Genomic DNA, 56105 nt, shown 5'->3' with positions numbered 1-56105 from the left:
CGGTTTGTCGGCGCGCCGGCCACGCCGTCCTGCGCGGCGGCGACAGCCGCGCCCAGCACGTCGAGCATGCCGCAGTTCAACAGGAAGCGTGCCTGGCTGGTGTAGCCGAGGAGGTCGAGTCCGGCTTCGATACCCGCCCGCGCGATGCCGCTGAAATTGACGTGCGCGGTGATGTCGGACAGACCCGGCTCCCACAGCGGCGCGTCGTGCGCGCGGTGGCTGCGATGGCAGCGCAGCGTGCCGGTGATGCGCTGCGGGTGGTAGTACTCGTGCGCCGGAAAGCCGTAGTCGATGAACAGCAAGGCCCCGCGGCCCAGGTGCCGCCCGAGGGTAGCGATGAAAGCTTCGGCGGCGGGGTGGATTTCGGTGACGGCGCCGTCTGGCAGGGCCTGCGCGGCTGGTGGCGGAGGAACCAGGGACGTCGGGCGGTCGGCGAAGGCAAGCGGTTGTTCAGCCTCGCCGCCGCACACCACGCCGCGCTCCCGCCAGCCTTGCGCCGTGCGGTGCAGCAGCTTGACCGGCATGGCGTCCAGCACCTCGTTGCCGAGCACCACGGCGTCGAAGCGCGCGGGCAGGGCGTCCCACCAAACGATGCGGCGGCGCAGAGGGCCGGGCAGCGCGGCTGCGGCCTCCTGCTGGCGCGCGCGCATCGCGGCGGACACCTCGACGATGGCGTACTGCCGCGGCAGCCAGCCACTCGCCTCCAGCGCCAGGAGCAGGTCGCAGGCCAGGCGGCCGCTGCCGGCGCCGAACTCGACCAGCATGTCCAGTGCCTCGGCCTGCGCCAGTTGCAGCACCTGGCGCGCCAGGGCGCGGGCGAACAGCGGGCCGAGTTCGGGCGCGGTGACGAAATCGCTGCTGCCCCCCCAGGCGCCGAGCACGCCGGGCGCGGCGGCGTAATAGCCCAGACCGGGCGCATACAGCGCCAGTTCCATATAGTGGTCGAACGGCAGCCAGCCGCCGGCCCGGGCGATGGCGTGTTCGACCTGCGCCAGCAAGGCCTGGCTCGCGGCCCCTTGCTCCGCGCTTGCCGACGGTAGACTCTGCAACCTGTTCATCGCCGCGATTCTAGGTTTCATGCCCACCGCCGCCGCTCCAGTTCAGCCCACGCACGACACCGGCCGGCCCGTGGCCCTGGTCACGGGTGCCGCGCGCCGCGTGGGCCGGGCCATCGCGCTGGAGCTTGCCGCAGCCGGATGGGACCTGGCCGTGCACTACCGCGAGTCGGCCGAGGAGGCGCGGCAGACCTGCGCCGAACTGTCCCGGAGGGGCGCGCGCGCCTTGCCGTTCCGCGCCGACCTGGCGGACGAAGCGGCCGTGCGCGCGCTGCTGCCCGAAGCGGCCGCGGCCTTCGGTCGTGTCGATGCGGTGGTCAACAACGCGTCGATCTTCGAATACGACCAGGCCACGAGCTTCACCCAGGCTGCCGCCGAGCGCCATGCGCGGGTCAACACCGTCGCTCCCGTGCTGCTGGCGCAGGCGCTGCACGCCCACCTGCTGCAACGCGCGGCGCGCGGCTGCGTGGTCAACCTGCTCGACCAGAAGCTGTGGAACCCCAACCCCGACTATTTCTCCTACACGCTGAGCAAGGCCGCGTTGCGCGAGGCCACCATCCTGCTGGCGCAGGCGCTGGCGCCGACCCTGCGCGTGGTGGGCGTGGCGCCGGGCGTGACCCTGCCCTCGGGGCCGATGGACGAGGCCGGGTTCGCCAGGGCCCACGCCCTCACGCCGCTGGGCCGTTCCTCCACCCCGGAGGACGTGGCGCAGGCGGTGCGCTACGCGCTGACGGCTTCCGCCGTCACTGGCACCACGCTGCTGGTCGACGGCGGCCAGCATCTCGCGGCGCAGCCGCGCGACGTGCTGTATCTGGCCGAATCGCGGGCGGGCTGAGACGCGCTTGCCTTCCCCATCAACCCTCCCACCCGATTCGCACATTCCCCATGATCAGTGCCCTCAACCACCCGGCCCTCGCGGATTGCCGCCGCCTATTCCTGAAGAAGTACGCGGTGTGGATCAACATCGGCGTGCACGATTTCGAGAAGCGCGGCGAGCAGCGCGTGGTCATCAACGTGGACCTCTACGTGCCTTATGCGTACTCCACGCCGACGCGGGACAAGCTCGACGAAGTGGTGGACTACGACTTCATCCGCCGCACCATCGCCCAGCGCCTGTCGCGCGGCCACATCCACCTGCAGGAGACGCTGTGCGACGACGTCGCCGCGCTCATGCTGGAGCACCCGTCGGTGCGCGCCGTGCGCGTGTCCACCGAAAAGCCGGATGTCTATCCCGATTGCGAGTCCGTCGGCGTGGAGGTGTTCCGCATCAAGGAGGAAGCGCGATGAACGCGCCTGTCGAAATCGCGCGTCCGGCGGTGCCCGAGGCAGCGCCGCCGGCGCCCCGCCACGCCGACGCGATGCGCGCCGCGCGCGAGGCCAACAAGCTGTCCAAGCGCCTGCACCGCCTCATGGGCCAGGCCATCGCCGATTTCAACATGATCGAGCCCGGCGACACGGTGATGGTGTGCATGTCCGGCGGCAAGGACAGCCACGTCATGCTCGACATCCTGCTGAGCCTGCGCGAGCGCGCGCCGGTGGATTTCGACCTCGTCGCCGTCAACCTCGACCAGAAGCAGCCAGGCTTTCCCGCCCATGTGCTGCCGGACTACCTGCAAAGCCGCGGCGTGCGTTTCCACATCGAGGAGCAGGACACCTATTCCATCGTCAAGCGCGTGATCCCGGAAGGCAAGACGATGTGCAGCCTGTGCTCGCGCCTGCGCCGGGGCATTCTCTACCGTCTGGCGGGCGAACTCGGCGCGACCAAGATCGCGCTTGGCCACCACCGCGACGACATCCTGCAGACCTTTTTCCTCAATATGTTCCATGGCGGCCAGCTCAAGGGCATGCCGCCCAAACTGGTCAGCGACGATGGCCGCCACATCGTCATCCGTCCGCTGGCTTATGTGGAAGAAGCCGATTTGCAGCGCTGGGCCGACATCCGCGCCTTTCCCATCATCCCCTGCACCCTGTGCGGCAGCCAGGAGAACCTGCAGCGCAAGCAGGTCGCGGCCATGCTCAGGGAATGGGACAAGCGCCACCCCGGCCGACTGGAAACCATGTTCACGGCGCTGACCAAGGTCGTGCCTTCGCACCTGATGGACCGCACGGCCTATCCTTTCACCACGCTGCGGGCCAGGGGAGAGCCCGAGCCCGGCGGCGACATCGCCTTCGACGACGAGCCCTGCGTGCCGCCCGCGCATCACCCCGGAGTGGAACGAGAGGGCGCGGCTGTCGTCCAATGGTTCAAGGACGCTGCGGCGGACGATTGAACCTGGCGCGCGGCAACGCCCGAACGCAACAGGGTTGCTGCGCCAAACCCAACGAGGTCCCCCATGAAACCGAACCTCCAAGCAGACCCCGCCGGCCACGGCGAACCGGCCGCCGGTTCGCCGGGCGCTGTGCCGTCCCGGCCGTGGCGCCGCTTCGCCGGACTGGCCGGCGCGGCGGCCGCGCTGCTCCTGTCCGGTTGCGCCGCGCTGAGCGCGGTGCGGGTGGACGTGGCCACGCCCAAACCCGCGCCGCAGGCCCTGGTGGGCGCCCGGGTGCAGGTGCAGGCGGCGCCGAGCAACGCCGACAGTCCCCACGCCGCCGTGTTCCAGGCGGCCGTCCTGGAGGCCATGACCCGCGCCGGCATGGTGCCGCTGCTCGGCCAGCCGGCGCCCTACACCGCGCGCTACAGCTTCCGCAGCTATATGGACTTCGAGGCCAGCTTTCCCAGCGCCTGGCCGCCGCCCGGGCCGCCCGTCCTGCTGCCCAACGGCGCGTGGATCTACAACGGCTATCCATGGTGGTGGACCGGCTTTTCCTGGCCGCCGCCCTGGTATGAGCGGGTGTTCGATCTCGAAATCCGCGATACCGCGACAGGCGCGCTGGTCTACCGCACCAGCGCCGTGACGGGTTCCTACGCGCAGCAGCTTGCCCCTGTGGCGCAGAAGCTGGCCGATGCCGCGCTTGCCGGTTTCCCCCGGCAAAGCGGGGTGCACCGGGTGACGATTCCGGGGTCCTGAGCCCGGGAAGCTCGCCGCCGCGCGCCCGCCCGTGCGGCGCGCGGCCGACGAACAACGGCCCCGCCGCCGACGCCGCCGGGGCGGGGCTTTTATAATCGGCACAAATATTGCTGCGGTCCGATTCCGGTTCGTTGGAACCAAGCCTTGAATGCCGGCCCGCAGCCCCCATCTTGCCCAAATCGAAGCCCCTCCATCCGGAGTCAGCCATGCCTATTTACGCCTACAAGTGCGAGTCCTGCGGACACAGCATGGACGCGCTGCAAAAGATGTCCGACGCACCCTTGTCCGTCTGCCCTTCGTGCGGCCAAGCTGCCCTGCACAAACAGGTCACCGCCGCGGGGTTCCAGCTCAAGGGGTCCGGCTGGTACGCCACCGACTTCAAGGGCGGCGCCGGCGCCGCGGCTGCCGGCGCGGCGGTGAAGGCCGAAGCCAAGACCGAAACCAAGGCGCAAGCCGCGGCTCCGGCCTGCGGCGCTGCCTGCGCCTGTCATTGAATCGCATCAAGCCTTCATGACCACCCCGCCCGCGCCGCTCAAGCACGGCGGGCCTCGCCACCTGATGCAACAGCCCGGTTTCCCTGCATGGGGTCGCGGGCCTCTTTCATGCGCCTGAAAAAATTCTTCGTCGCCGGCATGCTGGTGTGGCTGCCGCTGACCATCACGATCTGGGTGTTGTGGCAGCTGCTGGCCGTGTTCGACGGCATTTTCCGCGCCGTGGTCGGCGCGGTCAGCACCATCATTCCAGCCCTGGCTCCGGGGCTGGACAAGTTGATGCACATTCCCGGCGTGGGTGTGGTGCTGGTGTTGACCGCGATCCTTCTCACCGGCCTGCTGGTGGCGAACATGGTCGGGCAGTGGTGGCTGATGCGCTGGGACGGTCTGCTGGCGCGCATCCCCATCGTCAAAAGCATCTACAGCAGCGTCAAGCAGGTGTCGGATACCTTGTTCTCCAGCAGCGGCCAGGCTTTTCGCCAGGCGGTGATGGTGCAGTATCCGCGCGCCGGATCGTGGACCATCGCCTTCGTCACCGGGACGCCGGCCGGCGAGGTTGCCGGGCATCTCCCCGGCGAGCACATCAGCGTGTATGTGCCCACCACGCCCAACCCGACCTCCGGTTTTTTCCTGATGATGCCGCGCGCCGATGTGGTGGAACTGCGCATGAGCGTCGACGAGGCGCTCAAATACGTCATTTCCATGGGGGTGGTGGCGCCGCTTTCGCATTCCAACCCCCAACCGCCCGCTGAGCATTGAGCGCACCGGACAAGCCGGGGCGACACCCCGCGCGCACGTTCCAGCCCTTTGTTCCAGTTCCCGATTTCCGTCCTCCCCGTATCTCCATCGAACCATGAGCCTACGCAGCCACACCCTCGGCGCCGTCACCGAATCCTTGCTCGGACAACGCATCAGCCTGTGCGGCTGGGTGCAGCGCCGGCGTGACCACGGCGGGGTGATCTTCATCGATCTGCGCGACCGCGAAGGCCTCGTGCAGGTGGTATGCGACCCGGATCGTGCCGAGATGTTCGCCGCCGCCGAAGGCCTGCGCAACGAGTTCTGCGTGCAAATCGAGGGCGTGGTGCGCGCGCGCCCGGCCGGCACCGAGAATGCCCAGCTCGCCTCGGGCAAGGTGGAGGTGCTGTGTCATGCGCTGCAGGTGCTCAACCCGTCCGCCGCGCTGCCGTTCCAGCTCGACGACGAGAACCTGTCGGAGACCACCCGCCTGACCCACCGCGTGCTCGACCTGCGCCGCCCGCAGATGCAGCACAACCTCAAGCTGCGCTACCGCGTCAGCATGGCGGTGCGCAAGTATCTGGACGCGCAGGGTTTCATCGACATCGAAACCCCCATGTTGACCAAGAGCACGCCCGAGGGCGCGCGCGACTACCTGGTGCCCAGCCGCGTCAACGCCGGGCAGTTCTTCGCGCTGCCGCAGTCGCCCCAGCTGTTCAAGCAGATGCTCATGGTGTCGGGCTTCGACCGCTACTACCAGATCACCAAGTGCTTCCGCGACGAAGACCTGCGCGCCGACCGCCAGCCCGAGTTCACCCAGATCGACTGCGAGACCTCCTTCCTCGGCGAGGATGAGATCCGCCCGCTGTTCGAGACCATGATCCGTCGCGTGTTCAAGGAGGTGCTGGACGTGCAGCTCGCCGATCCCTTCCCCGTGATGCCGTATTCGGAGGCCATGGCGCGCTTCGGCTCGGACAAGCCCGATCTGCGCGTCAAGCTCGAGTTCACCGAACTCACCGACGTGATGAAGGATGTGGACTTCAAGGTGTTCGCCGGCGCGGCCGACCTCGAAGATGGCCGCGTCGCCGCCTTGCGCGTGCCGGGCGGCGGGGAGATGAGCCGCAGCGAGATCGATGCCTACACCGAGTTCGTCAAGATCTACGGCGCCAAGGGTCTGGCCTGGATCAAGGTCAACGACGCCGCCAAGGGGCGCGACGGCCTGCAGTCGCCCATCGTCAAGAACCTGCACGACGCCGCCATCGCCGCCATCCTCGCGCGCAGCGGCGCGCAAAACGGCGACCTGCTGTTCTTCGGCGCCGACCGCGCCAAGGTCGTCAACGCCGCCCTGGGCGCATTGCGCGTGAAGATCGGCCACAGCGACTTCGCCCGCGCCCGCGGCCTGTTCGAGGACGCCTGGAAGCCGCTGTGGGTGGTGGACTTCCCCATGTTCGAGTTCGACGACGACGCCCAGCGCTGGGTGGCCTGCCACCATCCCTTCACCGCGCCGAAGGACGAGCACGTCGAGTACCTCGCCACCGACCCCGGCCGCTGCCTGGCGAAGGCTTACGACATGGTGCTCAACGGCTGGGAAATCGGCGGCGGCTCGGTGCGCATCCATCGCGCCGAGATGCAGAGCAAGGTCTTCTCCGCGCTCAACATCGGCCCCGACGAAGCGCGGGCGAAGTTCGGCTTCCTGCTCGACGCGCTGCAATACGGCGCCCCACCCCACGGCGGCATCGCTTTCGGCCTGGACCGCATCGTCACCATGATGACCGGCGCCCAGAGCATCCGCGACGTCATCGCCTTCCCCAAGACCCAGCGCGCCCAGTGCCTGCTGACCAACGCCCCCAGCGAGGTGGACGAGAAGCAGCTGCGCGAACTCCACATCCGCCTGCGGCAGGCCCAGCCGGCGGCGTGAGCTCCGGAGCCGGTGCGGGGCCAGGGGCGCATGGGCGCCCCTTTTTTCTGCATGCCGCGTGCCGACTGTGAACCGGTCGCAGCAACGGGATTCGACGCGGTAGATACGGTTGCCATCGATGCAGCTTGGCGCCCCATAAGACCTTCGCGTTTCCTCACGCCAAGGTCGTGCAAACGGTTTCATGTTTCACATATAGAAACGCATCCGACCTTGGTGGATGCGTTTACGCTGGACGCATCGCCAAGCGCCTGGGAGGTGAGCGATGAAGTCCATTCGGTATCTGGCTTGGATCCCACCAGTCGGCTCTTTGCTCGGGCCGCTGCTGCACAACGACGTTCATCCCTTCATCCTCGGCATGCCCTTCATCCTGGGGTGGATCTCGGTTTGGCTCCTGCTCACCACGCCCGTCATGGCCCTGGTGTATCTCCTGGACCCCGCCAACCGCGAGCCGGCCGATGACGAGGCTGCCACATGAACATCGCATGGCTGTTCATGGCTTTGGCGGTTTTGCTGGCACTGGTCCTCGGTGTGCTTGCCCGGGGCAGGCGCGAGATGGTGCTCGATCAGTGGACGGTGGCGGGGCGCGGTTTTGGCGCGGTGTTCGTATTCCTGCTGCTGGCGGGCGAGATCTACACCACCTTCACCTTTCTTGGGGCGTCGGGCTTCGCCTACGGCCTGGGCGGGCCGGCCTTCTACATCCTGGCCTACGGCGGCATCGCCTATACGTTGTCGTATTTCATCCTGCCGCCGGTGTGGCGCTACGCGCGCCAGCACGGTTTGATCAGCCAGCCGGACTTTTTCGCCCGCAAGTACGCCAGTCCGGCGCTCGGCGTGCTGGTTTCGCTGGTGGACATCGTCGCCCTCGTCCCCTACCTCGTGCTGCAGTTCAAGGGCCTGGGCATCATCGTGCATGCGGCGAGCTACGGCGCGATCGGCAACGCAGTGGCGATCTGGATCGGTGCGCTGGTGGTGACCATTTACGTCATGGTCTCGGGCGTGCGCGGCTCGGCCTGGACCTCGGTGGTCAAGGACATTGGCATCCTCGCCGTGGTCATCTTCCTGGGTCTTTATCTCCCCTGGCGCGACTACGGCGGCATCGAGCCGATGTTTCGCGCCATCGCCGCCGCCAAGCCGGGTTTTCTCGCCCTGCCGGAACATGGGCAGAGCGTGTCGTGGTTCATCTCGACCGTGCTGCTCACGGCGCTGGGTTTCTTCATGTGGCCGCACTCCTTCGCGGCGTCGTATACGGCGCGCAGCGAACGCACGCTGCGCAAGAACGCGGTGGTGCTCCCGCTCTACCAGTTCGTGCTGCTATTCGTCTATTTCGTGGGTTTTGCGGCCATCCTCAAGGTGCCTGAGTTGAAGGGGGCGGACATCGACCTTGCGCTGTTCCACATCGCCACGGCCACCTTCTCTCCGGCCGTGGTGGGGATCATCGGCGGGATCGGCATACTCACCGCCCTGGTGCCGGGTTCGCTGATCATGATGAATGCCGCCACGCTGCTGTCGCACAACCTGTACCGGCTTGCGAGCCGAAACGCGCAGGATGCCCAGGTGGCGCGCACGGCCAAGGGACTCGTGCCACTGGTGGCGCTGGTGGCGGTGGGCTTCACGCTGCATGGCGGGGAAACCATCGTGGCCCTGCTGCTGATGGGGTACAGCTTCGTCACCCAGCTTTTTCCCGCGCTGTTGATGAGCCTGCTGCCGCGCAATCCGGTCACCCCCGCGGGGGCCTTCGCCGGGATCGCCGCCGGCGTGGCCACGGTTGCCGCGGTGAGCTTGAGCCACAGCTCGCTGGCCAAGCTCATGCCTTTTCTCCATGGCGCGTGGGCAGATCTCAACGTGGGCATCGTGGCGCTGGGATGCAATGTCCTGGTGCTGACCGTGGTGAGTTTGTTGACGCCACGGACAACTTTGATTCCGGCCCACCGCGAACAGGCCTAGGCATCGGGTCGCGGGGGCCTTTGCAGGCCGCCGCAGATCGCAAACCGGGTTTCCGGCCTACCATTCCGGGTGGCGAGGCCGCAGCGGCCTTGCGTCTGCGCCGACGGACCCTCTCAACCGACCATCCCCTCATGCCCCGTATCGACGACCCCGCCCATGACCGCGAAGCCGGCATCGCCGACGCAACGCCGGACACCACCCGCATCGACGACATCCGCATCAAGGCGGTGCGCGCGCTGGTGGCGCCGGCGGTGCTGCTGGAGGAATTGCCGGTCACGTCGGCGGTCGAGGCCGTGGTCGAGCGCGGGCGCGACGACATCGCCGCGGTGCTGCACGGGCGCGACGACCGGCTCATCGCGGTGGTCGGGCCCTGTTCCATCCACGACCACGACCAGGCCATGCAGTACGCCCGCCTGCTGGCCGGCGCCGCGCGGGAGCTGGCCGACGCGCTGGTGGTGGTGATGCGCGTGTATTTCGAGAAACCCCGCACCACGGTGGGCTGGAAGGGCTATATCAACGACCCGCACCTGGACGGCAGCTTCCACATCAACGAGGGTTTGCGCCGCGCGCGCCGGTTGCTGCTCGACATTTCCGCGCTGGGCCTGCCGGCTGGAACGGAATACCTGGATCTGCTGTCGCCGCAGTACCTGGCCGACCTCGTGGCCTGGGGCGCGATCGGCGCGCGCACCACCGAGAGCCAGAGCCACCGCCAGTTGGCTTCGGGGCTGTCGTGCCCGGTCGGATTCAAGAACGGCACCGACGGCGGGGTCCAGGTGGCGGCCGACGCGGTGGTCGCGGCCGGCTCGCCGCACGCCTTCATGGGCATGACCAAGATGGGCGTGGCGGCCATTTTCGAAACCCGCGGCAACGCCGACTGTCACGTCATCCTGCGCGGCGGCAAGGCGCCGAATTACGACGCGCAGGCGGTGGACGCCGCTTGCGCCGTGCTGCGCAAGGCGGGTTTGCGCGAGCAGGTGATGATCGACTGCTCGCACGCCAACTCGGCCAAGCAGCCGCGCCGGCAGATGGACGTGGCGCGGGACATCGCCGCGCGCGTGGCGGAGGGGGATCGGCGCATCTCGGGGGTGATGATCGAGAGCCATCTGCGCGAGGGCCGCCAGGACCTGCGCCCCGGCCAGCCCCTGCTGCCCGGCGTGTCGATCACCGACGCCTGCCTGGGTTGGGACGACACCTTGCCGCTGCTGCGCGACCTGGCGCAGGCGGTGCGTACGCGCCGCGCCGCCCGTGGCTGAGATGCGCGCGACGCCCAAGCCCGTTTCGGCCGCGATGCCCGCGGTGGCCCCGCAAGCCTTGCCCGCCGCGAAAATCCCCGTCTCGGTGCTGGTGGTGATCCACACCCCGCAGCTCGACGTGCTGCTCATCGAGCGTGCCCTGCAGCCGGGGTTCTGGCAGAGCGTCACCGGCAGCCTGGACGCGCCGGACGAGCCGCTGGCGGCCACGGCCGCGCGCGAGGTGGCCGAGGAGACCGGCCTGCAAGTCGGTTCGGCCGCCATCCCGCAGGCCGCATTGCGCGACTGGCACCAGACCAATGTGTACGACATCTATCCGCTGTGGCGGCACCGCTACGCACCCGGCGTGTGGAAGAACACCGAGCATGTGTTCAGCCTGGAGGTTCCCGCGGGTACGCCGGTGCGGCTCGCGCCGCGCGAACATCGGGCCTCGGTCTGGCTGCCCTGGCGGGAGGCGGCGGCACGCTGCTTCTCGGCGTCCAACGCCGAGGCGATTCGCCAACTTCCCCGCCGCGTGCGGTGCGGAGCCTGACGATGCAGCAAGCCGCCAGCCCGGCGCCGGGTCGCTTGCGCGTGGCGTCGTACAACATCCACAAGGGCGTGGTGGGGCTCGGGCCGGCCAAGCGGCTGAGCATCCACGGCCTGCAGGAGGGCTTGCGCCATCTGCAGGCGGATCTGATCTTTCTCCAGGAGGTGCAGTTCACGCACCGCCACCACGCGCGCCGCTTCGCGCACTGGCCCGAGCTGCCGCAGCACGAGCTGCTCGGGCAGGCCTTGGGGCTGCATACCGCGTATCACACGAATGCCACGACGCGGCACGGCGAGCACGGCAATGCGCTGCTGTCGCGCTTTCCCATCCTGAGCGTGGCGCACCACGACGTGTCCGACCACCGCTTCGAGCAACGCGGCCTGCTGCATGTGCGGCTGGCGCTGCACCCGCCAGTCGAGTCGGCGGCGCAGGTTCCGGTCCTGCACTGCGTCGTCGTGCATTTCGGCCTGTTCGGCGCCGGACGCAAGCGCCAGATCGCACGGCTGGTGCATTACATCGCCGCCCACATCCCGACCGAGGACCCGATCATCGTGGCCGGGGATTTCAACGACTGGCGCGGCCAGCTCGGCGCCGAATTGGCCGCCGTGCATGTGGTGGACGTGTCGGCGCGCAGCGCCTCCCGGCCCGACGTGCAACTGCCGCGCTGGCATCACCGGGTGCGAACCTATCCCGCCAGGCTGCCGCTGATGCCGCTGGACCGCATCTACGCGCGCGGCTTTTCGGCGCGGCAGCTGGAACTGGGCTGGGGCGCGGACTGGGCTCGCCTGTCCGACCACGCGCCGCTGCTGGTCGAGCTCGATCCGGCAGAGGGTGTGCCGGCCGGAAGCACGGCTGCGGCGGCAGCGTCGATCCCGGCGTACGAATAAGCGTGAACAGGCCCTAGCTTCTCCCCCTGCGGGCCGGGCACAATGCTGCCGGCCGGCAGGCCTTCACCGCCGATGAGCAATTCCGTTTCGCATGGCAGAACCCGCTTTGCCCCGAAAACCGAACCGTTCGCGCCCGCGCCGCACGCAAGCCTGGTTGCGGGCGGCCTGGCATGCGGCGCGCTGGTCGCGCGGCGCGGCGCGCGTCAGCCTGGACGCCGCCGCCGATGACGAGGCCGCGCACGGCCCCACCTGGTCCGGCGGCAACCGCGTGGACCTCCTGCCCCTGGGCGAAACCCTGTTCCCCGCCCTGAAGGCGGCCTGGCAACAGGCGCGCAGCAGCATCTGGCTGGAAACCTACATCTTTCATCACGACCCGGTGGCCCTGGATCTGGCCACCACCCTGGCCGACGCGGCGCGGCGCGGCGTCCAGGTGCGCGTGATGGTCGACGGCCTGGGCTCGGCGCGCAGCATCCCCCAGCTGGCTTCCCTGTTCAGGGACAGCGGCGTGGAATTCATGGTCTACCGGCCCTGGCGCCGCTGGCTGGACCTCGTGCAGCGCGGGCATTGGCGCCGCCTGCACCGCAAGCTGTGCGTGGTGGACGCGCAGGTGGCCTTCATCGGCGGCATCAACCTGATCGACGACCGCTACGACATCCACCACGGCTGGAGCGACCAGCCGCGGTTGGACTACGCGGTGCGGGTGCAGGGCCTGGTCGCCCAGCAAGTGCTGTGGAGCATGCGCCGGCTGTGGTTGCGCACGGTGGCCACCGGAAGCCTGCAACGCCAGCTGCGCCGCATGCCCGGGCCCGACGTGCTGAGGTCCAGGGGGGAGCGCAGGCGTTATCTGGACGAGCTCCTCGCCTGGGGCGGCGAGGCGCCGCCACTGCGGGAAATCCGTGCGGCGGAGAACCGCTTGCGCGCCGACGCGATGACCGCGCGGCCGGGTGGTCCGGAAGGCCTGCCTAGCGTGCGCGCCGCGCTGGTGGTGCGCGACAACCTGCTGCAGCGTCGCACCATCGAGCACGGCTATATCCAGGCCATCGACCAGGCCCGCACGAGCGTGCTGCTGGTGTCGCCGTACTTCTACCCCGGCCAGGCGTTCCGCGAGAGCCTCAAGAACGCCGCCGGACGCGGGGTGCGCGTGACCCTGCTGCTTCAGGGCCGCGTCGACTACCGCGCCGCCGCCTGGGCCGCGCGGGCGCTGTACCGCGAACTGATCGCCGCCGGCGTGCGCATCTACGAATACCAGCGCGCCTATTTGCACGGCAAGGTGGCGGTGGTGGACGAGATCTGGGCCACGGTGGGCAGCTCGAACATCGATCCGCTATCGCTGCTGGTCAACCGCGAGGCCAATCTGCTGGTGCGCGACCCGCATTTCGCCCATGCGCTCGCCGAGCACGTACGGGGCGAACTCGTCCACGCCCTGCCCATCAACCACGCCAATCTGGACAAGCGCGTGGCTTGGTGGATACGCCCGCTGGTGGCGCTGGCCGCGCGCTTGTTCATCGCCATTGCCGGCGGGGCGCGCAACTATTGAGTGCCCGGCGCGGGCCTGAGCAGGCGGCGGTGTCTATATGCCGTCGGGTTCTAGGCGTATGCGAAAACTGTATTTCCCCAGCGGGGTCGGCCAGGCCCACAATGCCCGGCATGACATCCGATCCCAGCCCCCGCCATCTTTCCGCATCGCGGCCTTCGGCCGCCTGGGCCCGCATCCGGCGCGGCTGCTTCTTGGCCTGGGCGCTGGCCGCCTGGGCCTTGAGCCAGAGTGTTGGTGCGGCGCAGCCCGGCGTCCAGGGTGGCGCGTTCGGTCCCCTGCTCACGCCGGCGGCATTGCTGGCGCAATTACCCGGGGTGCGGGTGGTGGATCTGCGCGAGGCCGAAGGCGCCGACGCGTCCTACGCCGCGGGCCATATTCCCGGCGCCGTGTCGGCGCCCTATGCCGCATGGCGCGGGCCGGCCGACAATCCCGGCGAGCTGCTGCCCGTGGCCCGCTACGTCGCGCTGGTGCGCAGCCTGGGCGTGGATGCGCAGACTCCCGTGGTGCTGGTGGCCGATGGCGGCGACCCGAGCGATTTCGGCGCTCCGGCCCGGGTGTACTGGACGCTCAAGTGGCTGGGTGTGCAGCATCTGGCCATTCTCAACGGCGGCATGGCGGCGTGGACGCGCGCCGGCCTGCCGGTCACGCGGCAGGCCGCGCGGGCCAGGCCGAGCCGCTTCACCCCCCGGTTCGATGCGGCCATTCTCGCCACCCGGGCGGCGGTTTCCCGCGATGTGCAGGACCCGCGCGCCGCGCTGTTGCTCGATGCAAGGCCGCGCGCCTTCTATCTCGGCCGGGTCAAGGCGCCGGCCGCGGCCAAGCCCGGAACCCTGCCCGGCGCGCTGGACTTCGACAACGCCCGCTGGTTTCCGGGGGACTCGGGCGCCTTGCCGGATGCCGCCGTGCTGCAGCGCGTCGCCCAAGGCCTGCCGCCGATGGACCCGAAGCGCCCGGTGGTGTCGTTCTGCAATACCGGGCACTGGGCCGCGACCAACTGGTTCGTGCTGTCCGAGGTGCTGCACCGCCCGGATGTGAAGCTCTATCCCGGCTCGATGGTCGATTGGTCGCGCGCCGGCGAGCCCATGGCCCATGTTCCCGGCCGCTTCGAACAATTATGGACACAGCTCAAACAGGCCTGGCAAGGGCTTTGAACCCGCCGCCGGCCTGGCGTGCCGCCGGTGTTCCGGGACGCCAGGCGCTGCTGCTGGGCGCCGCGCTGGCCGGCTGGTTCGCCGTTACCTGGCTGGTGGGCTGGCGCCAGGGTTTGCTGTGGTGCATCGGCGTGGGCTATGGACTGGCGCTGTCGGCCGCGGCATTCGGCTTCACCACGGGCTGGCGGGTGTGGATCACGCAGCGCGATCCCAAGGGCTTGTGGGCGCAGTTCGTCGGTATCGCGGTGGCCATGCTCGTCAGCGTGCCGCTGCTCGCCGCGCATCCCGAATTGCAGGGCGCCGACGGTCCGCTGTCGGTCAGCCTTGTGGTCGGTGCCTTCGTGTTCGGCGCGGCCATGCAGGTGGCCGACGGCTGCGGCTCGGGCACGCTGTACAAGGCGGGGCTCGGCCATCCGGTGAGCCTCGCGGTGCTGCCGGCTTTCGTGTTCGGCAGCTTTCTCGGTGCGGCGCAACTGCCGGCCTGGCTCAGCCTCGGCGCCTTGCCGCCGGTGAATCTGGTGCACCGGCTCGGCGCCGACTGGACCCTGGCGACCCAGCTTGGCGGCCTCGCCTTGCTCGCCCTCGCGTTGTGGCGGTTCAGGGGAACGCGGCCCTCGCGCTGGCAGGGCAAGGCGGTGTGGGTCGCGGCGGTGGCGCTGGGCCTGCTCGCGGCCGCCAATCTGGTGGTGGCCGGTCAGCCCTGGGGCATCGTCTACGGCCTGGGCCTGTGGGGCGCCAAGGTGGTGCAGGCACTGGGCTTCGACCTGAGCCGCAACGCCTTCTGGGGCCTGCCTGCGCAGCAGGCGCAACTGCATGCCACGGTGCTGGCCGACAACACCAGCGTCACCGATCTGGGCCTGTTGTTCGGCGCACTTGTCGCGGCGAGCTGGAAAGGCAAGGCCTGCCCCGACGTGAAACTGCCGCCGCGCAGCTGGGCGGCGTCCATCGCCGCCGGGTTGTTGCTGGGCTACAGCTCGCGCCTGGCCTTCGGCTGCAATGTGGGCGCCTACTTCTCCGGCATCGCCACCGGCAGCTTGCACGGCTGGGTTTGGTTCGCCTGCGCATTCGCCGGAAGCCTGCTCGGTGTGCGCCTGCGCCGCCGGCTGGGCATGGCCGATTGAGCGGGGGAGGACGGCGCCATGCCAAGACCCCTCAAGCTCTCAAGAAAACGCCGGGCCGCCCCAAGTTTCGCTGACCCCCACGGAGGGCGGGCTGGGCGCGGCCCGGCCCTGGGGGCGCTCAGGAACTGGCCGGCGTGGGCGCTGTGGATCGTCCTGCTCGGGCTTGTCGCGCTCGACTGGAGCGCCAGCTCGCCGCACCGGCGTTTCGCCGAACCGCCGCCTTTGGCGCTGGGCAGCGGGCCGGCCGCGGACGCGGGGCATTGTTCGCTGGCACCGAAGCGCTGAGACCCGGGCGCCGCCGCAGGCGCTACAGTGCTGCTTCTCCCACTAGAAGCCCGCGATGCTCGCTTATCGACATGCTTTTCACGTCGGCAACCATGCCGACGTGCTCAAACACATCGTGCTGCTTGGCGTGCTCGAACGCATGGCCGCCAAGGACAAGGCCTATTGGTATATCGACACCCACGCCGGGGCCGGCAGCTACCAGCTGGGCGAGCGCATGGCGCAGCGCCTGGCCGAGTACGAAACCGGCATCGGCCGGCTCTGGGGCCGCAAGGATCTGCCTCCGGCCGTGGCCGCCTATGTGGAACAGATCCGCGCCTTCAATGCCGACGGCGCCCTGCGCACCTATCCCGGCTCGCCCGCGCTGGCCGGCGTGATGCTGCGGCCGCAGGACCGCATGCGCCTGTTCGAGCTGCACACCACCGACCATCGCCTGCTGGCCAATACCTGGGGGCAGCAGGCGCATGTGGAGGTGCGCCAGGCCGACGGTTTCGCTGGACTCAAGGCCATGCTGCCGCCCCCGTCGCGGCGCGGCGTGGTGCTGCTCGACCCGTCTTACGAGCTCAGCAGCGATTACGGCCAGCTGGTGGCGGCGCTGCGCGACGCCGTCACCCGTTTCGCGACCGGGGTCTACCTGGTGTGGTATCCCCAACTGCAGAGCCTGGAGTCCATCCGCCTGCCCAAGCGCCTGAAGGCCTTGTCCCCGGCGGGTTGGCTGCACGCGCAACTCACGGTGGCCGCCCCGCGCGACGACGGCTTCGGCCTGATGGGCAGCGGCATGTTCGTCATCAACCCGCCTTTCGGCCTGCAAGAGAATCTGAAGACGGCCTTGCCCTGGTTGGCGCGCACGCTGGGCCAGGATGGCGCGGGCAAGCACCTGCTCGAGGCGCATACGCCCTGAGCATCTGCACCGGGGCTCGCGCCGCAGGCCGCATGACTTCTCCCGCCGGGAGAAGGTAGAGTAGAGCGTTTCGACTTGCACTGGCCATGCGTTTGCCCTACCCACGCTCGTTTTCCAGCCTGCTGCTCGCCGGTTTCGCGTTGGTCACGCTGCCGCTGCTGACCGGGATGGGCTATACCGCCTATGTGCAGGAGCGGCTCGCGACGCAGACCCGCCAGGCGATTTCGCTCACGCTGCAGGTCACCCGCACGACGCGGCAGCTGGCCGAGGACATCTCAAGCCTGCAGCGTTCCGCGGGCCAGTTCTACGTCCTGCGCGATCCTCAGTTGAGAAACGGCATGCGCGACGCGCACGAGGCCATCGGGCGGGCCTTGCGGACCTTGCATGCCTTGCCCTATGGGCCGTCCAACACCGAGCGTCTGCGGCAGCTCGCGTTGCGGGAGGGCGTGCTGTATGCGCAGCTGAGCGATCCCGCCAACGTCGGCCTGCGCCGTTTCGACTCCTTCACCGAGGACTTCACGCGCCTGAGCCGCCTCGCCGACCAGCTCACCGTCGCCGGCAACGCCATGGTCGACGACCAGGTCGCCTCGCTCACCCGCCGTGCTCAGACGCTGCGCACCGTGCTGCTGCTCCAGGCCGCTGCCGCCGTGCTCCTGTCCGTGCTCATCGCCGGATTGTTTTCCTGGCTGCTCAACCGTCCGGTGCGGCAGATCGACCAGGCCATCCGCCGCCTCGGCGCGGGCGATCTGCAGCCCCAGCCGCCGGTGCGGGGGCCCATCGACCTGGTGTTCCTGGGCCAGCAGCTCGACTGGCTGCGCCAGCGCCTGCGCGAGCTGGACGAGCAGAAGCTGCGTTTCCTGCGCCACGTCTCGCACGAACTCAAGACCCCGCTGGCATCCTTGCGCGAAGGGGTGGAGCTGCTGGCCGACGGCGTGGGCGGCAGGCTCTCGGGCCAGCAGCGCGAGATCGCGCAGATCATGCGCGGCAATGCGCGCGACCTGCAGCAGCGCATCGAGAATCTCATCAACTACAGCCGCGCCCAGCGCCAACTCGATCCGCTGGTGTCCAGCGGGGTGGATCTGCCGGACTTGCTCGATGCCCTGGTGCGGCGCAATGAGCTGGCCCTGCGTGCCAAGCGTCTGCGGGTCGAGCGCAGCGGGCAGACGCCCCTGCTCAAGGCCGACGCTGGCAAGCTCGACACCCTGTTCGAGAACCTGTTGATCAACGCCATGCGTTTCAGTCCCGAGGGTGGAGTCATCCGCCTGGACCTGCGCGCCGGCCCGGACGCGGTGGATGTGACGGTCTGCGATCAGGGACCGGGTGTGGCCGAGCACGACCGCGCCCACCTGTTCAAGCCCTTCTTCCAGGGCAGCCGCCAGCCGCCTTCGGCCGCGCCAGGCAATGGCCTGGGATTGGCCATCGCGCAGGAATACGCGCAACTTCACGGCGGCGGGGTTCGCCTGTGCGACACGCCCGGCCAGGCCGGCGCCTGCTTTTGCGTGCATCTTCCGTTCGACATCAGCCTGCAGCCGGGCTCGACGACGGCCTCGACCTCGATGACCCACCAGCCCAGCGTCCAGGACGACGACCCGGGCTGGCAACAGACCCAACCTTGCCAGCATCCATGACACCTCATCCCGCCCCCTTGCGCCGGCCCACGGCATGCCTTTTGGCTTGCTCCTGCGCGTTGTTCCTGTTGTCGGGCTGCGCGGAATGGAGAGCGCATTCCGCCGCCGCCGCGCCGCATGCGCAGCCGCAGGCCGTCCAGCCGGCGGCGCAAGTCCAACCCGCCGCGCCGGTCTCGCCGCTGGGGACTCTGTTCAAGCCCGAACCGCTCAGCATGGCCTGGATCGGCGACACTTTGCGCCACGTCGCCGTCGAATCGCAGGCCGCGGCCAGCGCCGATCAGCAGCGCCTGCAGGCGCTGGGCGCGCAGCGCACCCCGGCGGACAAGCTCAAACTCGCCTATTTGCTCATCGCGCGCGCGTCGCCGACCCCCGACGAGGCGACGCAGGCACAAGATTTGCTGCGGGGACTGGACAGCCAGACCGAGGATCCGGCATCCAAGCAGTTCATCCGCGTGTTGCAGCGCCTGAGCCGCCAGACCCTCGAACTGGCGCAGTTGCGCGCAGAACTGGTTCGCAGCAACAAGCAAGTGGCCGATCTGCAGGACAAGATCGGGCAGATCAAAAACCTGGAGGTGGAATTGCAAGACCGCGCACAAAGCCGACCTGGGCAGGCCAAGCCCGGGCAGGCCAAATGAGACCGCTGCATCCCCGGCGCCGACTTCCGGCATTTCGCGCCGCAGGGCGGGCGGGCTTGCCAGCCGTACCTGCCGGCGCCCAGAGCTTGGGAGCATCGGGGTGCGGCTGCCAGCTCGGCGCATGGCCTTGCGGCACGGCGAGCCGCGGGGCGGGGGCGTGGCGATGAACACGGCGACCAGCGTGCTGGTGGTGGACGACGATGCCGATCTCCTGCGCCTGCTCGGCATGCGCTTGCAGTCGTCGGGTTACAGGCCGATCACGGTGGCCAGCGGCGAGGAGGCCTTGGCGCGGCTCGCCGTATCGCGCCCGCGCGCCGTGATCACCGATCTGCGCATGCAGGGTATGGACGGCATGGCCCTGTTCGAGCGCATCCACGCCGCCGACCCCTCGCTGCCGGTCATCATCCTCACCGCCCACGGCACCATTCCCGACGCCGTGGCCGCGGCGCAAAACGGGGTGTTCGGCTATCTCACCAAGCCCTTCGAGGCGCCGGAACTGCTCGCCCTGCTGGCGCGCGCGGTGGGGAGCGGAAGCCCCGAAACCGGCAAGCCAGCGCGCGTGCGGTTTCCCGACATCGTGACCGTCAGTCCCCTGATGAACGCCTTGCTCGACGAGGTGGCGCTGGTCGGCGCCAGCGAGGCCAGCGTGCTGATCCAGGGCGAATCCGGCACTGGCAAGGAGATGCTTGCGCGCGCCGTGCACCAGGCCAGCATGCGCAAGCGCGGGCCTTTCGTCGCCATCAACTGCGCGGCGATTCCCGAGGCGCTGCTGGAATCCGAGCTGTTCGGCCATGCCAAGGGCGCGTTCACCGGCGCGGAAACCAGCCGCAAGGGCCTGTTCCAGACGGCGCAGGGCGGCACGGTGTTTCTCGACGAAATCGGCGACATGCCGATCGCCCTGCAGGCCAAACTGCTGCGCGTGCTGCAGGAGCGCGAGGTACGCCCGGTCGGCGCCAGCCAGTCGGTCCCGGTCGACGTGCGCATCGTCTCGGCGACCCACCGCGATCTGGAGGCGGCGATCGCCGAGCAGCAGTTCCGCGAAGACCTGTACTACCGGCTCAATGTGGTGAACCTGCACATTCCGCCATTGCGCGAGCGGCGCGAGGACATCGGGCCGCTGGCCCAGCATTTCGTCGATCTGCTGGCGAAGAAGCATGGGCGGCGCATCATCGGCTTCGTTCCCGACGCGCTGGATCTGCTGATGCGCGCCGACTGGCCGGGCAACATCCGCCAACTCATGAATGTCGTCGAGCAATGCTGCGCCTTGTGCACCACGGTACGGATTCCGGCTGCGCTGGTGACGCGCGCCCTGCGCAACAAGCCGACGGAAATCCTGAGCTATGCCGAGGCCAAGGACCATTTCGAGCGCGATTATCTGGTCAACCTGATGAAGCTCACGGGCGGTCAGGTGACCGAGGCCGCGCGCCTGGCACAGCGCAACCGCACGGAGTTCTACCGCTTGCTGCAAAAGCACGCGCTGTCCCCCGCCTTGTTCAAATCGCTGGACTAGGCGGCCCATCCGCTGGGTTTCAGAACGCGTCGCTTTTCAGCGACAAAAAAACGGGAACAAAATCAAGGTGTTGAAAATAAGCCTCGTTAGATGTCGGGCTAAGGCGACATTTCGCGCATGACTTGCAGGCCCAATCCGGCCTGGCCCTGACAGGGCCTGCTTCGAAGAACGCAACGCATTGATTCAAAAAAGGAAAATGGCCTGGCACGGGATGTGCAAGTAGAAGGCATCGCGATGACGGATTCAAGTCCGTTTCGTTCACCCCTCAAAGCACGACAGGAGTTATCCATGAACCCTCGCATTCTGAACAAACCCTCGGTATCCGCTCTCGGCTTCGGTATGGCCCTCGTGCTGGCCGCCCTGGCCTCAGGCCAGGCCCGTGCCGCCGGCATGCCTGCCGAAGCCTCGGTTCAGGCCAACGCCCATGTCAGCGCGTCGCAAGGCGCGATGCCGGCAGCCGGTATGCAAGCAATGACTTATGACGCCGCCAAGAACGGCGCGTCCGCCCCGGCCGGGTCCCACGACAAGGCCGACAAGAAGAACGAAGGCGAAAAGAAGGAATAAATCAGGCCCTGCCTGACGACGGTTGTTGTCTCCTCCCCCCTTGGCCAAGCGCATGCTTGGCTTTTTTTTGCGCGTCGCTTGCGCACAAGTTCGCGGTTGGGGCGCTGCGGGCTTCATGCCGCGCCCGGGTGGTCGTGCCCTGTCCAGAGTTCGACGCGGTTGCGCCCGCGCTGCTTGGCCCGGTAGAGGGCCTGGTCGGCACGGGCCAGCAGGTCGTCGAGGCCGCATTCGGTCAAGTGTTCGCAGGGATGATGCGCGATGCCGATGCTGGTGGTGAGCTGCAGGCGCAGCGGGGCGTGCTCGGCCGTTGCGTTCTCCTGCACGGCCAGGCGCAGGCGCTGCGCGAAGTCATAGGCCGCGCCGTCGTCGCTGCGCGGCAGGACGATGGCGAACTCGTCGCCTCCGAGACGGCCGAGCAGGGCATCGTCGCGCGCAAGCTGCTGGCAGACCTGCGAGAAACTGCGCAGCGCACGGTCGCCGGTCGGATGCCCGTAGACGTCGTTGATCTGCTTGAAATGGTCGATGTCCAGCGCCAACACGGCCAGAGGCTTGCCCTGAATCTTGGCCTCCTGCAGCGCCGCCGCGGCACGGGCCAGGAAGCTGCGGCGGTTGGCCACGCCCGTGAGCGGGTCGGTGTAGGCCAGGGCACGCAGGGTGTGCTCGCGTTCCTTGGTCGGCGTGATGTCCTTGAAGGCGAACACCAGGGCTTCGTCACCGCGGTACTGCGTGTGGGTGACGGACAGCAGCAGCCAGACCGGGCTGCCGTCGTAGCGGAGGAACTGCGTCTCCAGTCCGCGCACCACGCCCTCGCGCAGCACTTGCTCCACCACCGAGCGCCGTTGCGCGGGCTCGACCCACAGGTCCCGCAAGAGTTTGCCGGAACGGCCGGTGTGATCGGCGCGGAACAGCTCGTCGGCGGCGCGATTGGCAAACAGCTGAACCGAGTCGTGCACGCGGGTGATGACCAGCGGCACCGGCGATTCCTCGACCAGGAAACGCAGGCCGCGCTCATCGCGCTCGAGCTGCTCCTGCAGGCGTTTGAGTTGGGTGATGTCCTGCAGGCTGGTGACGATGCCCAGAGGCTCCTGGCTGGCCGGGTCCGTGACCTGCGCCTTGTTGACGATCCACACCGTGGCCTCGCCGTCCGAGGACACTTGCCGGCACTCCTGCGACAGCGGGCGGCGCTCGACGTGCAGCTGCCGGTCCATCGAGGTCCAGGTATGCAGCAGACTGTCCTCGAACACCTCGGCGGGGCGGCGCCCGAGCAGGGCATCGCGGCTGCGTTCCATCAGCCGCGTGAAGGCCTGATTGACCAGCTCGAGCCGCCCGTTGGCCGCGCTGTACGCCGTGGGGTTGGGCAAGGCCCCCAGCAGCGAGTCCTGGAAGCGCAGCTGTTCCTGCAGCTTGCGCTGGCTCTTCACCATGGCCTTGGTACGCCGTTCCACGGCTCGCTCAAGCCCGGCATTCGCCTCGCGCAGCTGGCGCAGCGCGAGGCTGCGTTCCTGGGCCAGGCTGCTGGCCAGCAGCACCGTGCAGGCCAGGCTGATGCCCAGGAGTTGCAGCACGGAGGCGCGTTCGTCGATGGGAAGAACCATCATGGGACCCAGGCCCAGGGCAGCGCCCACCAGGGCCAGCGTGAACAGGACGGCCATGAACAGGCTGGCCAGGCGCATGGACAGCCGCATCGCCCCCCACAGCAGCGGCAGCAAGGCGAGCGAAGCCAGGCCCAGCGGCAGTGCTTGCCGCGCGGGCGGCGAAAAGGCCAGCACGACCACGCCGACCAACGCGATCAGCGGCAGGATGACGAATTCGGCGGTCGGGCGCGGCAGACGCTCGTGACGGCGCTCCCACCACAGCACCAGCATCGGCGCATACACGAGCACGCTGCAGGCATCTGAAATCAGCCATATCGGCCCCAGCATGCCGATGTCGTGAAGCCGCGGCGGCGCCGCGAGCAGGGAACTGATCACGCCGACGCTGGCGCTGATGGCGGGCCCCAGCAGACCGAGCGTGAGAATGAAAGCGAGCGTGTCGCCGGTGTCCTGCAGGCCGCGCCAGGGTTGACGTATGCGGCGCAGGACCCACCAGGCGAACGACACGCTCGCGGTGTTTCCCACGGCGATGAGCAGGGCTGTCTGCGCAGGCCAGCCGATGACCTCGGCGTTGGCGATATAGGCGCCCAGCAGGATGCCGGGCGCGGCCGTGAAACCCAGGACCCAGACGCCGAAGACGGCGATGGCGCTTGAAGGCCACAGGATGGCGTTCGACGGGTCGCTGCGCGTGGCGACCCAGGCCAGCAAGACATAGGTGGCGGCCAGCGCGGCGTTGAGCAGCGGCAGGCGCCAAAGTCGGCCCGCGGAGGCGCTGGGGCGGCTGGCCATGTCAGGCCCGCATCAGGCTGGCGAGGCTGGGGGGATGTCGGCGCGGCGGCATGTGCGCCATGGTCGGCCGCGCACAGCCCTTGGCGTTGCGATGGCCCAACGCAGGCCTGAATGGTGGTGCATATCCCCTGATGCTCACGTTTTTATCGTTGATTTGGCCGGATGCCGAAGCTTACTCAATAAGCCGCCTGAAAATCCAGATAACTCGATCAGTTGCCTCGGCCAGGACCCGCCGCGCGCAGGATCGCGCGGCTCAATGCAGCTTGATGCGTGGTTCGGCCGTGCGCGAGATCATGCGCGCGAGCGTGAGGAAGACGGTTTTCCAGAATCCGTGCAGGCTCAGCAGGTGCTTGCGGTAGAGCAGCCAGTAGATGAAGCGGGCGAAGTGTCCTTCGATGAACATGCTGCCCTTGGACAGGCCGCCCATCAGACTTCCCACGGTGCTGTATTCGCCGAGCGAGACCAGCGAGCCGAAGTCGCGGTACACGAAAGGACTCAGGGGTTTGCCGGCGAGTTGGCGGGCGATCTGTCGAACGAGAAAATTGGCCTGCTGGTGCGCGGCCTGCGCGCGCGGTGGCACGTTGCCGTCATGTCCCGCCCAGGGGCAGGCGGCGCAGTCGCCCAGAGCGAAGATGGCGTCGTCGCGCGTGGTCTGCAGCGTGGGCCGCACGACCAGCTGGTTGATGCGGTTGCTCTCCAGGCCGTCGAGGTCGCGCAGCACGTCGGGCGCTTTGACGCCGGCGGCCCACACCACCAGTTCGGCCGGCAGGAAGTCGCCGTCGGCCGTCTGGACCCCGCTGGACGTGACGGCGGTGACGCGCTTGCCGGTATGGATTTCGACCTTGAGCTTGGCCAGTTCGGCCGCCGCCGAGGCCGACAGGCGCGCCGACAGCGCCGGCAGGATGCGCGGCGCGGCTTCCACCAGGCTCAGGCGCACGTCGCGCTCGGGGTCGATGCGGTCCAGGCCATAGGCGGCCAGGGCGCGCGTGGCGTTGTGCAGTTCGGCGACCAGTTCCACGCCGGTGGCGCCGGCGCCGATGGCCACCACCTTGAGCTGCTCCGGGCGCAGCGGGGCGGCCTGGGTGTTGGCGGCGATGCAGGCGTTGACCAGGCGGCGGTGAAAGCGGCGCGCGTCGTCGACGGTGTCGAGGGCGATGGCGTGTTCGGCCGCGCCGGGGGTGCCGAAATCATTGTTCTGGCTGCCCAGGGCCAACACCAGGATGTCGTAGCCGAAACTGCGGCGTGGCACGATCTCGCGCCCGTCGTCGTCGCGCGTGGGCGCCACCAGAACCTGCTTGTTGGCCCGGTCCAGGCCGTCCATCGCGCCGAGCCGGTATTTGAAATGGTGCCAGGTGGATTGCGCCAGGTAGTTGAGTTCGTTGTCGTCGATGCCCAGCGTGCCGGCGGCGGCCTGGTGCAGCAGCGGCTTCCACAGATGGCTGCGGCCGCGCTCGATCAGGGTGATCTCGGCCTGCCCGCGCCGCCCCAGAGTGTCGCCCAGGCGCGTGGCCAGTTCCAGCCCGCCGGCGCCGCCGCCGACGATCACGATACGTGGCAGGTGCGGTATGTCGGCTTGAGTGTTCATGGTTTCGATATTCTTCTTGTGCGTGCAGGGTCCTCCTATTGTGCGCAATAAACATGCCACTGTGTGCGTGCACGCTGCGGGTCCGTGCCGCGGCCGGCGGGGCTGGCGCACAATCTCATGATTGGCAATGCCGCCATCCCACCATTTTCTGTCCGCCCATGTCCAGCACAGCACCCGATACTTCCGCAGTCACCTTCGCCGATCTGGGCCTTCCCGAGCCCATCCTCGCGGCCCTGAAGGACGTGGGCTATGAAACGCCGTCCCCGATCCAGGCGGCGACCATTCCGCCTTTGCTCGAAGGCCACGACCTGGTCGGCCAGGCGCAGACCGGCACCGGCAAAACGGCGGCCTTCGCCTTGCCCATCCTGGCGAAGATCGACGTGGCGCGCAAGGAGCCGCAAGCCCTTGTCCTGGCGCCCACGCGCGAGCTGGCCATCCAGGTGGCCGAGGCCTTCGCCCGCTACGCCACGCACCTGCCGGGCTTTCACGTGCTGCCCATCTACGGCGGGCAGAGCTACGTGCCGCAGCTCGCCTCGCTCAAGCGCGGCGCGCATGTGGTGGTGGGCACGCCGGGGCGCATCATCGACCACCTCGAACGCGGCACGCTCAAGCTCGGAAGCCTGGCGCACATGGTGCTGGACGAGGCCGACGAGATGCTGCGCATGGGCTTCATCGACGACGTCGAATCCATCCTGCAGAAGACGCCCGCGGGCCGCCAGGTCGCGCTGTTCTCGGCCACCATGCCGCAAGCCATCCGCCGCATCGCACAGAACCATCTGCGCCAGCCGGTGGAAATCACCATCAAGAGCAAGACCAGCACCGCCACCAATGTGCAGCAGCGCTACTGGATGGTCAGCGGCTTGCACAAGCTCGACGCGCTGACCCGCATCCTGGAGGTGGAAACCTTCGACGGCATGATCATCTTCGCCCGCACCAAGCTCGCCACCGAGGAGCTGGCGGAGAAGCTCGCGGCGCGCGGCTTCGCCACGGCCGCCCTCAACGGCGACATCCTGCAGGCCCAGCGCGAGCGCACCGTGCAGCGCCTCAAGGACGGCCAGCTCGACATCGTGGTGGCCACCGACGTGGCGGCGCGCGGGCTGGACGTGGAGCGCGTCAGCCACGTGGTGAACTACGACATCCCGACCGACACAGAGTCCTACGTGCACCGCATCGGGCGCACCGGCCGCGCCGGGCGCAGCGGCCATGCCATCTTGTTCGTGACCCCGCGCGAGCGGCACCTGCTGCGCGCCATCGAGCGCGCCACGCGCCAGCCCATCGAGGCCATGCAGCTGCCGACCACGGAAGACGTGAACGACAGGCGCATCGCCCGCTTCATGGAGCGCATCACCGAGTCGCGCGAGCGGGAGGGGCTCGAGCAGTTCCAGAACCTGATCGAGCGCTACGAGCAGGAGCACGACGTGCCGGCCATCGAGATCGCCGCCGCGCTGGCGCGCATGGTGCAAGGTGACAAGCCCCTGCTGCTGCGGCCCGGCGCCGAGACCACCGCCGCGCTGCGCAGCGAAAGCGCGCCCGGCCGTGGCCGCGAGCGCGAGGAGACCTTCGGCCCGCGCGCCAAGCCGGCCAAGGCGTTCGAGCGCGAGCCCTTCGTTCCGCGCGAACCCAAGCCCGCCCGCGCCAAGCCGCGCGGCCTGACCGAGCTGGCCGACGCCGCCATCGGCGAGCTCGAAGCCCGCGTGCAGACCTCGCGGCTCGAAAAGACCCGCCCCGCGCTCGAGTCCGAGCAACCCGGCCCTGGCGCCGCCGCGCCGCGCCGCAAGAAACCTGCGGCGGGCGAGATGGCCTTCGAGACCTACCGCGTCGAAGTCGGCCGCGACCAGGGGGTGGAGGTGCGCAATCTGGTCGGCGCCATCGCCAACGAAGCCGGGCTGGACAACCACCATATCGGCAGCATCGACATCCGCGGCGACCACAGCTTCGTCGACCTCCCGGCCGGCATGCCCAAGGACGTGTTCCGCACCCTGCAAAAGGTGTGGGTGCTGGGCCACCAGCTCAAGCTCAGCCTGGTGGGCGAGGGCGGGGCGCCCAGGCCGGCCACCCATGCCAGGCCCAGGCCCGGCGACACGCATCGGCCGACCTTGCGCGCCCCGGTGCGCGCTTCGGAGCGCAAGGCCGCGGCGCCCAAGCGCAAGCCCGTCAAGCGCTAGGGCCGGTTCACGCCCCCCGGTGCCGGGCGATGAAGCCCCGGGCGGCATCGATCACCTGCTGCGCCGCGTCGCGCTGTGGAATATGGCCGCAGTGCGGCAGCACGAGGCGCTCGGCATGGGGCGCGCTGCGCGCGATGCGGTCGAGCTGTTCCAGCGTGCCGTATTCGTCGTCCTCGCCCTGCACCGCAAGCAGCGGGCCGCGCAGGCCGGCGATGTCGGCCTCGATGTTCCAGGCGCGGAACGCCGGGGCGAGCCAGGCGTCGCACCAGCCGTAGAACGCCGAGTCGGGATCGGCCTGCACGCGCGCCAGGCGTTCGCGCAACGGGCCGGCTTCATAGGCCCGGCGGGCGCGGGCGATGCCGTCGAGCGCCTTCTGCTCGACGAACACATGCGGCGCCAGCACGATGGTGCCCGTCACCGCGCCGGGGAAGGCGGCGGCGTGCAGCAGCGCGATCGTGGCGCCGTCGCTATGGCCGAACAGCCAGGGCCGCCGGATGCCCAGTTCGCCGAGCAGGGCGGGCAGCACTTCCAGGGCCTGGGTGTGCAGGTAGCGCGCATCCCAATGTTCGTGCGGCACGCGCGGTGTCGATCGGCCGTAGCCGGGCCGCGAATACACCAGTCCGGGCAGGCCGCAGGCGGCGCAGAGGCGGTCCGGAAAGTCGCGCCAGGCGGCCACCGAGCCCAGGCCTTCGTGCAGGAAGACGATGACGGCTTGCCCGGCGTCTGCCGTACCGCAGCCAGGGTTCGCAGCGATCCGGCGCAGTTCGATGCGCGGCGCGCCCGCCATGGTTCGCAGAGTGAACAATCGGGTTTCGGGGGGCGGCATGGTTGCGTCCAAGGCGTGAGAGGTCGATTGTCGCGGCTTGCAGCCCCTACCATCGGCTTGGTCTTCCACGGCAGCAGTCCACGCCTTCATGCTCAATCGTCTCTGGCTCGGATTTTTCCTCACCGCCGCCCTGGCGGCACTGGTGCGCTGGCTGGCGGCCGGGGACGCCGCGGTGTTCGGCGCCGTCGTCGACAGCCTGTTCGCGATGGCCAAGCTCTCGGTCGAGGTGATGGTGCTGCTGTTCGGCACCCTCACCCTGTGGCTGGGGCTGCTGCGCATCGCCGAACGCGCGGGGCTGGTGGACGCGCTGGCGCGTCTGCTCGGTCCCCTGTTCCGGCGCCTGATGCCCGAGGTGCCGGCCGGCCATCCCGCGATCGGGCTCATCACGCTGAACTTCGCCGCCAATATGCTGGGTCTGGACAATGCCGCGACCCCATCGGCTTGCGCGCGATGCGCGAACTGCAGACCCTCAACCCGAGCACCGACACTGCCAGCAACGCGCAGATCCTGTTCCTGGTGCTCAACGCCTCGTCGCTCACCTTGCTGCCGGTGAGCATCTTCATGTACCGCGCGCAGCAGGGCGCGGCGGACCCCACGCTGGTGTTCCTGCCCATTCTGATCGCCACCAGCGCGTCCACGCTCACCGGCTTGCTCAGCGTGGCCTGGATGCAGCGCCTCAAGCTCTGGGACCCGGTGGGGCTGGCGTATCTCGGCGGCGGCGCGCTGCTGCTGGGCGGACTGCTGGCGTTCCTCGCCACGCTCTCCGCGGCGGCGCTGGCGGCGGTGTCGTCGCTGGTCGGCAATCTCGCGCTGTTCGGCGTCATCGTGGCCTTCCTCGTCGCCGGCGCGGTCCGCCGCGTGCCGGTGTACGAGGCCTTCATCGAGGGCGCCAAACAGGGCTTCGAGGTGGCGCGCGACCTGCTGCCGTACCTGGTGGCGATGTTGTGCGCCGTCGGCGTGCTGCGCGCCTCGGGCGCGCTGGGCTATGCCCTCGACGGCATACGCTGGGCGGTGCACGGGCTGGGCCTGAACACCGATTTCGTCGCCGCGTTGCCCACGGCGCTGGTCAAGCCGTTCTCGGGCAGCGCCGCGCGCGCCATGCTGATCGAGACCATGCGCCACTATGGCGTGGACAGTTTTCCGGCCCTCGTCGCCGCGACCATGCAGGGCAGCACCGAAACCACGTTCTACGTGCTGGCCGTGTACTACGGCGCAGTCGGCATCCGGCGCGTGCGCCACACCGTGGGCTGTGCGCTGCTGGCGGATCTGGCCGGCGTCGTGGCGTCGATCGCGGTGTGCACCTGGTTTTTCGGCGGACGCTGAGTTTGCGCCGCGAGGCTCACAGGTCTGCGACAAGCGCGCGGGCGCGCGCCGCGCCCAGGGCTTTCGCCAGGGCCGCCTCGAGCTCGGGCAGCAAGGCGCGCAGCGCAGGGGGCGCGTTGCATCGTTCGATGTCGAGGTGCAATGTGTAGGTCTTGACCGGGTCCAGGTACGCCTCGATCAGATCGAGCATGCGGGCGCGCAGCGGAGCCCCGTCATCCTGCGGCGCCTCGCCGAATCCCGACGTCGTGTCCATCGGCTGCAGGGTGTCCGGACCCGCCGCGTCGCACGGGTCGGCTCGGCTCGGCTGCGGCGGCGTTGCGATCGGGGCAATCAGCCCCAGCGACTCGAGCTTGCGCAAGGCGTCCTGCGGCGCGCCACAGGCCTTGACCAGGGCTTGCAGGGCGGCCATGTCGCGCCTGCCGTCGATGCACAGCAGCAGGTTGCGCATGGGGCGGTCCAGCAGCGCACCGCGGCTGCGGATTTCTTCCTGGCCGCGCGGGGTCTTGACGTAGCTTGGCGAAATACCCATCGCGTCGCTCCAAGTCGCCGGGAGGGCCCTTTCAATGCCTGAATTTGCCGTTCTGGGTGATGCTGGTCACGTCCACATAGCTGGAGCCGGCGTGGTCGGTCGGCGTGAAGTGCACGACGAAGCCGCCCAGGTCTTCCGCGTTCATCCCGTTCAGCGCGTCGATCAGGTTGTTGCGGGTGAGGGCCTTGCCCGCCTTGCGCAGCCCCTGCACCAGCACCTTGGCGTCGATATAGCCTTCGAGACTGGTGAAGTCGTAATCGTTGGGGTGGCCGGCGGCGGTCATGCGGGCCTGGTATTCCCGCACGATGGCGGCGACGCCGGAGTAGGGAAAGGGCACCACCTGGGTGATCATGACGCCGTTGCCCTCAGGCCCAAGGGCCTTGGCCAGCGCCTCGGAGCCGACGAAACTGACGTTGGCGAACTGCCCGCCATAGCCTTGCGCGCGGGCCTGCTGGATGAAAGCGGCCGCTTCGGTGTAGGTGCCGACTTCGACGATGAGGTCGGGGTGGGCCGGCAGGATGGACTTGAGCGCGGCCGCCACGTCCACCGTGTTGCGCTTGACCGTGCCGGTGGCCACCGGCTTGAGCCCATGCGCGGCGAGGGCCTTCACCACGCCCGTGAGTCCGGCCTTGCCGTAGGCGTCGTCCTGGTAGAACACCGCCACCCTCTTCAGGCCGAGGAAAAGAAAATTGTCGACGATCTGCCGCGTCTCGTCGTTGTAGCTGGCGCGTATGTTGAAAATGTAGCGGTCGACCGGGTCGCGCAGCGCCATTGCGCCGGTGAAGGGGCCGACCAGGGGGATCTTCGCCGCATCGATCAGGGGTTTGGCCGCCAGCGTGGTGGGCGTTCCGACATAGCCGAGCAGGGCGAAGACCTTGTCGTTGTCGATGAGTTGCTTGGTGTTGGCCACGGTGCGGCCGGGCTCGTAGCCGTCATCGAGACTGATCAGCTTGAGTTGGCGCCCGTCGACCCCGCCGTCCGCATTGACGGATTTGAAATAGGCGTCGATGCCCATGCGCAGCCGGATGCCGAGTTGGGATGCGGGTCCGGTGAAGGGGGCCGACTGGCCGATCAGGATTTGCGAGTCGGTCACGCCAGGTTCGGCAGCCAGAGCCGGAGCGGACAACGCCAGGGAGAGCAGCAGGGCCCAGAAGAATTTCATGCAAACCTCGAATCAGAGAGAGCGAATAACGATGGGAATGGGTTGACGGGAATGGGGCGCGGCGGCGCCGTCGGGCTGGTCGCGGATCGGGCGCAGCGCGGGCGCCTTAAACGATGGCCAGATGCTCGGTGCCGCTGCTGGGGTCCTGCTTGTCGCGCTGGCTGTCGAGCTTGATGTGCAGGCGCAGGTCGTTGACCGAATCGGCATTGCGCAAGGCGTCCTCGTAGCTGATCTTGCCGGCTTCGTAGAGATCGAACAAGGCTTGATCGAAGGTCTGCATGCCCAGTTCGCGCGAGCGTTTCATCACGTCCTTGATCTCGCCCACGTCGCCCTTGAACACCAGGTCGGCGATCAGGGGCGAGTTGATCATGATCTCGACCGCGGCCACGCGCCCGCGCCCGTCCAGCCTGGGCAGCAGGCGTTGCGACACCAGCGCCTTCAAGTTGAGCGACAGGTCCATCAGCAACTGGTTGCGGCGATCCTCCGGGAAGAAGTTGACGATGCGGTCCAGCGCCTGGTTGGCGTTGTTGGCGTGCAGCGTGGCCAGCACCAGGTGCCCGGTTTCGGCGAAGGCCACGGCATGGTCCATGGTTTCGCGGTCGCGGATCTCGCCCATCAGGATCACGTCGGGCGCCTGGCGCATGCTGTTCTTCAACGCCGCCTCCCAGCTGTCGGTGTCGATGCCGACCTCGCGCTGCGTGACGATGGAGTTCTTGTGCGCGTGCACGAATTCGATAGGGTCCTCGATGGTGACGATATGGCCGTACGAGTGTTCGTTGCGCCAGTCGAGCATGGCCGCCAGCGACGTGCTCTTGCCGCTTCCGGTGGCCCCGACGAAGATGATGAGTCCGCGCTTGCTCATCGCCAGCTCCTCGAGAACCCTGGGCAGCCCCATGGTCTCGATGGTCGGCAGGATCTGGGGGATGAGGCGCAGCACAAGCCCGATATTGCCTTGCTGCAGGAAAGCGTTGCAGCGGAAGCGGCCGATGCCCGACGGCGCGATGGCGAAGTTGCATTCCTTGTTCTTCTCGAACTCGGAGGACTGCCGATCGTTCATGATGGCGCGCGCCAGCGCCTGGGTGTGCTGCGGCGTCAGCGGCTGCGCGGACATCTTGCTGACTTGCCCGTCGACCTTGATGGCGGGCGGGAAGTCGGCGGTGAGAAACAGGTCGGAGCCGCCGCGGCTGACCATCAGGCGCAGCAGGTCGTGCACGAACTTCGAGGCTTGATCGCGTTCCATCTGGCATCTATCTCCGTGGTCAGGTCTTGCCCTGGTCGAGGCGGATGGTCCTGTGCATCAGGGGGTTTGCGAACTGGCGCCCAGCTTGCGCAGGCGCAGCGACAGCCGCCGTGCCAGCGAGCCGACGAGCCGCGCCGCCGAACCCGGGTCCTGCTCGATCATGGCGTCCAGCGCGCCGGCTTCGAGCACCGCGACCTCGCAGGGGTTGAGGGTGGTGCAGTAGGACCAGCGCGGGCCGGCGTCGAGCAGGGACATTTCGCCGAGCACGTTGCCCGCGCGCACCTCGGTCAGGCGCAGGCGCTCGCCCCAGGGCTGCTGGCGGTCCACGGCCACCGCGCCGTGGAGCACCACCAGCATGAAGCCGCCGTACTCGTTCTGCGCGATGAGGTCCTTGTTGGCGTCCACGGCGTAGAACTCGAAATGCCGCGCGCACTTCTCCAGGTCGTCGGGCGACAGTCCGGCCATGAAGCGGTCGCGGCTCCACAGTTCCTTCAGCCGCTTGACCGGCGCCGGCCTGGCCAGCTTGCGCGCGCCGATGGCCTTGGCACGCTCGGCCCAGTGCACCACCGGCACCGTGGCGTCGTCCACGTCGTGGAATCCGGTGGTGAAGAACTGAGACTCAGGGCTCTCGTCACGGCTTTCCATCGGGGTTTTGTTGCGGCGCAACATGTCGAGAACTCTTTTCATGGGAGGTACGCGGTGAACGAAGGCGCCACGCGGCGCGGTGGTCTTGGGGTTGGCGTGGGGCGTCTCAGGCGCCGGGGAAATTCTCGGGTTGTTTGGCCTTGCTGCGGGCCTCGCTCGCCGAGATGACGTTGCGCCGCACCAGGTCGGCGAGGTTCTGGTCGAGCGTCTGCATGCCGTGGGCCTGGCTGGTCTGGATCATGGAGTACATCTGCGCGATCTTGTTCTCGCGGATGAGGTTGCGGATGGCCGGGGTGCCGACCATGATCTCGTGCGCGGCGACGCGCCCGTTGCCGTCCTTCATCTTGCACAGGGTTTGCGAGATGACGGCCACCAGGGCTTCCGACAGCATGGCGCGCACCATGTCCTTCTCGGCCGCGGGGAACACGTCGACGATGCGGTCGATGGTCTTGGGCGCCGAGGAGGTGTGCAGCGTGGCGAACACCAGGTGCCCGGTTTCGGAGGCCGTCAGCGCCAGGCGGATGGTTTCCAGGTCGCGCATCTCGCCCACCAGGATGGAGTCCGGGTCCTCGCGCAAAGCCGAGCGCAGGGCGTTGGAGAAGGACAGGGTGTGCGGCCCCACCTCGCGCTGGTTGATCAGGCACTTCTTCGATTCGTGCACGAATTCGATCGGGTCCTCGATGGTGAGGATGTGGCCGTACTCGTTCTCGTTGAGGTGGTTGACCATGGCCGCCAACGTGGTGGACTTGCCGGAGCCCGTCGGGCCGGTGACCAGCACCAGGCCGCGCGGCTTGAGCGAGAGATCGCCGAAGATCTTCGGCGCGTTCAGGTCTTCCAGGGTGAGGATCTTGCTCGGAATCGTGCGGAACACCGCGCCGGCGCCGCGGTTCTGGTTGAAGGCGTTGACGCGAAAGCGCGCCAGCCCGGGGATCTCGAAGGAGAAATCGACCTCGAAATACTCCTCGAAGTGCTTGCGCTGCACATCGCTCATGATGTCGTACACCATGGCATGCACGGTCTTGTGGTCCAGCGGCTCCACGTTGATCCGGCGCACGTCGCCGTGCACCCGGATCATCGGCGGCAGGCCTGCAGACAGGTGCAGATCCGACGCGTTGTTCTTCACACTGAAGGCCAGCAATTGCGTGATATCCACCGAATCCTCCCCGAGATTGGCAATTTCCTTATAGTACGGGCCAGTCCGCGTCAGGCCTGTCGAATTGCCGCCGGGCGCCTGCCGGCCTGTTGTTTCTGCGGAACGGCGATGCGAAAGGCCAGCCCGGCCGCTGCGTCGCCGCGGCCAGGCGCGAACTTCGGTTTGCGCCTCCGCCGCCTCGTTCGGCTTCCCACACCATGTCCGAAACAGAACCCAATCCCTGGCTGTCGCGCCTGCGGCAGGTGCATGCCCGTATCGACGCCGCCGCGCGCCAGGCCGGGCGCGATCCGGCTTCGATCCGGCTTCTCGCCGTGTCCAAGACCTTTCCCGCCGAGGCGGTTGCCGCGCTCGCCGCCTGCGGGCAGGCCGATTTCGGCGAGAACTACGTGCAGGAGGGCGCGGCCAAGATCACCGCGCTGCGCGCCGCCGGCCCGCAATTGCGCTGGCCGCGGTTGCACTGGCATTTCATCGGCCCGCTGCAGAGCAACAAGACGCGCGAGGTCGCGGAGCAGTTCGACTGGGTCCACGCCGTCGACCGGCTGCGCCTGGCGCAGCGCCTGTCGGCCCAGCGTCCGGCCGAACGCGACGGTCAGCCGCTGGCGCCGCTGCAGGTCTGCATCCAGGTGAACATCAGCGGGGAGGCGAGCAAGAGCGGCGTGGCGCCCGAAGCCGTGGCCGAACTGGCCCATGCCGTGGCGGGGCTGCCCCATTTGCGCCTGCGCGGGTTGATGTGCATTCCCGCCCCGGCCGAGGGGCTGCAGGGGCAACGTGCGCCATTCGCCCGGTTGCGAGAGTTGCTGGAGGAACTCGGGCGGCAAGGCCTTGCCCTCGACACGCTCTCCATGGGCATGAGCGCCGACCTCGAAGCCGCCGTGCTCGAAGGCGCGACCATCGTGCGTGTCGGCACGGCGCTGTTCGGCAGCCGCCCGCCGCTGCGCGGGACGCACGCGTCAGGCCCTGGAGGCGCCAATGGCCGGGCTTGAGCCGGTATGCCGGCGCTGCATCGTCACCGGACGCGTGCAAGGCGTGTCCTTTCGCGCCTACACCCGCGCCGAAGCTCTGCGCCTCGGCCTGCGCGGCCATGCCCGCAACCTGCCGGACGGCAGCGTCGAAGTCCTGGCGTGCGGCGAGGCGCAGGCGGTGGAGGCGCTGTGCCGTTGGCTGTGGCAGGGTTCGCCCGCCTCGCGCGTGGAGGCGGTGCGCATGGAGGATGGCGCCGGGGTCGTCGCGCCGCCGGGGTTTTCGATCGGTTGACGCCTGGCGCCGGCCGGCGGGACGACGACGTGTTCCGTTCAGCGCGTGAAGCGCCGCAAGTCGGGCCAGGTTGAGTCTGGGGCCGAACCGGCCAGCCGGCTGGCCTGCGCCCGGCACTGCGTGGCGTCCAGCGCCGCGAGGCTACCCACCAGGCGCAGCCACACGTCGGCCTGCGGCAGCGCCGGGGCGCAGTGCAGCAGCCAGGGGCCGCGCTGCACGGCCAGGGTGGGGAAGCTGTCGACCTCGAGATCGCCGAGCAGCGCGGCCTGATCCTCCACATCCACCCAGACGCAGCGCGCCTGCGGCAGCCGCGCGGCCAGCGCGTCGAACGCGGCGCGCCAGTCGCGGCACACGCCGCACCATTGGGCGCACAGGCAGGCGACGATCAGCGGTTCCAGTTCCATCGCGGTCTCGGGCGTGAAGGCGCGCGGGCGCCTTCGCAGGTGGACCCTCAGCGCAGCGGTTTGAAGCGCAGCCGGTGCGGGCGGGCGCCGTCCTCGCCGAGGCGCTTCTTCTTGTCGGCTTCGTATTCCTGGTAGTTGCCGGCGAAGAAGGTCCATTGCGAATCGCCTTCGGCCGCCAGGATGTGCGTGGCGATGCGGTCGAGGAACCAGCGGTCGTGGCTGATGACCATGACGCTGCCGGCGAACTCCAGCAGCGCGTCCTCCAGGGCGCGCAGGGTTTCCACGTCGAGGTCGTTGCTCGGCTCGTCGAGCAGCAGCATGTTGCCGCCCGACAGCAGGGTCTTGGCCATGTGCAGCCGGCCGCGTTCCCCGCCCGAGAGCTGGCCCACGAGCTTTTGCTGGTCGCCGCCCTTGAAGTTGAAGCGGCCCAGGTAGGCGCGGCTGGCCATCTCGAACTTGCCCACGGTGATGATGTCGTGGCCGCCGCTGACGGCCTCCCACACGGTCTTGTCGTTGGGCAGGGCGTCGCGGCTCTGGTCGACGAAGGCCAGGCGCACGGTGGGGCCGACGACCACTTCGCCGGAGTCCGGCTGTTCGCGCCCGGTGATCATGCGGAACAGGGTGGACTTGCCGGCGCCGTTGGGGCCGATGACGCCGACGATGGCCCCCGGCGGCACCGAGAAGCTCAGCTTGTCGATCAGCAGGCGGTCGCCGTAGCTCTTGCTCACGTCGCGGAATTCGATCACCTGATTGCCCAGACGCTCGGCGAAGGGGATGAAGATCTCGTTGGTTTCGTTGCGCTTCTGGTACTCGTGGCTGGCCAGTTCCTCGAACCGCGCCATGCGCGCCTTGCTCTTGGCCTGGCGTCCCTTGGGGTTGCTGCGCACCCATTCCAGTTCCTGCTTCATGGCCTTGATGCGTGCCGCCTCCGTGCGCGACTCCTGCTCCAGGCGGGCCTCCTTCTGCTCCAGCCACGAGCTGTAGTTGCCCTTCCACGGGATGCCGTGGCCGCGGTCGAGTTCCAGAATCCACTCCGCGGCGTTGTCGAGGAAGTAGCGGTCGTGGGTGACGGCCACCACGGTGCCGGGGAAGCGGTGCAGGAACTGTTCCAGCCAGTCCACGCTCTCGGCGTCGAGGTGGTTGGTGGGCTCGTCGAGCAGCAGCATGTCCGGGCGCGACAGCAGCAGTCGGCACAGCGCCACGCGGCGCTTTTCGCCGCCGGACAGATCGCCCACGCGCGCCTCCCAGGGCGGCAGGCGCAGCGCGTCGGCGGCGATGTCGAGTTGCAGGTCGGTGTTCTCGCCCTCGCCGGTGGCGATGATGGCTTCGAGCTGCGCCTGCTCCTCGGCCAGCTTGTCGAAGTCGGCGTCGGGCTCGGCGTAGGCGGCGTACACCTCGTCGAGCCGCTTTTTGGCCGCGAGCACGCCGCCCAGCCCGGCCTCCACCGACTCGCGCACCGTCTGCCCGGGGTCGAGCTGCGGCTCCTGCGGCAGGTAGCCGATCTTGATGCCGGGCATCGGCACGGCCTCGCCCTCGATGTCCTTGTCCACGCCGGCCATGATCTTCAGCAGGGTGGATTTGCCCGAGCCGTTCAGGCCCAGCACGCCAATCTTGGCGCCGGGGAAAAAGCTCAGCGAGATGTCTTTGAGGATTTGACGTTTCGGCGGCACGATCTTGCCGACGTGGTTCATGGTGAAGACGTATTGCGCCATGGGTTCTACGGTACCTGGGAGTTGCAAGGTTGCGGCGGCCCGCTCGGGCCGCGCGGTCAGGCAGGCAGCTTAGCGGACGGGGGGCGGCGCGTGCAAAGCGCGCCATGCGGCCGAGGGACGGTTCGCTGGACCCTATCGCAGGCATGCGCGGGCGCGTTTCCGGCCCGCAGCGTGTGGCGCAAAGGCGCCGAGGCCGCTGCTAAGCTGGTCCGTGTCCTGCGTTCGCGCCTGCGTGAACCAGCCTTGGCCGCCCTCCTTCAACCCGCACCATCCATCATGCAAGGCCTGCTGCTTGCCGCCGGTCAGTCGCTGCGCTTCGGCGCCGACAAGCGCCTGGCCCTGGTCGACGGCCGGCCCATGGCCCTGGCCTGCGCGCTGGCCATGCGCGCGGCGCTGGACGACGTGCTGGTCGTGCTGCGCGCGCAGGACGCCGCGCTGGCGCGGGAGCTGGCGCGCCACGGCATCGCCGTGACCCACTGCGCGGACGCCGCGCTCGGCATGGGGCACAGCCTGGCGCACGGCGTGCGCGAAACCGCGCAGGCGCGCGGCTGGGTCATCGGCCTGGCCGACATGCCGCGGGTGCAGCCGGCCACCATCCGCGCCGTGGCCGACGCCGTGGTCGATGGCGGCATCGCCATGCCGGTGTTCGCAGGCCGGCGCGGTCATCCCGTGGGGTTCAGCCGTGCTTATTTTTCGGCGCTGAGCGCCTTGCGCGGCGATGCCGGCGCGCGGGCCGTGGTGCAAGCCCATGCCGCGCGGGTGTGCGAACTGCCAACCGCCGACAGCGGCGTGCTGTTCGACATCGACGCTCCCCAGCCGCCGTAGCGCTCCGGCCGGCAAGCCTGCGCCTGCACGCGGTGCGGCGCTAGTGCGCGGTTCCGCGGGCGGGTCCGTCCATCGCCTCGTCCGCGCTCGCCGCCGCCGTGGCCTTGGCGTCCCGAACGCCGGGGGCGATGTCGCCGGAGCGCGCATTCTTGGCCCGCGCCACGTCCAGATCGCGCGGCAGCGGCACGCCGTTCTTGGCCGCGAGAATCTCCGCCATCGCGCTCACCGCGATCTCGGCCGGGGTCTTGCTGCCGATGTGGATGCCGATGGGCCCGCGCAGCCGCGCCAGAGCGGCCTCGGTCTGGCCGAAATGCTCCATCAGGCGCTGGCGCCGCGCCGCGTTGTTGCGCCGCGAGCCGATCGCGCCGACATAGAACGCCTCGGTGTTCAGCGCCTCCAGCAGGGCCAGGTCGTCGAGTTTGGGGTCGTGCGTCAGCGCCACCACGCAGCTGCGGCGGTCGGGCCGGAAATCCAGCACCACGTCGTCCGGCATGCCCGTCACCAGCGCGGCGCCGGCAACCGCCCAGCTGCCGCGGTAGGCCTCGCGCGGGTCGCACACGGTCACGGCGAAACCGCTGAACAGGGCCATGGTGGCCAGGTACTCGGCCAGCTGGCCGGCGCCGATCAGCAGCATGCGGTAGGCCGGGCCGAAGGTGTTGGCCATCTCGCTGTCTGTCAGCGTCAGTTCCTGCGGCACCTCGGCCGGCTCGACGCGCACCGCGCCGTCGCGCAGCCGGGTGACGCGGCGCATGAGCCGGCCGGCGTCCAGCGCGCGCACCAGCGCGTCCAGCGCGGCGGCGTCGGGGTCGAATTCGAGCAGCAGTTCCAGCGTGCCGCCGCAGGGCAGGCCGAAGCGGTGCGCCTCGTCCGCCGTGACGCCGTATTTCACGAACGCGGGCGGGCCGTCGGCGAGGGCGGCATCCGGCGCGGTCGCCTCGTTCGCGGATGCGTAGCGGGCGATCAAGTCGTCCTCCACGCAGCCGCCCGACACCGAGCCGACCACCGCGCCGTCGTCGCGCAGCGCGAGGATGGAGCCCACCGGCCGCGGCGATGCGCCCCAGGTGCGCACCACCGTGGCGAGCAAGGCGCGCCGGCCGGCCAGCCGCCAGTCGCGCAGGGTGCGCAGCACCACGAGGTCGATGTCGTCCATGGGCGAACCTTACACCGGCCTGGCCTTTCGCGGGGCGCCGGCCGGGCGAACCGCAGGCTTGCGGCGAGCCGCGCCGCCGCCCGCCCAGGCCCCTGTTTCTGGCTCAGGCCTTCAGCGTCTCGGCACGGATCGGCAGGCTGCGCACCCGCTTGCCCGTGGCCGCGAACACCGCGTTGGTCACGGCCGGGGCGATGGGCGGCGTGCCCGGCTCGCCGATGCCGCCCGGCGCTTCGCCGCTCTGGATGATGCGCACGTCCACATGCGGCGTGGCGTCGAAACGCAGCACGCGGTAGGTGTCGAAATTCGCCTGCACCACGCCGCCGTCGCGTAGGCGTATGCCGTCAAGCAGCGCCGCCGACAGGCCGTACACGATGGCGCTTTCCATCTGCGCCTGCACGGTGTTGGGGTTGACCACCTGCCCGCAGTCCACCGCGCAGCTCACGCGGTGCACCGTCACCTCGCCGGCCGGGTTCACCGACACCTCGGCCACCTGCGTCACGGTGCTGCCGAAGCCGCGGTGCATGGCGATGCCATGGAAATGCCCCGCCGGCAGCGGCTTGCCCCAGCCGGCCATCGCGGCCGCGGTGTCCAGGGTCTGCAGCGCCCGTTTGTCGCGGCCCAGCAGGGCGCGGCGGAAGCGGTAGGGGTCCTGCCCGGCGGCGTGGGCGATTTCGTCCATGAACGATTCCACCGTGAAGCCGTTGATCGAATGCCCCACCGAACGCCAGAACCCCACCGGCACCGGCGTGTTGCACATCACGTAGCGCGTCTCGGCGTTCGGCAGCGCGTAGGGCAGCTCCACCGCGCCGTCCACCGCCCCCATGTCGAGCCCGTTGCGCACGCGCGAGGGGAACACCCGCGCCATGATGGACGGCCCCACCACCTTGTGGCTCCAGGCCCGCAGCGTGCCGTCCGCGCCCAGCGCCGCGCGCATCAGCGCCAGATTCGCCGGGCGGTAGAAGTCGTGCCGCATGTCGTCCTCGCGCAGCCACACCACTTTCACCGGGCGCGCAACCGCCTTGGAAATTTCCACCGCCTGGGCCACGAAGTCCTGCTCGAAGCGCCGGCCGAAGCCGCCGCCGAGGAAAGTGGTGTGCACGTGAATGGCCGTCTCCGGCAGCCCGGTGATGCGGCTCGCCGTGCCCTGGTTGAAGGTCTGCGCCTGGGTCGGCGCCCAGATGTCGCAGCGGTCCTTCTGCACGTGCGCGGTGCAGTTCATCGGCTCCATCGTGGCGTGGGCGAGGAAGGGTAGGGTGTAGCTGGCCTCCACCAGCTTGCCGCCGGGCGCCTGCGCGGCGGCCACGGCGGCATCGCCCGCGCCGACCTTCCAGGCCCGCACCCCCGGCTCCTGCGCCGCTTTGTGCAACAGCGCGGCGATGGCGGCGTCGTCCAGCCGCGCGTTGGGCCCCAGGTCCCAGGTGATCTTCAGCGCGTCGCGCCCCTTCTTGGCGGTCCAGAAATCGTTCGCCACCACCGCCACACCGCTGCTGATGGGCAGCACAGCATGCACGCCCGGGATGGCGCGCGCCGCGCGGTCGTCCACGTGCGCGAGCTTGCCGCCGAACGCCGGGCATTGCGTCACCGAGGCCACCAGCATGCCCGGCACCTGCACGTCGATGCCGAACACCGCCTGCCCATTGGTCTTGGGCGCGGCGTCCACGCGGGGCACCGGCTTGCCGATCAGGGTGTAGTTCTTCGGATCCTTCAGCTTCACCTGATCGGGCACCGGCAGCCTGGCCGCCGCCGCGGCCAGCGCGCCGAAACCCGCCTTGCGGCCTTGCGGGCCGACCACCGCGCCGGCCTTGGCGTGGCAGTCGCCCGGCGCCACCTTCCACTGCGCCGCGGCGGCGGCCACCAGCATGGCGCGGGCCGTGGCGCCGGCGTGGCGCAAGGGCTGCCACGACTGGCGCACGCTGGTGCTGCCGCCCGTGCCCTGCTGGCCGAACGCCGGGGTGGACGGCGCCTGCTCGATGCGCACCGCGGCCCAGTCCGCGTCCATTTCCTCGGCCAGCAGCATGGGCATCGCGGTCATCACGCCCTGGCCCATTTCCGACTTGGCCACCCACAGCGTGACCACGCCGTCCGGCGTGAGACGGATGTAGGCGTTCGGCGCGAAGCCCGGCGGGCCTGCGCCGTGCGTGCCGCTGACCAGCGCGGCGGCCTGCGCCAGGCGCTCGCGCACCGGCAGCTCGAACGCCAGCAGCAGTCCGCCGCCGGCCAGCGCCGACACCTGGATGAAACGCCGCCGCGAGAGGCGCCGACGCGCCGGCGAAACCTCGGAATCCTTGCGCGTGTCCATGGCCTTACCCCTTGTGCAGCGCGGCGGCCGCCTGGTGGATGGCGGCGCGAATGCGTTGATAGGTGCCGCAACGGCAGATGTTGCCGTTCATGAAGTCCGTGATCTGCGCATCCGTGGGCTTGGGCGTTTGCCGCAGCAGCACCGTGGCCGCCATGATCTGGCCCGACTGGCAGTAGCCGCATTGCGGCACCTCGGCCGCGATCCATGCCTCCTGCACGGCCTTGGCCTCGGGTCCTTGCACGCCCTCGATGGTGGTGACTTTGCTGCCCGCCGCGGACGAAACCGGAGTCTGGCAGGAACGCACCGGCTGCCCGTCCAGATGCACGGTGCAGGCGCCGCAGGCCGCGATGCCGCAGCCGTACTTGGTGCCCATCAGCTTCAGGTGATCCCGAATCACCCACAGCAGCGGGGTGTCGGGGCTGACGTCCAGTTCGTGGACCTTGCCGTTGACGTCGAGCTTGATCATGGCGCGTTGCCCTCCAGGTAAAGCCGCGGTGGCACTGGGCGGCGTGGGGTCCCGCGCCGCGAAATCGTGCAAGCAGCGGCCGCCCTGCCAACTGCCGGCAAGCCGCGGCAGCAACTCAACGCATCTTAGGCAAAAAGCGCCCATTCCGTTGGGACGCATTTTGACTGCCAAGGCACGCAGCGCCGAGGCTATGCGGCAAGCTGGTGCCCCAACCTGAGAAGCCGTTCTGGGCGCCGAGCCAGCACGTCAAATCTGGTTACGCCTGCGTGATGTGCCCGCTTGTGGGCCCGCTCGGGCCAACCTTATGCTGGGCGCCAACCAGACCGCAGCGGCTGGCTCCACAAGACCTGGCACAACCCCTACACCCACAACGACCGATGAAAACAGCGCTGCTTGTGATCGACGTTCAACAAGGCCTCTGCGAGGGCGAGCACGCCGCCTTCGCCTCACAAGAGGTCATCGGCCGCATCAATCAGGTTGCCGAGAAGGCTCGTGCGGCAGGCGCACTGGTCGTGCTCGTGCAGCACGAGTCCAGCACCGGAGAGCTCATGCACGGAACACGCGGTTGGCAGCTCGCCCATGGACTCCACACAGCTCCTTCGGATTTGCGCATTCGCAAAACAACCCCGGACTCTTTCCACCGCACAGTGCTGACCGACACCCTCACGCAGCATGCCGTGACCGACCTGGTCATTTGCGGCATGCACACCGAGTTCTGCGTGGACACCACCACGCGCCGCGCGTTGGCACTCGGCTACCCCGTGGTGCTGGTGGAAGACGCCCACACCACCGAGGGTTCGGCGCTTCTGAGCGCCGCGCAAATCATCCAGCACCACAACCACACACTGACAAACATCGAAAGTTTCGGCCCGCGAGTCCGCGCCATCCCGGCAGAGGGTGTGGTCTTTGGGGCCGAACCATCGAGGGGACATTGATGCTTTTCATGGTGATCGAGTGGTTTGAAGGCAACGACAGCTCCCTGTTTACAAGGCGCGTGAGAGACGAAGGGCACGGACTGCCGGAGGGGCTGAAATACGTCGCCAGTTGGATCGAGCCCAGCTTTGCGCGCTGCTTTCAACGGATGGAGTGCGATGACTTGCGGCTTCTCCAGGCTTGGGTGCTGCAAATAACCAAAGCGGCCCAAGCTCACTCTATAGAGAAAATTGCAAAATAGTTGCATTATAGAAATGTATTTCATTAATATATAGATGAGTTTTAATATAAAAGTTATGATTATTTCTGTAATGTTAGACATAATTTCATTATTTACAATTATAGCATTTTATTGTTCCATCATCTATCGACTCGCATACCCTAACTCGTCGAATGACTATGGAGTTAGCATTTTTGAGCTTTATATGCTAATTCCAACTGTGACTGCCATTTTATGGATTTTATGGCGAACAATTAAACGATTTAAGCCGAACTCGCGAATTCTTGCCTTTCTCCTTGCGATAAAACCATGGCAACGACTTTTGGTGGCATTGATCGGGGCGTGTATTCTTGGCGTGACATCTGAACTTCTCGCAAATATCTTGCGAGGACATTAAATTATGGTGATCGAGCGGTTTGAAGGCAACGACAGCTCCCTGTTTACAGGCGCGTGAGAGACGAAGGGCACGGACTGCCGGAGGGGCTGAAATACGTCGCCAGTTGGATCGAGCCCAGCTTTGCGCGCTGCTTTCAACGGATGGAGTGCGGTGATTTGCGGCTTCTCCAGGCTTGGGTGCTGCACTGGCGGGGCACAGGGGCAACTTTCGAAATTGTTCCCGTTGTCGAAAGCGCGCAAACACGGGAACTGGTTGCGCCTTACTTGGACAAAGTGCCCACCCAGCGATGAACCCAAGACGAGTGCACAAGCTGATGCTGGACCACTTCGTGGAACCCCCTCTGACGCTCGATTGGGCCATTGTGGCGGACGGCCAGGGCTTGCGGGGAAGTCGGCTTGCCGACGGTCTGCGCCGGCATTTCGGGCAGGACTCGCTGGTCATCGAGGTAAGTCGCAAGGAGGGGGCGATGCTCCCGACCGAGGACGCCATGGCCTACATCGAAAAGCATGTTCTTCGCGGCAGCATCAAAATTGCAAACCGCGCCTTCACCGCGTTCTATATGGTCGCGAGCAACGGCGTGGCCGGTGGCTGGACCATGCCGGGAAACCACGCAGCCGCTTCATCAGCCGATGGCACGGCACAAGGCATGCTTGAGGCTGACTGACTGCGCTTGACGGCGGGCGCCTCACTCAGCAGCGGGTGTGCCTGCCCGATGTCGGTCGTTCGCGCATCGTGTTTTCGCAATGAGCTTGTGTGGCGCGCCCATTCAAAGCTGGCGCCTGCAAAGGCGCGGAATTGGCGCTACCTTCGCTCCTGTTCATGTCTATGACATGGGCTTCACCCGAGGCGCCATGTCGCCGGGTACGGCTGTGCGCGCGCCATAGCAGCCCGGGCCTTTAGCGGCTAGGCCCGCAAGCCCTGCACGACGCCGCACCCAGCCCCGTCCATTCCACAACCCGCACTTTTTCAAAGGATGCGTCATGTCAATTTTGTTTTCTGAAACCACCCTCGGTCCGTTGAAACTGCAGAACCGCCTGGTCATGGCGCCGCTCACGCGCAGCCGCGCCACCGGCAACATTCCCAACGCGCTGATGGCGGAGTACTACGCGCAGCGCGCCTCGCTCGGGCTCATCATCGCCGAAGGCACCTCGCCTTCGCCCAACGGCCTGGGCTACCCGCGCATTCCCGGTGTGTTCTCCGACGCGCAGGTGGCCGGCTGGAAGCTCGTGACCGACGCCGTGCACGCCAAGGGCGCCAAGATGTTCCTGCAGCTCATGCACTGCGGGCGCATCGCCCATCCGCTGAACCTGCCCGCCGGCGCGCGCGTGCTGGCGCCCTCGGCGGTGGTCGCTCCCGGCGAGATGTACACCGACGCCGAAGGCCTGAAGCCGCACCCCGTGCCCCAGGCCATGACCGAGGCCGACATCAAGACCGCCATCGCCGAGTACGCCGCGGCGGCGAAGAACGCCGTGGCGGCCGGGTTCGACGGCGTGGAGCTGCACGCCGCCAATGGCTACCTGCTGGAGCAGTTCATCCGCCCCAACACCAACCAGCGCAGCGACGCCTACGGCGGCTCCATCGAGAACCGCGCGCGCTTCGTGCTGGAGGTGGTGGACGCGGCCATCGCCGCCATCGGCAAGGACAAGGTGGGCATCCGCCTCTCGCCCTACGGCGTGTTCAACGACATGCCCGTGTACGACGGCATGGACGCCGACTACACCTACCTGGCGCAGCAGCTCGACGCGCGCGGCGTGGTGTACGTTCACCTGGTGGACCACTCGCCCATGGGCGCGCCGCCGGTGCCCGACGCCATCAAGGCCATGTTCCGCAAGACCTTCAAGCGCACGCTCATCCTCTCCGGCGGCTACGACGCCGCCCGCGCCGAGAGCGACCTGGCCGCCGGCAAGTGCGACTTGATCGCGGTGGGCCGCCCCATCCTGGCCAACCCGGACCTGCTGGCGCGCTGGAAGGCCGGTGCCGCCTTGAACGCCCCGGACATGGACACGTTCTACACCCCCGGCGCCAAGGGCTACACCGACTANGCGGCGCCCGCCGTGAGGCGGCGCGGCCGCGCGGCATGTGTTGGCGGGGCGCGCCCCGAATGGCGCCGCGCCCCGGCCTTGAACGCCGGGCCTGCCGGCACGCCCGCTTGACCTGGCGCGGTGCCCGCCGCAAGCCGGCCTGCGTATGCTGTGCCCATGGCCGGCGGCAAGCGCTCCGGCACGGCACATCCCGCCCCTTGCTCCCCAGCGCATCAAGCCACGTGAACCGCGACACCCCCTATGCCGGCCTGACCCCCGATCGCATCCTCGACGCCATCGACAGCCTCGGCCTGCGCTGCGACGGCAGGCTGCTGCAGTTGAACAGTTTCGAGAACCGCGTCTACCAAGTGGGGTTCGAAGACGGTAGCCAGCGCATCGCCAAGTTCTACCGCCCCGGCCGCTGGAATGACGCGGCCATTTTCGAAGAGCATGCCTTCACCCTCGAGCTTGCGGAACGCGAAGTTCCCGCCGTGCCGCCGCTGGCGTTTGGCGGGCAAACGCTGCACCACCACGGCGGCCACCGCTTCGCGCTGTTCGCCAGGCAGGGCGGCAGAACGCCCGAGATCGAACAGGACGAGATCCTCGAATGGCTGGGGCGTTTCCTCGGCCGCATCCATGCCGTCGGTGCAAGCGCCACGTACCAGGCCCGGCCCGCGCTCGACATGCAAAGCTTCGGCACCGAGCCGCGCGAATTTCTGGTGGCCGGTGACTGGCTGCCCGAGGAACTGCGCCTGGCATGGACCAGCGTCGCCGACCAGGCGCTCGATGGCGTGCGCAGCGCCTACGAGCGCGCCGGCAACGTTCAGATGCTGCGCCTGCATGGCGACTGCCACCCCGGCAACCTGCTGTGGACCGACGACGGCCCGCATTTCGTCGACTTCGACGACAGCCGTAGCGGCCCCGCCATTCAGGACCTGTGGATGCTGCTCTCCGGCGGCGAGGACGACATGCGGCGCCAACTCTCCGCGCTGCTGCGCGGCTACGAAATGTTCCGTGAATTCGACGACCGCGAGAAACACCTCGTCGAAGCCCTGCGCACCCTGCGCCTCATCCATTACAGCGCCTGGATCGCCCGCCGCTGGCACGACCCCGCCTTCCCCGCCGCCTTCCCCTGGTTCGGCACCCCGCGCTACTGGCAGGACCGCATCCTCGAACTGCGCGAGCAGGTCGCGCTGATGCAGGAACCGCCGCGAATTTGACGCTTGGTTTTGCCTACTTTGGACGGCTGGGTGCGTCAACGTGGACACTGGTCGATGTTCGGCATCCGGCTGTTCTCGGCCTATTGTGTTGAAAAACTCCCAGTCGCGGTCCGATGTCACTTTTCAGTGGGTCCTCCAACCCTTACCAGGACGCCGATCGCCGCCCCTGGATCGATCTGAGAGGTCGACCTTGATGCCTTTGAGGCTCCGCGCAGCGAGAACCGAGTTTTTCAACAGAATTGGCCATGAACGGTCATTGTGAAATCGTTCGATAGCCATCGTGGCGATCAAGAGGGGTGACAACGCATTCTCATGCGGCAAAAACGCCGGTCAACTCACCTGAAGTGCCACCCTGCAAGGCCCTGAATTTGGGCGATTAGACAATTTGGCGCAAAATGCCTCGTTTTTGGATTTGCGCCAGCATGGGCATCAACCCAGGATAGATGACAGGGTTAGCGCATCATCGTGGGACGGAAAACTGCACAGCAGTGCCTTGAAAGCGTGGAGTCATGCGGGTTGCAGGATCGCAAGGCCCTCGCCAGCACTACCGTTCTTTGTGTTTATCGTGTCGGATAATCTGGCCGTGTGGCTTATCCGACGGTCTACATTACTACAAGGGCTTCCCCTCGAAAGTCAAACACCGATCCAGCCGTGAAGCATCGCAGCGCGATAGATCACGGAGCGGACGTTGGATGACGGTTTTCCACCCTCAGCGCCAGGCCTGCGTTGCTCACAGAGCAAGGGATGCGGACAGCGAAACTACAAACGGTCATGGATGCTGCTTGAATAGCAGCGGACCCTGATGAAAGACGCGCGCGGGGGACCCATTCGTTAGCCGAGGAGGGTCGATGCTTGCATCGACCCTGGACTCCTTGAGTTAAACGGTCACGCCCCGCGCAGGTCCAACCTTGACTCATCAACGGCGGCGGCTGCACGCGGTGGTGGAAATCGAATCAAATCTCCTCTTGTTGGCTGATGTGTTCGGTTGAGCCGCTCGGTGCTCAGGTCGGCAATCTGAAATCCTCGCCCCGACTGAGCACCGCCCAGCACATGCGGGCGTTCTTGGCCGCAATCGCCACCACGGCCTTCCAGTAGCCGCGTCGCTGCGCCAGCGCCGTGGCCCAGCGGCTGATCGGGTCGCTCTTGTTCTTGGCTGCCGCCAGCACCGCTCTGGCACCCAGCACCAGTAAGCTGCGCAGGTACGGGTCGCCGGCCTTGGTGATGCGGCCCAGACGCTGCTTGCCGCCCGAGCTGTACTGGCCGGGCACCAGACCGAGCCAGGCACACAGTTGGCGCCCGCATTTGAAGTCTCGGCCATTGCCGATGGTGCTCAAGAGCGCGGTGGCCGTGATCTCCCCAACCCCCGAGAGCTGCATCAGGCGCTGTGCTTCGGCGCTTTGGCGGGCCATGGCTCGGATGTGCTGGTCGTACTGGGCGACGCGTTCATCGAGCCGGGTGACCTCGCTCAACAGATCCCCGATCACGGTATTGGCCCAGCCCGGCAGATCTTCCAGGCGGGCCAAGGCCTCGCGACGCACCACAGCCGCCTTCAACGGCAGCACGATGCCCAGCTCCGAGAGCAGGCCGCGGATGCGATTGAGCGTGGCCGTGCGTTGCTCGATAAAACCCTGGCGGGCACGGTGCACCAGCAACTGGCCTTGCTGCTCGATGCTCTTGATGGGCACGAAGCGCATGCTGGGCCGGGTGATGGCCTCGCAGATGGCGGCGGCGTCCGCCGCATCGTTCTTGCCGCGCTTGCCCGAGAGGCGGTAAGGGGTGACGAATTTGGGCGCTATCAGGCGCACGGTGTGGCCGAACTTCTGAAACTCGCGTGCCCAGTGGTGGGCGCCGGAGCACGCCTCCATGCCGACGAGGCAGGGTGGCAGTGCGGCGATGAGTTCGAGCAGTTTGGCCCGCGGCACAGTGGGGCGAACCAACACCGCTTTGCCTGCGGCGTCCACGCCGTGAACCGCAAAGACGTTCTTGGCAAGATCAATTCCGATGGTGACAATGCGCATGGCCTTCCCCTTCCACAAAACGAGTGAGTTGATGAGAGATCGCACTTCCCATCGTGGCACCTCGATGCCGTACCACGCAACTGCGCGGATCACTCGGGACGGGGAAGTCCCTTTCATTCGTTAGGTCTCGCACCCCGCTACAGTGCCGGTCATGCCTGCTTTCGACCAGACCACCTTGCGCACCGAGAGCCTGCTCTTGCGCCCTCTGCGCGAGTCCGATGCGCCTGCTCTATTCGGGATCTTTTCCGATCCTCGCGTGACACGCTATCTGAGCAGACCTTCCTTGCCAAACATTGCCATTGCTCACGAACGCATCGCCAGGGATGTTGAGGCAATGAGCGCCGGTCGCTACGCCTGTTTCGGGATCGAGCAAACAGTCGATGGAAGGCTGCTCGGGGAATGCTCCCTGTTCAATCTACAGGAGCAGTGCCGTCGCGCCGAGATCGGCTACACGCTGGCCTTTGAAGCCTGGGGCAAGGGCTACATGAACGAGGCGTTGAATGCGCTCTTGGAGTTTGGGTTCTCCGAACTCGGGCTAAACCGAGTGGAAGCCGATATCGACCCCAGAAACCTCCGGTCTGCCAAGAGTCTGGAGCGCCTTGGCTTCAAGAAGGAGGGGCACCTCCGAGAGCGATGGATCGTTGCAGGAGAGGTTTCCGATTCAGGCCTATACGGGCTGCTGGCGAGCGAATGGATATCGAGAGGTCGCAATGGGCAAAGCAGCGAGACCTAACCCTTCCATCGAGCGGACGTCCGCAAGCGGGCTTCGCCCACTTGTTGATTCATTTCCAAAACTGGGCCATTTGGGGACGCGTTCACGTTGAAATCTGAGCCACGTTGCCGCTCTATCGTGCTGAGTTTTTCAGCACAGGGGAGCAGGAGTGATCAACGTGAGCACATTGAGCAAGTTGCGCCGCCTCGTGCTGAGGCAGGACGTGTCGGTGCGCGAGGCCAGCCGCAGGCTGGGCATCTCGCGCAACACAGCCACCAAGTGGCTCAAAGATGGTCAGATGACCGAGCCCAGATACCCTCAACGGGTGTCAGGTCCCAGCATCCTGGATCCGTACAAGGAGCAGTTGAGCCAGTGGCTCAAAGCCGATAGCCATCGCAGCAAACGCGATCGGCGCGGGATCAAGGCGATGTTTGAAGCGCTGCGGGCGCAGGGCTACAGCGGCAGCCGGGGGCCGGTGTACACATTTGCCCAGCGCTGGCAGCAAGAGCAAGGCAACGCGGCACGCGGCGCGGGGTTTATACCGCTGAGCTTCGAGTTGGGCGAGGCGTTCCAGTTCGACTGGAGCTGCGAGTACCTCTTCATCGGTGGGCTGCGTCGCCGCCTGGAGGTGGCACACACCAAGCTGGCGGCCAGTCGTGCCTTCTGCCTGGTGGCGTACTACAGCCAGGCGCACGAGATGCTGTTCGATGCGCACGCGCGCGCGTTCGCTCTCTTCGGTGGCGTGCCCCGGCGGGGCATCTACGACAACATGAAGACGGCGGTGGACAAGGTCGGCCAGGGCAAGCAGCGCAGCGTCAACGCGCGCTTTGAGGCCATGACCGGGCACTATCTGTTCGAGCCGGAGTTCTGCAACCGGGCCGCCGGCTGGGAGAAGGGGGTCGTCGAGAAGAACGTTCAGGATCGGCGCAAGGACATCTGGCGCGAGGCCAGTGAACGGCGCTGGGGATCGCTTGGCGAGTTCAACGACTGGTTGCAGCAGGCCTGTGTGAAGGCCTGGGCCGAGATGAGCCACCCTGAATGGACGCAGCTCACGGTGGCCGATGTCTGGCAGGACGAACGGGTTCGCCTCATGCCCAACCCCCGAGCGTTTGATGGCTATGTGGAGCAGCCGGTTCGGGTCTCTGCCACTTCGCTGATCCACTTCCAGCGCAACCGCTATAGCGTGCCGTGCGAATGGATCCACGCGGTGGTCAGCTTGCGGGCCTATGCCGATGGTCTGCTGGTGGTCGGGCCTGACGGGCGACAGGTGCGCCTGGCGCGCAGCTTCGAGCGGGATCAGACGCTCTACGACTGGATGCACTACATCGCGCTGATCGAGCGCAAGCCCGGCGGGCTGCGTAACGGCGCACCCTTCAAGACCATGCCCGAACCCCTGCAGGAGCTGCAGCGCCAGTTGCTGCGCCACAGCGGTGGTGACAGGGTGATGGCGCAGGTGCTCATGGGCGTGAGCCTGCACGGCTTGGAGGCCGTGTTGGTGGCGGTGGAGCTGGCGCTGCAGTCCGGGCGGGTGAGTGCCGAGCATGTGCTCAACGTGCTATCGCGCTTGCAGGAGCAGCGCATGCCCGAGCCACCTGTGGCCACGAGGCTCACGCTCAACACGCCGCCACTGGCCAACCTGCAGCGTTACGACGCACTGCGCAGCCTCCCGCTTCACGAGGCTTCACCGGAGTCCGACCATGCATGACGTCATGGATGCCTTCAAGGCGCTGGGCTTGCATGGCATGGCCAGTGCATGGCCGGAGGTGCTGGGAACCGCCCGCATGAAGTCGCTTGATCACGAGGCCGTGCTGCACCAGCTCATCAAGGCCGAGACCGCGCAGCGCGAGGTGCGCTCCATGGCTTACCAGATGCGCGTGGCGCGGTTCCCATCGCACCGCGATCTCGCTGGCTTTGACTTTGCTCACACGCCAATCGATGAGGCGTTGGTGCGCCAGCTGCACACCCTTGGCTTCGTGGACTCGGCGCACAACGTGGTGCTGGTCGGCGGCCCCGGAACGGGCAAAACCCACCTGGCCACGAGCCTGGGAATCGAGGCCATCCGCATGCATGGCAAGCGGGTGCGCTTCTTCTCCACGGTGGAGCTGGTCAATGCCCTGGAGCTGGAGAAGGCGCAGAACAAGTCTGGGCAAATGGCACACCGGCTGATGTACGTCGATCTGGTGATCCTGGATGAACTGGGCTACCTGCCGTTCACGCAATCAGGCGGCGCGATGCTGTTCCACCTGCTCTCCAAACTGTACGAGCGAACGAGCGTGGTGATCACCACCAACCTCACCTTCTCGGAATGGAGCAGCGTCTTCGGCGACGCCAAGATGACCACGGCTTTGCTCGACCGCCTCACGCACCACTGCCACATCGTGGAGACCGGCAATGAGAGCTGGCGATTCAAGCATTCCAGTGCCGCTGGCGCGGCACCACCAAAGCCACGCGGCAAAGCGCAGAAAGGAGATCGAAAAACAGCAGACCCGATAGACTTATCCACAACCGAGTAGCCAAAACATCCATCAACCCAGTGGCTCAGCATTCGACGTGATCACTGGCTCAGTTGTGCCGATGAATCAACAAGCTACTCGACCGGTGTGCGTTTCACGCTGGGTAACATCGAGCTACCGGCGCACATCGAGCGCCTGCGCAGTGCCGAAAAGGTTGATCTGGTCGTGGTGCTGTCACATCTTGGTTTTGCGCAAGACGCCAAGCTCGCCGCCGAAGTCTCCGGCATCGACGTGCTCATCAGCGGCCACACGCACAACCGCCTGTATCGGCCGGTCTGGGTCGGCAGCACGCCGATCATCCAATCAGGCTGCCACGGCTCGTTCGTCGGGCGGCTCGACCTGACGGTCAGCGGTCGCAAGGTGGTGGATGTGCGACACGAACTCGTGTGCGTGGACGAGCAGATCGCGCCCGACCCCGAAATGGCGTGCAGAGTGCAGGAAGCGGTCGCGCCGCACCGTAAATTCCTCGACCAGGTCGTTGGCCAGGTGCGCAGTCCGCTGGACCGGGCGACCTCGCTCGAAGCGACGATGGACAACGTACTGCTCGACGCAATAGCCAGCGCTGCAGGCACGCCGCTGGCCTTTTCGAACGGCTGGCGCTACGGCGCGCCAATCCTGCCCGGCGCGGTGACGATGGAGCACCTGTGGAACATCGTGCCGACCGCGCCGCCGATCTCGACGATCGAACTCACTGGCGACGAACTACGCGCGATGCTCGAGGCCAATCTCGAACGCACCTACGCGGCCGATGCGTACTGCCAGATGGGCGGCTTTGTGAAGCGCTGCCGCGGCCTGAACCTGTACTTCAAGATGGAGAACCCGAAGGGCCACCGCATCGAAGATCTGCTCATCGGCGGCAGCCCCATCCACGGTGGCAGGGTCTATCGCGCCGCAATGCTGGGAGAGCAAGGCGTGCCGAAGAAGTACGGCAGCAACCGGCAGAAGATCGAGGTCGATGCGATCCAGGCCTTGCAGCAGTTGTTTGCGAGCCCCCGCCAGGTCCGAGGCAACCGGCGCGGCAGCGTGGTGGCTATTTGATAAACCCTGTAAGGCGGATCAAGCGGAATAACTCGGGACATAGCATGACGCCCAACTCTTCGTTCCAGCGGACTGCCTTCGGCAGCCGCTGAACTCGAACGCTACGCAAACCACCGTTTTTGAGAACTATTGCTTCGGCCCGATGAAGTCAGCATTTTTCGCTACCTTCGCCGCAGAGTAGATGCGTAGAAAAGTTCAAACTTCAGAGGGCCGGATCAATAAGGCAATCGAGGATGCCGCGCTCATCAATCAACGGGTTGGCGCCCTCTGAATCCAGTCTCGATTGATGGTGCCCGCCTGGTTCAATGTCAGTGGGTTTTGAGAGGCAGCGGTGTCTATCACTGGCCGCTTCACATGTGGCGACCGACTCCTGTGGGTCGAGAACCGACCCCTAACCCCCGCCAGATCGACTCTCCAGCCGCAACCCAAAAAAACGGCGGGTGAGGCACCCGCCGAAAGTTTGCTCGCTCGCTTGAAGACCACCCCGGCCCTGCCGTGACGGGGTGGAGGGGAAACCGGCGGGGCCGCCGGCTTGTGCGTCAGCCCATTTCCACGGGCACGAAGATGCGGTTGTTGCCGCGCTGAATGAGCAGGGCCACGGTCTTGCCGGCGCTCTTGAGGATGCTGCGCACCTGCTGCACGCTGTCCACCGGCTGGCCGTCCACGGCGAGCAGGATGTCGCCGGACTGCACGCCGGCTTCCTGCGCGGGGCCGGACACGTTTTCCACCAGCAGGCCGTGATGCACGTCGGCCTGTTGTTCCTCGGTGGGCTTGAGCGGGCGCACCTGCAGGCCGAGGCCGTGGCCGTTGACGCCCGGGCCGGCGTCGGCCAGCACCATATTGCTGCCGAAGCTGCCCAGCGTGGCGGTGACGGTGGACTCGCGGTGGTTGCTCCACACGCCGAGCTTGACGGCCTGGCCGGGGTGCATCAGGCCGATCATCATCGGCAGGTCCGCCGAGTCGTTCACCGGCTCGCCGTTGACGCTGAGGATGATGTCACCAGCCTTGAGCCCGGCCTTGGCCGCCGGGCTGTCCTTGGACACGTTGGCCACCAGCGCGCCGCGCGGGGTCTGCAGGCCGAAGGAGTTGGCCAGCTGCTGCGTCACGGTCTGCACCGCGATGCCCAGCTTGGCGTGCTCCACGCGGCCGCTCTGGATGATTTGCTTGGCCACGGCTTCGGCCACGTTGATGGGGATGGCGAAGGACAGGCCCTGGAACGCGCCGGTCTGGGTGAAGATCTGCGAGTTGATGCCGACCACCTCGCCCTTGGTGTTGAACAGCGGGCCGCCGGAGTTGCCGGGGTTCACGGCCACGTCGGTCTGGATGAAGGGCACCATGTCGTCGTCGGGCAGCGAACGGCTCTTGGCGCTGACGATGCCGGCGGTGACGGTGTTGTAGAAACCGTAGGGCGAGCCGATCGCCAGCACCCAGTCGCCGACGTCGAGGTTGGCCGGGTTGCCTACGCGCACGGTGGGCAGGTTCTTGGCGGGAATCTTCACCACGGCGATGTCGGTCTTGGTGTCGTAGCCCAGCACCTTGGCCTTGTACGTGCGGCGGTCGGTGAGGGTGACGGTGACCGATTTGGCGCCCTTGACGACGTGGGCGTTGGTCAGGATCAGGCCGTCGGAGCTGATGATGAAGCCCGAGCCCAGTCCCTCCGTGGGCACTTCGCGCGGCTGCTGGTTCTGGAACTGCTGGAAGAACTGGAAGAAGGGCGAGTTGCGCAGTTGCGGCGGCACCTGCGTCATGTCGGCCGAGGTGGTGGTGGTTTCGCCGCGCACGTTGATGTGCACGACGGTCGGGCCGAATTCCTTCACGATGGTGGAGAAGTTCGGCCCGCCCACCGCGGCGGTCTGCACCGCGGCGGCCGGCGGGTTGTTGAACAGGGGAACCGCCTTGTGGTCGAGTTCCACATGCTGCGCGGGCAGCCCGGCGTAGCTGAGCTGGTAGGCCATGAACCCGCTGCCGCCGATGATGCCGGCCGCCGCGAGCGCGGCCCAAAGTTTTCTGGATTTCATCGTGAACCTCCGTGATTGATCTGATGCCGATCCGAAGCAATTCGATCTTGCTTGGGCTGAATGATCCTTGCTTCGGCTTAGATCTGCCTTAAGTGCCCGTTGCGGCTTGTTGCGCATCCGTTGGCGGTGGGCGATGCGGTAGGCGCGTGTACAGGCCCCAATCCGGCTGATGTCACATTTGCTCACATTGGCATGCGCGGGCCTGTCGCTGCGCGCGGCGCCGGCTTCGTTATGGCCGTCAATGCATGCAGCAACCGATCCATCCACGCAACAGGAGCTCGAACCATGAACGTCAGATCACGATTCAACAAGGCCATGCTCGGCGCTTTCGCCCTGGGCGCGCTGCTCTGCGCGACGGCCGCGCATGCGCAGACCGGCTGGGAGCGGGCGCATCCGCGGCGCGACCAGGTGTTGGACCGCACGCGCCATTTGAACCTGCGCATCGCGCATGAACGCCGCGAGGGCGAACTCACGGCCTCGCAAGCCCGGGACCTGCACGGCGCGGTGCGCCAGACACGGCTCGAGCAGCGGGCCATGGCCCATGCGAACGGCGGCTACATCACCAAGGCGCAACAGGCTGGCCTGAACCAGCAGGAAAACGCCATCAGCCGGCAGATCGGGCGATGAGAGGCCTTGCCATGCCGCACACCTTGGGGCGGCGCCTGCGCCTGGCCGTGGTCTCGGTCGGCTCGGCTGCCGCGCTGGCCGGCTGCTACGTGGTGCCGGCGGCGCCGCCCGGGCCGCCGCCCG

At 67.7% G+C, this 56105-nt stretch carries 49 protein-coding genes and 3 pseudogenes (1 of these 52 running past the window's edge); 36 read left to right on the top strand and 16 right to left on the bottom strand.

Features of this window, described 5'->3' with window-relative positions; translation table 11 throughout:
- Positions 1-1058, bottom strand: the 5' portion of a protein-coding gene (locus THIARS_RS09860; protein ID WP_094160792.1) for a class I SAM-dependent methyltransferase. The gene continues 166 nt to the left of window position 1, outside the view; only the first 1058 of its 1224 coding nucleotides appear in the window; it begins with the start codon at positions 1056-1058; the stop codon falls past the left edge of the window.
- Positions 1059-1077: 19 nt separating this feature from the next.
- On the opposite strand from THIARS_RS09860, the gene THIARS_RS09855 reads away from it, so the two are divergent.
- The 20 genes from THIARS_RS09855 to THIARS_RS09755 all read left to right on the top strand — a co-directional run bounded on the left by THIARS_RS09855 (position 1078) and on the right by THIARS_RS09755 (position 21146).
- The gene (locus THIARS_RS09855; RefSeq protein ID WP_094160791.1) at positions 1078-1890 is read left to right on the top strand and encodes an SDR family oxidoreductase; all 813 of its coding nucleotides are present in this window, start codon (positions 1078-1080) and stop codon (positions 1888-1890) included.
- Between the two features lie 50 nt (positions 1891-1940).
- On the top strand, positions 1941-2342 hold the full coding sequence (locus THIARS_RS09850) for a dihydroneopterin aldolase (RefSeq protein WP_094160790.1): 402 nt from the start codon (positions 1941-1943) through the stop codon (positions 2340-2342).
- Positions 2339-3325, top strand: coding sequence for a tRNA 2-thiocytidine(32) synthetase TtcA (ttcA, locus tag THIARS_RS09845; protein ID WP_094160789.1), 987 nt, complete (start codon positions 2339-2341; stop codon positions 3323-3325). Before THIARS_RS09850 ends, ttcA begins: the two co-directional genes overlap by 4 nt.
- Before the next feature lie 63 nt (positions 3326-3388).
- Positions 3389-4063, top strand: coding sequence for a DUF4136 domain-containing protein (locus tag THIARS_RS09840; protein ID WP_094160788.1), 675 nt, complete (start codon positions 3389-3391; stop codon positions 4061-4063).
- Between the two features lie 206 nt (positions 4064-4269).
- On the top strand, positions 4270-4557 hold the full coding sequence (locus THIARS_RS09835; RefSeq protein ID WP_094160787.1) for an FmdB family zinc ribbon protein: 288 nt from the start codon (positions 4270-4272) through the stop codon (positions 4555-4557).
- A 108-nt stretch (positions 4558-4665) separates the two neighbouring features.
- Entirely contained in the window at positions 4666-5313 is a 648-nt protein-coding gene (locus THIARS_RS09830) for a DUF502 domain-containing protein (RefSeq protein WP_094160786.1), read from the top strand.
- 94 nt (positions 5314-5407) lie between these two features.
- On the top strand, positions 5408-7207 hold the full coding sequence (aspS, locus tag THIARS_RS09825; RefSeq protein WP_094160785.1) for an aspartate--tRNA ligase: 1800 nt from the start codon (positions 5408-5410) through the stop codon (positions 7205-7207).
- Positions 7208-7469: 262 nt separating this feature from the next.
- Positions 7470-7682: a DUF3311 domain-containing protein gene (locus THIARS_RS09820; RefSeq protein WP_094160784.1), complete on the top strand. Its 213-nt coding sequence runs from the start codon at positions 7470-7472 to the stop codon at positions 7680-7682.
- On the top strand, positions 7679-9151 hold the full coding sequence (locus tag THIARS_RS09815; RefSeq protein ID WP_094160783.1) for a sodium:solute symporter family protein: 1473 nt from the start codon (positions 7679-7681) through the stop codon (positions 9149-9151). Before THIARS_RS09820 ends, THIARS_RS09815 begins: the two co-directional genes overlap by 4 nt.
- A 131-nt stretch (positions 9152-9282) precedes the next feature.
- Positions 9283-10404: a 3-deoxy-7-phosphoheptulonate synthase gene (locus THIARS_RS09810; RefSeq protein ID WP_094160782.1), complete on the top strand. Its 1122-nt coding sequence runs from the start codon at positions 9283-9285 to the stop codon at positions 10402-10404.
- A 34-nt stretch (positions 10405-10438) separates the two neighbouring features.
- Positions 10439-10933, top strand: a complete 495-nt coding sequence (gene nudB / locus THIARS_RS09805; protein WP_094162052.1) for a dihydroneopterin triphosphate diphosphatase — start codon at positions 10439-10441, stop codon at positions 10931-10933.
- A gap of 2 nt (positions 10934-10935) precedes the next feature.
- A complete protein-coding gene (locus THIARS_RS09800; RefSeq protein WP_094160781.1) occupies positions 10936-11817 on the top strand; it encodes an endonuclease/exonuclease/phosphatase family protein in 882 nt (293 codons plus the stop codon).
- A gap of 91 nt (positions 11818-11908) precedes the next feature.
- Positions 11909-13354, top strand: a complete 1446-nt coding sequence (gene clsB / locus THIARS_RS09795) for a cardiolipin synthase ClsB (RefSeq protein ID WP_094160780.1) — start codon at positions 11909-11911, stop codon at positions 13352-13354.
- A 110-nt stretch (positions 13355-13464) separates the two neighbouring features.
- Positions 13465-14505 carry a sulfurtransferase gene (locus tag THIARS_RS09790; protein WP_245845872.1) on the top strand — a complete coding sequence of 347 codons (1041 nt, stop codon included), beginning with the start codon at positions 13465-13467 and terminating at the stop codon, positions 14503-14505.
- A complete protein-coding gene (locus THIARS_RS09785; RefSeq protein WP_245845869.1) occupies positions 14502-15626 on the top strand; it encodes a YeeE/YedE family protein in 1125 nt (374 codons plus the stop codon). Before THIARS_RS09790 ends, THIARS_RS09785 begins: the two co-directional genes overlap by 4 nt.
- 340 nt (positions 15627-15966) lie before the next feature.
- Positions 15967-16809, top strand: coding sequence for a 23S rRNA (adenine(2030)-N(6))-methyltransferase RlmJ (locus THIARS_RS09775; RefSeq protein ID WP_094160776.1), 843 nt, complete (start codon positions 15967-15969; stop codon positions 16807-16809).
- Between the two features lie 86 nt (positions 16810-16895).
- Positions 16896-18437, top strand: a complete 1542-nt coding sequence (locus THIARS_RS09770) for a sensor histidine kinase (protein ID WP_094160775.1) — start codon at positions 16896-16898, stop codon at positions 18435-18437.
- Positions 18434-19072, top strand: coding sequence for a hypothetical protein (locus THIARS_RS09765; RefSeq protein WP_141202383.1), 639 nt, complete (start codon positions 18434-18436; stop codon positions 19070-19072). The genes THIARS_RS09770 and THIARS_RS09765 overlap by 4 nt, the downstream gene beginning before the upstream one ends.
- Before the next feature lie 163 nt (positions 19073-19235).
- Positions 19236-20582 (top strand): sigma 54-interacting transcriptional regulator, encoded by a 1347-nt coding sequence (locus tag THIARS_RS09760; protein ID WP_094162051.1) that lies wholly within the window; start codon positions 19236-19238, stop codon positions 20580-20582.
- Positions 20583-20870: 288 nt separating this feature from the next.
- On the top strand, positions 20871-21146 hold the full coding sequence (locus tag THIARS_RS09755) for a hypothetical protein (protein ID WP_141202382.1): 276 nt from the start codon (positions 20871-20873) through the stop codon (positions 21144-21146).
- A gap of 113 nt (positions 21147-21259) precedes the next feature.
- On the opposite strand, the gene THIARS_RS09750 is transcribed toward THIARS_RS09755, so the two are convergent.
- The gene (locus tag THIARS_RS09750) at positions 21260-23527 is read right to left on the bottom strand and encodes a sensor domain-containing diguanylate cyclase (RefSeq protein ID WP_094160772.1); all 2268 of its coding nucleotides are present in this window, start codon (positions 23525-23527) and stop codon (positions 21260-21262) included.
- A 253-nt stretch (positions 23528-23780) separates the two neighbouring features.
- Entirely contained in the window at positions 23781-25112 is a 1332-nt protein-coding gene (locus THIARS_RS09745; protein ID WP_094160771.1) for an NAD(P)/FAD-dependent oxidoreductase, read from the bottom strand.
- Positions 25113-25270: 158 nt separating this feature from the next.
- Here THIARS_RS09745 and THIARS_RS09740 point away from each other — a divergent pair, with 158 nt between their 5' ends.
- The gene (locus tag THIARS_RS09740; RefSeq protein WP_094160770.1) at positions 25271-27277 is read left to right on the top strand and encodes a DEAD/DEAH box helicase; all 2007 of its coding nucleotides are present in this window, start codon (positions 25271-25273) and stop codon (positions 27275-27277) included.
- Positions 27278-27284: 7 nt separating this feature from the next.
- Here the strand turns inward: THIARS_RS09740 and THIARS_RS09735 are convergent, their stop codons facing one another.
- Positions 27285-28103 carry an alpha/beta fold hydrolase gene (locus tag THIARS_RS09735; RefSeq protein WP_245845866.1) on the bottom strand — a complete coding sequence of 273 codons (819 nt, stop codon included), beginning with the start codon at positions 28101-28103 and terminating at the stop codon, positions 27285-27287.
- An 88-nt stretch (positions 28104-28191) separates the two neighbouring features.
- Between THIARS_RS09735 and THIARS_RS09730 the strand changes: the two are divergent.
- Positions 28192-29426, top strand: a pseudogene (locus THIARS_RS09730) (nucleoside recognition domain-containing protein).
- A gap of 16 nt (positions 29427-29442) precedes the next feature.
- On the opposite strand, the gene THIARS_RS09725 reads toward THIARS_RS09730, so the two are convergent.
- The 5 genes from THIARS_RS09725 to THIARS_RS09705 all read right to left on the bottom strand — a co-directional run bounded on the left by THIARS_RS09725 (position 29443) and on the right by THIARS_RS09705 (position 34155).
- A complete protein-coding gene (locus tag THIARS_RS09725) occupies positions 29443-29955 on the bottom strand; it encodes a hypothetical protein (protein WP_094160769.1) in 513 nt (170 codons plus the stop codon).
- 31 nt (positions 29956-29986) lie between these two features.
- Positions 29987-31117 (bottom strand): ABC transporter substrate-binding protein, encoded by a 1131-nt coding sequence (locus THIARS_RS09720; RefSeq protein WP_094160768.1) that lies wholly within the window; start codon positions 31115-31117, stop codon positions 29987-29989.
- A 106-nt stretch (positions 31118-31223) separates the two neighbouring features.
- Positions 31224-32357 carry a PilT/PilU family type 4a pilus ATPase gene (locus THIARS_RS09715; protein WP_094160767.1) on the bottom strand — a complete coding sequence of 378 codons (1134 nt, stop codon included), beginning with the start codon at positions 32355-32357 and terminating at the stop codon, positions 31224-31226.
- Positions 32358-32414: 57 nt separating this feature from the next.
- Entirely contained in the window at positions 32415-33044 is a 630-nt protein-coding gene (locus THIARS_RS09710) for a cyclic nucleotide-binding domain-containing protein (RefSeq protein WP_094160766.1), read from the bottom strand.
- 64 nt (positions 33045-33108) lie between these two features.
- On the bottom strand, positions 33109-34155 hold the full coding sequence (locus THIARS_RS09705) for a type IV pilus twitching motility protein PilT (RefSeq protein ID WP_094160765.1): 1047 nt from the start codon (positions 34153-34155) through the stop codon (positions 33109-33111).
- A 197-nt stretch (positions 34156-34352) separates the two neighbouring features.
- Here THIARS_RS09705 and THIARS_RS09700 point away from each other — a divergent pair, with 197 nt between their 5' ends.
- Both THIARS_RS09700 and yccX read left to right on the top strand, forming a co-directional pair.
- Positions 34353-35138: a YggS family pyridoxal phosphate-dependent enzyme gene (locus THIARS_RS09700; protein ID WP_094160764.1), complete on the top strand. Its 786-nt coding sequence runs from the start codon at positions 34353-34355 to the stop codon at positions 35136-35138.
- The gene (yccX, locus tag THIARS_RS09695) at positions 35125-35409 is read left to right on the top strand and encodes an acylphosphatase (protein WP_094160763.1); all 285 of its coding nucleotides are present in this window, start codon (positions 35125-35127) and stop codon (positions 35407-35409) included. Before THIARS_RS09700 ends, yccX begins: the two co-directional genes overlap by 14 nt.
- Before the next feature lie 38 nt (positions 35410-35447).
- On the opposite strand, the gene THIARS_RS09690 is transcribed toward yccX, so the two are convergent.
- Together THIARS_RS09690 and ettA are read right to left on the bottom strand one after the other, a co-directional pair.
- A complete protein-coding gene (locus THIARS_RS09690; protein WP_094160762.1) occupies positions 35448-35813 on the bottom strand; it encodes a thioredoxin family protein in 366 nt (121 codons plus the stop codon).
- 47 nt (positions 35814-35860) lie between these two features.
- Positions 35861-37525: an energy-dependent translational throttle protein EttA gene (gene ettA, locus THIARS_RS09685; RefSeq protein WP_094160761.1), complete on the bottom strand. Its 1665-nt coding sequence runs from the start codon at positions 37523-37525 to the stop codon at positions 35861-35863.
- A gap of 276 nt (positions 37526-37801) precedes the next feature.
- Between ettA and THIARS_RS09680 the strand changes: the two genes are divergently transcribed.
- On the top strand, positions 37802-38350 hold the full coding sequence (locus THIARS_RS09680; RefSeq protein ID WP_094160760.1) for a nucleotidyltransferase family protein: 549 nt from the start codon (positions 37802-37804) through the stop codon (positions 38348-38350).
- Between the two features lie 40 nt (positions 38351-38390).
- On the opposite strand, the gene THIARS_RS09675 is transcribed toward THIARS_RS09680, so the two are convergent.
- The 3 genes from THIARS_RS09675 to THIARS_RS09665 form a co-directional block, all read right to left on the bottom strand.
- A complete protein-coding gene (locus THIARS_RS09675) occupies positions 38391-39500 on the bottom strand; it encodes an XdhC family protein (RefSeq protein WP_094160759.1) in 1110 nt (369 codons plus the stop codon).
- A gap of 103 nt (positions 39501-39603) precedes the next feature.
- Positions 39604-41799 carry a xanthine dehydrogenase family protein molybdopterin-binding subunit gene (locus THIARS_RS09670; RefSeq protein ID WP_094160758.1) on the bottom strand — a complete coding sequence of 732 codons (2196 nt, stop codon included), beginning with the start codon at positions 41797-41799 and terminating at the stop codon, positions 39604-39606.
- Between the two features lie 4 nt (positions 41800-41803).
- Entirely contained in the window at positions 41804-42265 is a 462-nt protein-coding gene (locus tag THIARS_RS09665; RefSeq protein ID WP_094160757.1) for a (2Fe-2S)-binding protein, read from the bottom strand.
- A gap of 377 nt (positions 42266-42642) precedes the next feature.
- Between THIARS_RS09665 and THIARS_RS09660 the strand changes: the two genes are divergently transcribed.
- The 6 genes and pseudogenes from THIARS_RS09660 (at position 42643) to THIARS_RS09635 (ending at position 47056) form a co-directional block, all read left to right on the top strand.
- Entirely contained in the window at positions 42643-43200 is a 558-nt protein-coding gene (locus tag THIARS_RS09660) for a cysteine hydrolase family protein (RefSeq protein WP_094160756.1), read from the top strand.
- Positions 43200-43439 carry a DUF3303 domain-containing protein gene (locus THIARS_RS09655; protein ID WP_094160755.1) on the top strand — a complete coding sequence of 80 codons (240 nt, stop codon included), beginning with the start codon at positions 43200-43202 and terminating at the stop codon, positions 43437-43439. Before THIARS_RS09660 ends, THIARS_RS09655 begins: the two co-directional genes overlap by 1 nt.
- Before the next feature lie 417 nt (positions 43440-43856).
- Positions 43857-44105 (top strand): annotated as a pseudogene (locus tag THIARS_RS19280) (DUF3303 domain-containing protein); the annotation flags it as partial.
- A 23-nt stretch (positions 44106-44128) separates the two neighbouring features.
- Entirely contained in the window at positions 44129-44479 is a 351-nt protein-coding gene (locus THIARS_RS09645) for a hypothetical protein (RefSeq protein ID WP_141202381.1), read from the top strand.
- Positions 44480-44801: 322 nt separating this feature from the next.
- Positions 44802-45854 (top strand): annotated as a pseudogene (locus THIARS_RS09640) (alkene reductase); the annotation flags it as partial.
- A gap of 224 nt (positions 45855-46078) precedes the next feature.
- Positions 46079-47056, top strand: coding sequence for a serine/threonine protein kinase (locus tag THIARS_RS09635; RefSeq protein WP_245845865.1), 978 nt, complete (start codon positions 46079-46081; stop codon positions 47054-47056).
- 1001 nt (positions 47057-48057) lie between these two features.
- On the opposite strand, the gene THIARS_RS09630 is transcribed toward THIARS_RS09635, so the two are convergent.
- Complete coding sequence (locus tag THIARS_RS09630) at positions 48058-49074, bottom strand: IS110 family RNA-guided transposase (RefSeq protein ID WP_094160751.1); 1017 nt, start codon at positions 49072-49074, stop codon at positions 48058-48060.
- A 151-nt stretch (positions 49075-49225) separates the two neighbouring features.
- Here THIARS_RS09630 and THIARS_RS09625 point away from each other — a divergent pair, with 151 nt between their 5' ends.
- The 4 genes from THIARS_RS09625 to THIARS_RS09610 all read left to right on the top strand — a co-directional run bounded on the left by THIARS_RS09625 (position 49226) and on the right by THIARS_RS09610 (position 53337).
- Positions 49226-49807, top strand: a complete 582-nt coding sequence (locus tag THIARS_RS09625; RefSeq protein WP_094160750.1) for a GNAT family N-acetyltransferase — start codon at positions 49226-49228, stop codon at positions 49805-49807.
- 157 nt (positions 49808-49964) lie between these two features.
- A complete protein-coding gene (gene istA, locus THIARS_RS09620; RefSeq protein WP_094158949.1) occupies positions 49965-51491 on the top strand; it encodes an IS21 family transposase in 1527 nt (508 codons plus the stop codon).
- Positions 51484-52299 carry an IS21-like element helper ATPase IstB gene (istB, locus tag THIARS_RS09615; protein ID WP_094158948.1) on the top strand — a complete coding sequence of 272 codons (816 nt, stop codon included), beginning with the start codon at positions 51484-51486 and terminating at the stop codon, positions 52297-52299. Before istA ends, istB begins: the two co-directional genes overlap by 8 nt.
- An 87-nt stretch (positions 52300-52386) precedes the next feature.
- Positions 52387-53337 (top strand): bifunctional metallophosphatase/5'-nucleotidase, encoded by a 951-nt coding sequence (locus THIARS_RS09610; protein ID WP_094160749.1) that lies wholly within the window; start codon positions 52387-52389, stop codon positions 53335-53337.
- Positions 53338-53876: 539 nt separating this feature from the next.
- Here THIARS_RS09610 and THIARS_RS09605 read toward each other — a convergent pair.
- The gene (locus THIARS_RS09605; protein ID WP_094160748.1) at positions 53877-55355 is read right to left on the bottom strand and encodes a Do family serine endopeptidase; all 1479 of its coding nucleotides are present in this window, start codon (positions 55353-55355) and stop codon (positions 53877-53879) included.
- Positions 55356-55640: 285 nt separating this feature from the next.
- On the opposite strand from THIARS_RS09605, the gene THIARS_RS09600 reads away from it, so the two are divergent.
- Positions 55641-55982: a hypothetical protein gene (locus tag THIARS_RS09600; RefSeq protein WP_245845862.1), complete on the top strand. Its 342-nt coding sequence runs from the start codon at positions 55641-55643 to the stop codon at positions 55980-55982.
- The last annotated feature ends 123 nt before the right edge of the window (positions 55983-56105 follow it).

It is taken from the genome of Thiomonas delicata (assembly GCF_900088825.1).
Lineage (GTDB): Bacteria > Pseudomonadota > Gammaproteobacteria > Burkholderiales > Burkholderiaceae_C > Thiomonas_A > Thiomonas_A delicata.
Note: the sequence above shows the minus strand (reverse complement) of the source record. Positions and strands in the feature narration are given on the sequence as shown.

Coding starts and splice junctions, on each gene's coding strand:
- THIARS_RS09855 (WP_094160791.1), top strand. CDS start 1,078: ATGCCCACCGCCGCCGCTCCAGTTCAGCCCACGCACGACACCGGCCGG.
- THIARS_RS09850 (WP_094160790.1), top strand. CDS start 1,941: ATGATCAGTGCCCTCAACCACCCGGCCCTCGCGGATTGCCGCCGCCTA.
- ttcA (WP_094160789.1), top strand. CDS start 2,339: ATGAACGCGCCTGTCGAAATCGCGCGTCCGGCGGTGCCCGAGGCAGCG.
- THIARS_RS09840 (WP_094160788.1), top strand. CDS start 3,389: ATGAAACCGAACCTCCAAGCAGACCCCGCCGGCCACGGCGAACCGGCC.
- THIARS_RS09835 (WP_094160787.1), top strand. CDS start 4,270: ATGCCTATTTACGCCTACAAGTGCGAGTCCTGCGGACACAGCATGGAC.
- THIARS_RS09830 (WP_094160786.1), top strand. CDS start 4,666: ATGCGCCTGAAAAAATTCTTCGTCGCCGGCATGCTGGTGTGGCTGCCG.
- aspS (WP_094160785.1), top strand. CDS start 5,408: ATGAGCCTACGCAGCCACACCCTCGGCGCCGTCACCGAATCCTTGCTC.
- THIARS_RS09820 (WP_094160784.1), top strand. CDS start 7,470: ATGAAGTCCATTCGGTATCTGGCTTGGATCCCACCAGTCGGCTCTTTG.
- THIARS_RS09815 (WP_094160783.1), top strand. CDS start 7,679: ATGAACATCGCATGGCTGTTCATGGCTTTGGCGGTTTTGCTGGCACTG.
- THIARS_RS09810 (WP_094160782.1), top strand. CDS start 9,283: ATGCCCCGTATCGACGACCCCGCCCATGACCGCGAAGCCGGCATCGCC.
- nudB (WP_094162052.1), top strand. CDS start 10,439: ATGCCCGCGGTGGCCCCGCAAGCCTTGCCCGCCGCGAAAATCCCCGTC.
- THIARS_RS09800 (WP_094160781.1), top strand. CDS start 10,936: ATGCAGCAAGCCGCCAGCCCGGCGCCGGGTCGCTTGCGCGTGGCGTCG.
- clsB (WP_094160780.1), top strand. CDS start 11,909: ATGGCAGAACCCGCTTTGCCCCGAAAACCGAACCGTTCGCGCCCGCGC.
- THIARS_RS09790 (WP_245845872.1), top strand. CDS start 13,465: ATGACATCCGATCCCAGCCCCCGCCATCTTTCCGCATCGCGGCCTTCG.
- THIARS_RS09775 (WP_094160776.1), top strand. CDS start 15,967: ATGCTCGCTTATCGACATGCTTTTCACGTCGGCAACCATGCCGACGTG.
- THIARS_RS09770 (WP_094160775.1), top strand. CDS start 16,896: ATGCGTTTGCCCTACCCACGCTCGTTTTCCAGCCTGCTGCTCGCCGGT.
- THIARS_RS09765 (WP_141202383.1), top strand. CDS start 18,434: ATGACACCTCATCCCGCCCCCTTGCGCCGGCCCACGGCATGCCTTTTG.
- THIARS_RS09760 (WP_094162051.1), top strand. CDS start 19,236: ATGAACACGGCGACCAGCGTGCTGGTGGTGGACGACGATGCCGATCTC.
- THIARS_RS09755 (WP_141202382.1), top strand. CDS start 20,871: ATGAACCCTCGCATTCTGAACAAACCCTCGGTATCCGCTCTCGGCTTC.
- THIARS_RS09750 (WP_094160772.1), bottom strand. CDS start 23,527: ATGGCCAGCCGCCCCAGCGCCTCCGCGGGCCGACTTTGGCGCCTGCCG.
- THIARS_RS09745 (WP_094160771.1), bottom strand. CDS start 25,112: ATGAACACTCAAGCCGACATACCGCACCTGCCACGTATCGTGATCGTC.
- THIARS_RS09740 (WP_094160770.1), top strand. CDS start 25,271: ATGTCCAGCACAGCACCCGATACTTCCGCAGTCACCTTCGCCGATCTG.
- THIARS_RS09735 (WP_245845866.1), bottom strand. CDS start 28,103: ATGCCGCCCCCCGAAACCCGATTGTTCACTCTGCGAACCATGGCGGGC.
- THIARS_RS09725 (WP_094160769.1), bottom strand. CDS start 29,955: ATGGGTATTTCGCCAAGCTACGTCAAGACCCCGCGCGGCCAGGAAGAA.
- THIARS_RS09720 (WP_094160768.1), bottom strand. CDS start 31,117: ATGAAATTCTTCTGGGCCCTGCTGCTCTCCCTGGCGTTGTCCGCTCCG.
- THIARS_RS09715 (WP_094160767.1), bottom strand. CDS start 32,357: ATGGAACGCGATCAAGCCTCGAAGTTCGTGCACGACCTGCTGCGCCTG.
- THIARS_RS09710 (WP_094160766.1), bottom strand. CDS start 33,044: ATGAAAAGAGTTCTCGACATGTTGCGCCGCAACAAAACCCCGATGGAA.
- THIARS_RS09700 (WP_094160764.1), top strand. CDS start 34,353: ATGTCCGAAACAGAACCCAATCCCTGGCTGTCGCGCCTGCGGCAGGTG.
- yccX (WP_094160763.1), top strand. CDS start 35,125: ATGGCCGGGCTTGAGCCGGTATGCCGGCGCTGCATCGTCACCGGACGC.
- THIARS_RS09690 (WP_094160762.1), bottom strand. CDS start 35,813: ATGGAACTGGAACCGCTGATCGTCGCCTGCCTGTGCGCCCAATGGTGC.
- ettA (WP_094160761.1), bottom strand. CDS start 37,525: ATGGCGCAATACGTCTTCACCATGAACCACGTCGGCAAGATCGTGCCG.
- THIARS_RS09680 (WP_094160760.1), top strand. CDS start 37,802: ATGCAAGGCCTGCTGCTTGCCGCCGGTCAGTCGCTGCGCTTCGGCGCC.
- THIARS_RS09675 (WP_094160759.1), bottom strand. CDS start 39,500: ATGGACGACATCGACCTCGTGGTGCTGCGCACCCTGCGCGACTGGCGG.
- THIARS_RS09670 (WP_094160758.1), bottom strand. CDS start 41,799: ATGGACACGCGCAAGGATTCCGAGGTTTCGCCGGCGCGTCGGCGCCTC.
- THIARS_RS09665 (WP_094160757.1), bottom strand. CDS start 42,265: ATGATCAAGCTCGACGTCAACGGCAAGGTCCACGAACTGGACGTCAGC.
- THIARS_RS09660 (WP_094160756.1), top strand. CDS start 42,643: ATGAAAACAGCGCTGCTTGTGATCGACGTTCAACAAGGCCTCTGCGAG.
- THIARS_RS09655 (WP_094160755.1), top strand. CDS start 43,200: ATGCTTTTCATGGTGATCGAGTGGTTTGAAGGCAACGACAGCTCCCTG.
- THIARS_RS09645 (WP_141202381.1), top strand. CDS start 44,129: ATGCTGGACCACTTCGTGGAACCCCCTCTGACGCTCGATTGGGCCATT.
- THIARS_RS09630 (WP_094160751.1), bottom strand. CDS start 49,074: ATGCGCATTGTCACCATCGGAATTGATCTTGCCAAGAACGTCTTTGCG.
- THIARS_RS09625 (WP_094160750.1), top strand. CDS start 49,226: ATGCCTGCTTTCGACCAGACCACCTTGCGCACCGAGAGCCTGCTCTTG.
- istB (WP_094158948.1), top strand. CDS start 51,484: ATGCATGACGTCATGGATGCCTTCAAGGCGCTGGGCTTGCATGGCATG.
- THIARS_RS09605 (WP_094160748.1), bottom strand. CDS start 55,355: ATGAAATCCAGAAAACTTTGGGCCGCGCTCGCGGCGGCCGGCATCATC.
- THIARS_RS09600 (WP_245845862.1), top strand. CDS start 55,641: ATGAACGTCAGATCACGATTCAACAAGGCCATGCTCGGCGCTTTCGCC.